The 54,210-nt window shown below is 63.5% G+C and carries 59 protein-coding genes and 1 pseudogene (1 of these 60 only partly in view); 31 read left to right on the forward strand and 29 right to left on the reverse strand.

Annotated elements, in window-relative coordinates; all coding sequences use genetic code 11:
• Both GRI89_RS03285 and GRI89_RS03290 read left to right on the forward strand, forming a co-directional pair.
• Positions 1-1,512, forward strand: a 1,512-nt coding sequence (locus GRI89_RS03285) for an arylsulfatase (RefSeq protein WP_159792174.1), incomplete at its 5' end; no start/stop codon positions are given.
• Between the two features lie 520 nt (positions 1,513-2,032).
• Positions 2,033-2,998, forward strand: coding sequence for a formylglycine-generating enzyme family protein (locus GRI89_RS03290; protein ID WP_235912760.1), 966 nt, complete (start codon positions 2,033-2,035; stop codon positions 2,996-2,998).
• A 51-nt stretch (positions 2,999-3,049) separates the two neighbouring features.
• Here GRI89_RS03290 and GRI89_RS03295 read toward each other — a convergent pair whose 3' ends face one another.
• Entirely contained in the window at positions 3,050-3,865 is an 816-nt protein-coding gene (locus GRI89_RS03295) for a bestrophin-like domain (RefSeq protein ID WP_235912761.1), read from the reverse strand.
• 44 nt (positions 3,866-3,909) lie between these two features.
• Complete coding sequence (locus GRI89_RS03300) at positions 3,910-4,698, reverse strand: hypothetical protein (RefSeq protein ID WP_159792178.1); 789 nt, start codon at positions 4,696-4,698, stop codon at positions 3,910-3,912.
• Positions 4,699-5,127: 429 nt separating this feature from the next.
• On the opposite strand from GRI89_RS03300, the gene GRI89_RS03305 reads away from it, so the two are divergent.
• The 3 genes from GRI89_RS03305 to GRI89_RS03315 are packed head-to-tail and all read left to right on the forward strand — an operon-like array spanning position 5,128 to position 7,035.
• Positions 5,128-5,886: a DUF2092 domain-containing protein gene (locus GRI89_RS03305; RefSeq protein WP_159792180.1), complete on the forward strand. Its 759-nt coding sequence runs from the start codon at positions 5,128-5,130 to the stop codon at positions 5,884-5,886.
• Between the two features lie 10 nt (positions 5,887-5,896).
• Positions 5,897-6,466 carry a hypothetical protein gene (locus GRI89_RS03310; protein ID WP_159792182.1) on the forward strand — a complete coding sequence of 190 codons (570 nt, stop codon included), beginning with the start codon at positions 5,897-5,899 and terminating at the stop codon, positions 6,464-6,466.
• Positions 6,466-7,035 (forward strand): DUF4136 domain-containing protein, encoded by a 570-nt coding sequence (locus GRI89_RS03315; RefSeq protein ID WP_159792184.1) that lies wholly within the window; start codon positions 6,466-6,468, stop codon positions 7,033-7,035. The genes GRI89_RS03310 and GRI89_RS03315 overlap by 1 nt, the downstream gene beginning before the upstream one ends.
• A 75-nt stretch (positions 7,036-7,110) precedes the next feature.
• Here the strand turns inward: GRI89_RS03315 and aqpZ are convergent, their stop codons facing one another.
• Both aqpZ and GRI89_RS03325 read right to left on the reverse strand, forming a co-directional pair.
• Positions 7,111-7,815, reverse strand: a complete 705-nt coding sequence (aqpZ, locus tag GRI89_RS03320; RefSeq protein WP_407924961.1) for an aquaporin Z — start codon at positions 7,813-7,815, stop codon at positions 7,111-7,113.
• A gap of 65 nt (positions 7,816-7,880) precedes the next feature.
• Positions 7,881-9,260 (reverse strand): mechanosensitive ion channel family protein, encoded by a 1,380-nt coding sequence (locus tag GRI89_RS03325; protein ID WP_159792188.1) that lies wholly within the window; start codon positions 9,258-9,260, stop codon positions 7,881-7,883.
• A 198-nt stretch (positions 9,261-9,458) separates the two neighbouring features.
• On the opposite strand from GRI89_RS03325, the gene GRI89_RS03330 reads away from it, so the two are divergent.
• From GRI89_RS03330 to GRI89_RS03355, 6 genes are all read left to right on the forward strand, one after another.
• On the forward strand, positions 9,459-10,082 hold the full coding sequence (locus tag GRI89_RS03330; RefSeq protein ID WP_159792190.1) for a MarC family protein: 624 nt from the start codon (positions 9,459-9,461) through the stop codon (positions 10,080-10,082).
• A 109-nt stretch (positions 10,083-10,191) separates the two neighbouring features.
• Positions 10,192-10,542: a DUF1622 domain-containing protein gene (locus GRI89_RS03335; RefSeq protein ID WP_159792192.1), complete on the forward strand. Its 351-nt coding sequence runs from the start codon at positions 10,192-10,194 to the stop codon at positions 10,540-10,542.
• Complete coding sequence (locus GRI89_RS03340) at positions 10,539-11,003, forward strand: DUF202 domain-containing protein (RefSeq protein WP_159792194.1); 465 nt, start codon at positions 10,539-10,541, stop codon at positions 11,001-11,003. Before GRI89_RS03335 ends, GRI89_RS03340 begins: the two co-directional genes overlap by 4 nt.
• Before the next feature lie 289 nt (positions 11,004-11,292).
• Positions 11,293-12,423 carry an OmpA family protein gene (locus GRI89_RS03345; RefSeq protein ID WP_159792196.1) on the forward strand — a complete coding sequence of 377 codons (1,131 nt, stop codon included), beginning with the start codon at positions 11,293-11,295 and terminating at the stop codon, positions 12,421-12,423.
• 370 nt (positions 12,424-12,793) lie between these two features.
• Complete coding sequence (locus GRI89_RS03350; protein WP_159792302.1) at positions 12,794-13,429, forward strand: response regulator; 636 nt, start codon at positions 12,794-12,796, stop codon at positions 13,427-13,429.
• Positions 13,430-13,545: 116 nt separating this feature from the next.
• Entirely contained in the window at positions 13,546-14,217 is a 672-nt protein-coding gene (locus GRI89_RS03355) for a sensor histidine kinase (RefSeq protein ID WP_159792198.1), read from the forward strand.
• Between the two features lie 80 nt (positions 14,218-14,297).
• On the opposite strand, the gene GRI89_RS03360 is transcribed toward GRI89_RS03355, so the two are convergent.
• On the reverse strand, positions 14,298-14,990 hold the full coding sequence (locus tag GRI89_RS03360; protein ID WP_159792200.1) for a Crp/Fnr family transcriptional regulator: 693 nt from the start codon (positions 14,988-14,990) through the stop codon (positions 14,298-14,300).
• A gap of 136 nt (positions 14,991-15,126) precedes the next feature.
• The gene (locus GRI89_RS03365; RefSeq protein ID WP_159792202.1) at positions 15,127-16,134 is read right to left on the reverse strand and encodes a helix-turn-helix domain-containing protein; all 1,008 of its coding nucleotides are present in this window, start codon (positions 16,132-16,134) and stop codon (positions 15,127-15,129) included.
• Between the two features lie 663 nt (positions 16,135-16,797).
• Here GRI89_RS03365 and GRI89_RS03370 point away from each other — a divergent pair.
• A complete protein-coding gene (locus GRI89_RS03370; RefSeq protein ID WP_159792204.1) occupies positions 16,798-17,451 on the forward strand; it encodes a LuxR C-terminal-related transcriptional regulator in 654 nt (217 codons plus the stop codon).
• Positions 17,452-17,511: 60 nt separating this feature from the next.
• Here GRI89_RS03370 and GRI89_RS18360 read toward each other — a convergent pair whose 3' ends face one another.
• Complete coding sequence (locus GRI89_RS18360; protein ID WP_407924962.1) at positions 17,512-17,781, reverse strand: LuxR C-terminal-related transcriptional regulator; 270 nt, start codon at positions 17,779-17,781, stop codon at positions 17,512-17,514.
• A gap of 107 nt (positions 17,782-17,888) precedes the next feature.
• Here GRI89_RS18360 and GRI89_RS03380 point away from each other — a divergent pair, with 107 nt between their 5' ends.
• From GRI89_RS03380 to GRI89_RS03395, 4 genes are all read left to right on the forward strand, one after another.
• Complete coding sequence (locus tag GRI89_RS03380; RefSeq protein ID WP_159792208.1) at positions 17,889-18,368, forward strand: hypothetical protein; 480 nt, start codon at positions 17,889-17,891, stop codon at positions 18,366-18,368.
• A gap of 47 nt (positions 18,369-18,415) precedes the next feature.
• Positions 18,416-18,583 carry a hypothetical protein gene (locus tag GRI89_RS03385; protein WP_159792210.1) on the forward strand — a complete coding sequence of 56 codons (168 nt, stop codon included), beginning with the start codon at positions 18,416-18,418 and terminating at the stop codon, positions 18,581-18,583.
• A gap of 165 nt (positions 18,584-18,748) precedes the next feature.
• On the forward strand, positions 18,749-19,012 hold the full coding sequence (locus GRI89_RS03390) for a hypothetical protein (RefSeq protein ID WP_159792212.1): 264 nt from the start codon (positions 18,749-18,751) through the stop codon (positions 19,010-19,012).
• A 54-nt stretch (positions 19,013-19,066) separates the two neighbouring features.
• Positions 19,067-19,471, forward strand: coding sequence for a hypothetical protein (locus GRI89_RS03395; RefSeq protein ID WP_159792214.1), 405 nt, complete (start codon positions 19,067-19,069; stop codon positions 19,469-19,471).
• 115 nt (positions 19,472-19,586) lie between these two features.
• On the opposite strand, the gene GRI89_RS03400 is transcribed toward GRI89_RS03395, so the two are convergent.
• From GRI89_RS03400 to cobT, 9 genes and pseudogenes are all read right to left on the reverse strand, one after another.
• Positions 19,587-20,429 (reverse strand): fumarylacetoacetate hydrolase family protein, encoded by an 843-nt coding sequence (locus GRI89_RS03400; protein ID WP_159792216.1) that lies wholly within the window; start codon positions 20,427-20,429, stop codon positions 19,587-19,589.
• A 10-nt stretch (positions 20,430-20,439) separates the two neighbouring features.
• A complete protein-coding gene (locus GRI89_RS03405; protein ID WP_328598063.1) occupies positions 20,440-21,366 on the reverse strand; it encodes an NAD(P)-dependent oxidoreductase in 927 nt (308 codons plus the stop codon).
• Positions 21,354-22,829 (reverse strand): cysteine--tRNA ligase, encoded by a 1,476-nt coding sequence (cysS, locus tag GRI89_RS03410; RefSeq protein ID WP_159792218.1) that lies wholly within the window; start codon positions 22,827-22,829, stop codon positions 21,354-21,356. The genes GRI89_RS03405 and cysS overlap by 13 nt, the downstream gene beginning before the upstream one ends.
• An 85-nt stretch (positions 22,830-22,914) precedes the next feature.
• Entirely contained in the window at positions 22,915-23,406 is a 492-nt protein-coding gene (locus GRI89_RS03415; protein ID WP_159792220.1) for a DUF2846 domain-containing protein, read from the reverse strand.
• Between the two features lies 1 nt (position 23,407).
• Positions 23,408-24,061, reverse strand: a complete 654-nt coding sequence (locus tag GRI89_RS03420) for a hypothetical protein (protein WP_159792222.1) — start codon at positions 24,059-24,061, stop codon at positions 23,408-23,410.
• A gap of 81 nt (positions 24,062-24,142) precedes the next feature.
• Complete coding sequence (locus GRI89_RS03425; protein ID WP_159792224.1) at positions 24,143-24,655, reverse strand: DUF2939 domain-containing protein; 513 nt, start codon at positions 24,653-24,655, stop codon at positions 24,143-24,145.
• A 16-nt stretch (positions 24,656-24,671) separates the two neighbouring features.
• A pseudogene (locus GRI89_RS03430) lies at positions 24,672-24,824 on the reverse strand (cysteine--tRNA ligase); the annotation flags it as partial.
• Positions 24,821-25,246: a hypothetical protein gene (locus GRI89_RS03435; RefSeq protein ID WP_159792226.1), complete on the reverse strand. Its 426-nt coding sequence runs from the start codon at positions 25,244-25,246 to the stop codon at positions 24,821-24,823. The pseudogene GRI89_RS03430 and the gene GRI89_RS03435, both read right to left, overlap by 4 nt.
• Positions 25,246-27,063: a cobaltochelatase subunit CobT gene (gene cobT, locus GRI89_RS03440; RefSeq protein WP_159792228.1), complete on the reverse strand. Its 1,818-nt coding sequence runs from the start codon at positions 27,061-27,063 to the stop codon at positions 25,246-25,248. Before cobT ends, GRI89_RS03435 begins: the two co-directional genes overlap by 1 nt.
• 101 nt (positions 27,064-27,164) lie before the next feature.
• On the opposite strand from cobT, the gene GRI89_RS03445 reads away from it, so the two are divergent.
• The gene (locus GRI89_RS03445) at positions 27,165-27,806 is read left to right on the forward strand and encodes a DUF2490 domain-containing protein (protein WP_159792230.1); all 642 of its coding nucleotides are present in this window, start codon (positions 27,165-27,167) and stop codon (positions 27,804-27,806) included.
• Here GRI89_RS03445 and GRI89_RS03450 read toward each other — a convergent pair.
• Positions 27,803-28,495, reverse strand: a complete 693-nt coding sequence (locus GRI89_RS03450) for a DUF4197 domain-containing protein (RefSeq protein WP_159792232.1) — start codon at positions 28,493-28,495, stop codon at positions 27,803-27,805. The genes GRI89_RS03445 and GRI89_RS03450 overlap by 4 nt on opposite strands.
• Positions 28,496-28,562: 67 nt before the next feature.
• Here GRI89_RS03450 and GRI89_RS03455 point away from each other — a divergent pair, with 67 nt between their 5' ends.
• Together GRI89_RS03455 and GRI89_RS03460 are read left to right on the forward strand one after the other, a co-directional pair.
• The gene (locus GRI89_RS03455; RefSeq protein ID WP_159792234.1) at positions 28,563-30,728 is read left to right on the forward strand and encodes a primosomal protein N'; all 2,166 of its coding nucleotides are present in this window, start codon (positions 28,563-28,565) and stop codon (positions 30,726-30,728) included.
• An 84-nt stretch (positions 30,729-30,812) separates the two neighbouring features.
• Positions 30,813-32,366 carry a tetratricopeptide repeat protein gene (locus GRI89_RS03460; RefSeq protein ID WP_159792236.1) on the forward strand — a complete coding sequence of 518 codons (1,554 nt, stop codon included), beginning with the start codon at positions 30,813-30,815 and terminating at the stop codon, positions 32,364-32,366.
• Here the strand turns inward: GRI89_RS03460 and GRI89_RS03465 are convergent.
• From GRI89_RS03465 to GRI89_RS03480, 4 genes are read right to left on the reverse strand one after another with little or no spacing between them, the layout of a single operon-like run.
• Complete coding sequence (locus GRI89_RS03465) at positions 32,363-33,253, reverse strand: CPBP family intramembrane glutamic endopeptidase (RefSeq protein WP_159792238.1); 891 nt, start codon at positions 33,251-33,253, stop codon at positions 32,363-32,365. The two genes, GRI89_RS03460 and GRI89_RS03465, sit on opposite strands and share 4 nt — an antisense overlap.
• Positions 33,254-33,274: 21 nt before the next feature.
• On the reverse strand, positions 33,275-34,027 hold the full coding sequence (locus GRI89_RS03470; RefSeq protein ID WP_159792240.1) for an isocitrate lyase/PEP mutase family protein: 753 nt from the start codon (positions 34,025-34,027) through the stop codon (positions 33,275-33,277).
• A complete protein-coding gene (locus GRI89_RS03475; RefSeq protein WP_159792242.1) occupies positions 34,024-35,046 on the reverse strand; it encodes a bifunctional transcriptional activator/DNA repair enzyme AdaA in 1,023 nt (340 codons plus the stop codon). Before GRI89_RS03475 ends, GRI89_RS03470 begins: the two co-directional genes overlap by 4 nt.
• Positions 35,043-35,525: a DUF1203 domain-containing protein gene (locus GRI89_RS03480; RefSeq protein ID WP_159792244.1), complete on the reverse strand. Its 483-nt coding sequence runs from the start codon at positions 35,523-35,525 to the stop codon at positions 35,043-35,045. Before GRI89_RS03480 ends, GRI89_RS03475 begins: the two co-directional genes overlap by 4 nt.
• Before the next feature lie 100 nt (positions 35,526-35,625).
• Here GRI89_RS03480 and GRI89_RS03485 point away from each other — a divergent pair, with 100 nt between their 5' ends.
• The gene (locus tag GRI89_RS03485; RefSeq protein WP_235912762.1) at positions 35,626-37,176 is read left to right on the forward strand and encodes a S1C family serine protease; all 1,551 of its coding nucleotides are present in this window, start codon (positions 35,626-35,628) and stop codon (positions 37,174-37,176) included.
• A gap of 3 nt (positions 37,177-37,179) precedes the next feature.
• Here GRI89_RS03485 and GRI89_RS03490 read toward each other — a convergent pair whose 3' ends face one another.
• Positions 37,180-37,866, reverse strand: a complete 687-nt coding sequence (locus tag GRI89_RS03490) for a hypothetical protein (RefSeq protein ID WP_159792246.1) — start codon at positions 37,864-37,866, stop codon at positions 37,180-37,182.
• Between the two features lie 190 nt (positions 37,867-38,056).
• Between GRI89_RS03490 and GRI89_RS03495 the strand changes: the two genes are divergently transcribed.
• The 5 genes from GRI89_RS03495 to GRI89_RS03515 all read left to right on the forward strand — a co-directional run bounded on the left by GRI89_RS03495 (position 38,057) and on the right by GRI89_RS03515 (position 43,093).
• Positions 38,057-38,611 (forward strand): F0F1 ATP synthase subunit delta, encoded by a 555-nt coding sequence (locus tag GRI89_RS03495; protein WP_328598064.1) that lies wholly within the window; start codon positions 38,057-38,059, stop codon positions 38,609-38,611.
• Positions 38,612-38,618: 7 nt separating this feature from the next.
• Positions 38,619-40,148: a F0F1 ATP synthase subunit alpha gene (gene atpA, locus GRI89_RS03500; RefSeq protein WP_159792248.1), complete on the forward strand. Its 1,530-nt coding sequence runs from the start codon at positions 38,619-38,621 to the stop codon at positions 40,146-40,148.
• Between the two features lie 28 nt (positions 40,149-40,176).
• The gene (locus GRI89_RS03505; RefSeq protein WP_159792250.1) at positions 40,177-41,049 is read left to right on the forward strand and encodes a F0F1 ATP synthase subunit gamma; all 873 of its coding nucleotides are present in this window, start codon (positions 40,177-40,179) and stop codon (positions 41,047-41,049) included.
• A 324-nt stretch (positions 41,050-41,373) separates the two neighbouring features.
• Complete coding sequence (gene atpD, locus GRI89_RS03510; RefSeq protein WP_159792252.1) at positions 41,374-42,831, forward strand: F0F1 ATP synthase subunit beta; 1,458 nt, start codon at positions 41,374-41,376, stop codon at positions 42,829-42,831.
• 4 nt (positions 42,832-42,835) lie between these two features.
• The gene (locus tag GRI89_RS03515) at positions 42,836-43,093 is read left to right on the forward strand and encodes an ATP synthase F1 subunit epsilon (RefSeq protein WP_159792254.1); all 258 of its coding nucleotides are present in this window, start codon (positions 42,836-42,838) and stop codon (positions 43,091-43,093) included.
• Positions 43,094-43,150: 57 nt separating this feature from the next.
• Here the strand turns inward: GRI89_RS03515 and GRI89_RS03520 are convergent, their stop codons facing one another.
• Positions 43,151-43,561, reverse strand: a complete 411-nt coding sequence (locus GRI89_RS03520; RefSeq protein ID WP_328598065.1) for a DUF6265 family protein — start codon at positions 43,559-43,561, stop codon at positions 43,151-43,153.
• Positions 43,562-43,743: 182 nt separating this feature from the next.
• Here GRI89_RS03520 and GRI89_RS03525 point away from each other — a divergent pair, with 182 nt between their 5' ends.
• Both GRI89_RS03525 and GRI89_RS03530 read left to right on the forward strand, forming a co-directional pair.
• Positions 43,744-45,174: an ArnT family glycosyltransferase gene (locus GRI89_RS03525; RefSeq protein WP_159792256.1), complete on the forward strand. Its 1,431-nt coding sequence runs from the start codon at positions 43,744-43,746 to the stop codon at positions 45,172-45,174.
• 110 nt (positions 45,175-45,284) lie between these two features.
• Complete coding sequence (locus GRI89_RS03530; protein WP_159792258.1) at positions 45,285-46,781, forward strand: ArnT family glycosyltransferase; 1,497 nt, start codon at positions 45,285-45,287, stop codon at positions 46,779-46,781.
• Here GRI89_RS03530 and GRI89_RS03535 read toward each other — a convergent pair.
• Positions 46,778-47,686, reverse strand: coding sequence for a DMT family transporter (locus tag GRI89_RS03535; RefSeq protein ID WP_159792260.1), 909 nt, complete (start codon positions 47,684-47,686; stop codon positions 46,778-46,780). The two genes, GRI89_RS03530 and GRI89_RS03535, sit on opposite strands and share 4 nt — an antisense overlap.
• Before the next feature lie 205 nt (positions 47,687-47,891).
• Between GRI89_RS03535 and GRI89_RS03540 the strand changes: the two genes are divergently transcribed.
• The gene (locus GRI89_RS03540) at positions 47,892-49,412 is read left to right on the forward strand and encodes a CpaF family protein (RefSeq protein ID WP_201290858.1); all 1,521 of its coding nucleotides are present in this window, start codon (positions 47,892-47,894) and stop codon (positions 49,410-49,412) included.
• A gap of 148 nt (positions 49,413-49,560) precedes the next feature.
• On the opposite strand, the gene GRI89_RS03545 is transcribed toward GRI89_RS03540, so the two are convergent.
• Positions 49,561-49,794 (reverse strand): hypothetical protein, encoded by a 234-nt coding sequence (locus tag GRI89_RS03545; RefSeq protein WP_159792262.1) that lies wholly within the window; start codon positions 49,792-49,794, stop codon positions 49,561-49,563.
• 74 nt (positions 49,795-49,868) lie between these two features.
• Between GRI89_RS03545 and GRI89_RS03550 the strand changes: the two genes are divergently transcribed.
• The 3 genes from GRI89_RS03550 (at position 49,869) to GRI89_RS03560 (ending at position 51,202) form a co-directional block, all read left to right on the forward strand.
• Positions 49,869-50,786 carry a DMT family transporter gene (locus GRI89_RS03550; RefSeq protein ID WP_328598066.1) on the forward strand — a complete coding sequence of 306 codons (918 nt, stop codon included), beginning with the start codon at positions 49,869-49,871 and terminating at the stop codon, positions 50,784-50,786.
• Between the two features lie 71 nt (positions 50,787-50,857).
• A complete protein-coding gene (locus GRI89_RS03555; protein ID WP_159792266.1) occupies positions 50,858-50,989 on the forward strand; it encodes an entericidin A/B family lipoprotein in 132 nt (43 codons plus the stop codon).
• An 84-nt stretch (positions 50,990-51,073) separates the two neighbouring features.
• Positions 51,074-51,202, forward strand: a complete 129-nt coding sequence (locus tag GRI89_RS03560) for an entericidin A/B family lipoprotein (RefSeq protein WP_159792268.1) — start codon at positions 51,074-51,076, stop codon at positions 51,200-51,202.
• 42 nt (positions 51,203-51,244) lie between these two features.
• Here the strand turns inward: GRI89_RS03560 and GRI89_RS03565 are convergent, their stop codons facing one another.
• The 4 genes from GRI89_RS03565 to GRI89_RS03580 form a co-directional block, all read right to left on the reverse strand.
• On the reverse strand, positions 51,245-51,841 hold the full coding sequence (locus GRI89_RS03565) for a DUF938 domain-containing protein (protein ID WP_328598067.1): 597 nt from the start codon (positions 51,839-51,841) through the stop codon (positions 51,245-51,247).
• Positions 51,838-52,527 carry an NAD(P)H-binding protein gene (locus GRI89_RS03570; protein WP_159792270.1) on the reverse strand — a complete coding sequence of 230 codons (690 nt, stop codon included), beginning with the start codon at positions 52,525-52,527 and terminating at the stop codon, positions 51,838-51,840. The genes GRI89_RS03565 and GRI89_RS03570 overlap by 4 nt, the downstream gene beginning before the upstream one ends.
• Positions 52,520-53,680 (reverse strand): deoxyguanosinetriphosphate triphosphohydrolase, encoded by a 1,161-nt coding sequence (locus GRI89_RS03575; protein WP_159792272.1) that lies wholly within the window; start codon positions 53,678-53,680, stop codon positions 52,520-52,522. Before GRI89_RS03575 ends, GRI89_RS03570 begins: the two co-directional genes overlap by 8 nt.
• A 69-nt stretch (positions 53,681-53,749) precedes the next feature.
• Positions 53,750-54,210, reverse strand: partial view of an aspartate/glutamate racemase family protein gene (locus tag GRI89_RS03580; RefSeq protein ID WP_159792274.1) — the 3' portion only. 235 nt of this gene lie beyond the right edge of the window; the window shows 461 of its 696 coding nt (coding positions 236-696); the start codon falls outside the window, past its right edge — the gene reads right to left on this strand; its stop codon occupies positions 53,750-53,752.

The raw sequence follows: 54,210 nt of genomic DNA on the forward strand, positions 1-54,210 counted from the left end.
GCAAAGAAGCCAAATATCCTGGTCATCTGGGGCGATGATATCGGCTGGCAGAACGTCAGCGCATACGGTCTCGGCACGATGGGTTACACCACGCCCAACATCGACAGCATCGGCAACGACGGGATCAAGTTTACCGATCACTACGCCCAGCCGTCCTGCACCGCCGGGCGCGCAGCCTTTATCACCGGTCAGTATCCGATCCGTTCGGGCATGACGACGGTGGGTCAACCGGGCGAGCCTCTGGGCCTCCAGCCCGCTTCGCCGTGCCTTGCAGAAGTTCTGAAGGCCGCCGGCTACCGCACGGGCCACTTCGGCAAGAGCCATCTCGGCGACCGCAACGAACACCTGCCGACCAACCACGGGTTCGATGAGTTCTTCGGCAACCTTTACCACCTCAACGTGTCGGAAGAGGACGAGCAGCGGGACTACGAGAACTTCGCCAAGGCCTATTCGGGCAGCAAGGAGGAGTACGAGAAGAAGTTCGGCGCGCGCGGCGTCCTGCACTGCTGGGCGACCGACAAGGACGACGAAACGGTCGATCCGCGTTTCGGCAAGGTCGGCAAGCAGAAGATCGAGGATACCGGCCCGCTCCACCAGGAGCGGATGAAGAACGTCGACGCCGACGAATTCATCCCGCCGGCGCTCGATTTCATGAAGAATGCCAAGGATGCTGACGAGCCGTTCTTCGTCTGGCTCAACACCAGCCGCATGCACCTCTACACCCGGCTCGACGACAAGTGGCGCTACGCCGCAGAGAAGTACACGACCGAGGCCGACCTCCACGGCAGCGGCATGATGCAGCACGACCACGACGTCGGTATCGTGCTCGACTGGCTGAAGGAGAACGGCCTCGATGAGGATACCATCGTCTGGTATTCCACCGACAACGGGCCGGAGCACTCAAGCTGGCCGCATGGCGCGACCACGCCCTTCCGCGGCGAGAAGATGACCACCTACGAAGGCGGGGTCCGCGTGATCTCGATGCTGAAATGGCCCGGGCAGATCAAGGCGGGTCAGGTCAAGAACGGCATCCAGTGCCACCAGGACATGTTCACCTCGCTCGCCGTCGCGGCAGGCGTGAAGGACGTGAACGAGAAGGTGATGAAGGAGAAGAAGCAGTACATCGATGGCGTCGACAACGTCGATTACTGGACCGGCAAGTCGGAGGAATCCGCCCGCGATCACATCTTCCACTACAACGAATCGAAGCTCGCCGCGATCCGCATGGGCCCGTGGAAATTCCACTTCGCCACGAACGAGGACTACTACGGAACCATTCAGGGCCACAGTAAGCCGTTGATCTTCAACATTCGGCTCGACCCGTTCGAAAGCTACGACAGCAAGGATTCCTACGGTCACCTTATCCAGAAGGTATCCTGGCTGACCGGTCCGATGGGTGAACTGATGAACGAACACCTCATGACCCTCGCGGAATATCCGCCGGTGCAGGGTGGCAAGAGCTTCGACATGTCGAATGTCGTCGAACAGTTCATCAAGAAGGGTCACGAGTAGCCGCTGGCCAGCGCGGGAATTGGGGCGGCGATTGGCTGCCCCGATTCATCGAATCGTTCACACGGCGTGAAGCTACCAACGGCGAATTGCCCGAAACGATGCAATTGACCGTTGGCCTGTGGATAGAGCGAGACTCGAAGCCATTTCACGGCGGCGGCGAGGACGACCCAGGCGAAGGAATCACCAACCCAAAGTGACCTCCAACTGGCTAATTCATCGGGATTCCACCCGATTGCCACTTTTCCACAGTAATCTGAAGATACCCATGGCTCGGGCGGTTACAGTCCCCCGTCCGACCGAGCCAATTGAAACTGTGCAATGAAGTTGGGCACCGACGTAGGCACCCTCCCTCGCTCCCTCCAGCGTCGGTGCCCAATTTTGCACTGCAGGCACGACGCCCCCTCTCACTCATCATCCGAATCCGACCCATGACGCCTCAGGTGTTTTCCCGATGGGCCGTCCTGCACAAAATGCCCATCGTTTCGGCCAGCAATCAGCTTCTCCGGGGAAAGAGTATCGTATGCCGAATTCATCGAATGTCATGGAGTTGGCCTCGCTGCCGACGATCGACGGAATGATCGAATTGCCGGGCGGCCGTTTTTCGATGGGTTCGGACGACCATTACAAGGAAGAGCGGCCCGTTCGCACGGTCGAGGTGGATCCGTTCCGGATCGACCGCCAAATGGTCACCAATCGTCAGTTCGCGGATTTCGTCAAAGCGACCGGCCATGTGACCCTCGCCGAAGTCGCGCCCAAGGCTGAGGATTATCCGGGCGCCCAACCCGAGATGCTCAAGCCAGCCTCGCTCGTGTTCACGCCCACCCCGGGTCCGGTGCCGCTCGATAATGCCTACAACTGGTGGTCCTGGGTCTTCGGGGCCGACTGGCGCCACCCGACCGGGCCCGACAGCTCTATCGAAGGCATGGACGATCATCCGGTGGTACACGTCGCCTTCCAGGACGCCGCCGCCTATGCCGCGTGGGCTGGCAAGGCCCTGCCGACCGAGGCGGAATGGGAGTATGCCGCGCGCGGCGGACTTGAAGGCCTGGAATTCGCCTGGGGCACGGAGCTCGTTCCCGAGAGCGGCCACCAGGCCAACATCTGGCAGGGGCATTTTCCCTACGAGAACACCGAGGAGGACGGCTATACCCGCACTTCACCCGTCGGCACTTACCCGGCCAACGGCTTCGGGCTGCTCGACATGATCGGCAACGCCTGGGAATGGACCGAGGACTGGTATGGCACGCACGAGAGCGAACCGCAGAAGAAGTGCTGCGTCCCCAAGAACCCGCGCGGCGCGAAGATGGAAGACAGCTTCGATCTGCGGACGCCGGAGATCAGGATTCCGCAGAAGGTCCTTAAGGGCGGTTCGCACCTTTGTGCTCCCAGCTATTGCAGGCGCTATCGCCCGGCCGCCCGGCATGCGCAGCCGATCGACAGCTCGACGTCGCACATCGGCTTCCGCTGCGTTGTCCGCGAGTGGTGAGTCGACGTGGGTGGGCAGCCCTGCCGACGTCCCCGTGAACGACCCTCGCCTCTAGTTCGTCACTGCTGGTGAGTGGAACCTGGCCGGCGGGGCCGTCTGCATGAACGCTTGCAGGTCCTCCATCGGCTTCTGCTGCTCTCGCAGATGGCCCACAAGCGGCCGGTCGATATCGACGATTAGGATCAGCGACATGGTGAAGAGGACAAAGAGCACCACGGCGGCAATTCGGACCCACACGTTGATCAGGGTGTAGCCGAGGATACCCGCCGACATGAGCAGGTAGACCAGCAGAACCGAATAGACCGCGGATGGCACTTTGGCCATGCGCGCGTTCTTTCTTGCCGCATCCATGTCGATGACCGAATTGATCGACGAGGCGACCAGGGCCGTTATCGGGTTGGATCCGACGCTGTCGGTCATTCGGACCGTTCTGGCCCAAAGTTCTGTCAGCAAGGCATCGTTGCGCTCCATATGCTCCGGTAGGCCGGCCTCTCCTCCCTCAAGGCGAGAAAGCTCCAGCCGGTTGTTCGTATAGTCGATCAGGGTCTGGCTGAGCTCGGCGCGCGAGGGCTCGGGCACCAGTTGCGCACGGAGGTAGGCGGTGCCGATGGCGTTGGACTCCTCCAGCACCATTTGGCGACGCTCCTCGAACCGGTCCAGCGCCAGCGAAAAGGTAAAACCGAGAAGCAGGGCCAACAAGCCCAGCACTGCCGAGACGACATAGCCTTCCTGCGAGTCTTCCTGCTGGTCGGGGCCATGCCGGATAAGGGCAGGCACGTGCCGGACCGCATAGCCGAGCACGGCCGCCAGGAGCATGCCGACAAAAACCGTAACCGATATCTCGGACATGGAGCCCTGCTCGAACATGTCTACCAGGTGGTTGGAAATCAAGTAGTTGCCGTCTCCCCCGCTCACCATGCCAGCTCCAGGAACGCGGCGGGACCGTGAAATTTGTAGGCAATCCGGCCAGTATAGGCCGGCTTCTCGATATCAACGCGGTATTTGACGTAACGGTACATGCCACCGATCCGGATATGTTCGGTTATCGCATAGGTCGCATCGGCCTGGAGATTGACCAGCAATCCCTTGTAGTCGCCGATCTTGAGCGACAGGTAGTCGGCCTTTCCCCCGATCCCGAACCGGGGGGCTGGCCTGAACAGGAGATAGGCGCCCACGGTGGGAAGCGGTGCCAGCATATCGCGCGTGCGAAGTTCCGTCGTTGCCGCTGCGGTACCAACCTGTCCCATGCCTTCCAGTGAAATCTCGAATTTCGTGGCGTGGACGCCCAGTGCTACCCCGGCCTCGAAGTTCGGCTCCTTGATGAGGCCATATCCAACGGAGAGATGGTAGACGTCACTCTTAAATGCGCTTTCGAGCGAGGCAGCGACCGGATACGTCACGCCATCGAAGACGATCTGCCGATCAAGGGTCTTTGTACCGCTGCGATTGAGTCTGTAGAACTCGAATTGGGCCCGCCAGTGTTGGCTGATCTTCTTGCCGATCGTCAGGGCAGGCAGGACATCGCGATCGGAAAGGTCGAGGTCGGATTCAAGGTCGATGAGAGTGGTGAAGTTTTCCTGGCCCGGTCGGGCGATGCTGACTTCTGTATCAACATTCGGGAAATAGGCCTCGGCCCGGATCCAGACGTCGTCGTCGACTGCCTGTGCACGCACCGGGTTGGCCAGCACCAAGCCGGCCAATGCTCCGACCCAAAGAATGTTTCGACTGGCGAATTGCCTGAAGGTTCCGCTCCTCTTGCGCAATTTCGAGAAGGAAGGCGATACCATCTATGTCGTCCCCACTGTTGTCCGGGATGACGAGTATCCAAGAACCCTCCGGCGGATTGACCGTTATGGGGCAGAGCCCTGCGGGCAGGCGGTCGGGGATCGCTTCAAACCCTGTAGCCATGGTGACGAGCCAGGGCGAATTCCGGCCTTGAAAGCGAAACGTGCAATATTCCTTCGGCTTATACCGAACCCCGGCACATGGCCTCCCCCCACCAGCAGAACTCGATACCATAGTTCCCCCGCATTCCCGCCCTATTTGGTTGATTGCTGTCTTTTGGGCATTGGCCTCATCAGTGCTCGCCTAGCCTCACCTCATCAGGAATCGCTCCCGGAGGAACGGCTATGAAAAGGACCCTTATCGCTGCGCTGCTGATGGCCAGCGCCGCCCCAGCGATGGGACAGTCAAGTCAGCCTCAGGCTCAGGACGATCCCGCCAGGGTCGAGGCCGTAACGGCGCTTGACGAACTGAGTGCCAGGCTCCGGACGCTCGACCAGTTCGAAGTCAACGTGAATGCGACGACCGAAGAAGTATTCACCAACGGTGAGAAGCTGCAGTTTCTGAACCAAGTACGCTACGTGGTCGATCGCCCGGACAAGCTCTACGTCAGCGTTCGCAGCGACCGGAAGTATCGGCGAATCTACTACAACGGATCGAACCTGACCGTAACCGCCCCGACCACCGCTTATTACGCGACTGTCCCGATGACGGGCTCGATCCACGACCTCCTGGTCAAGGCGAACGATCAGTTCGGTATCGATGTTCCGCTAGAAGACTTGTTCCTCTGGGGAATCGACGGCGTTCCCAAGCCGGTGCTTACGGAAGCCTTCCTGGTCGGCTTCGCGCAAATCGGTGACTACGCAACCGACCAGTACTTCTACCGCACTGCTGGAGTGGACTGGCAGATCTGGATCGGACGCGATGATAAGCTGCCGTACCGCATGGTAATTACCAACACCGACGACCCCGCCCAGCCAACTTACTCTGCCTCGCTGACCTGGAACCTGGCGCCGAACGAGAGCGGCGATCCGTTCACCTTCACCCCCAGCTCTGACTACAAACTGGTTCCGCTCCGCCCGGACCAGCTTGCGTCGGCTAACTAGGAGAGGCCAGATGAAGCGCAAATTCCTCACGATCCTGCTGGCCGGCCTGGTCAGCACGTCACTCGCGATGCCGACCGAAACATTCGCGGCAAGTAATCGCGGTCAGGCAAAACAGAGCGTCAATCGCGCTGGCGCCAAGAAGCCGCAGAACCCCCCACGCCGAAATGTGTACCAGACCAACAATCGACCCAACAATGCCGGGAACCGGCCCAACAACAGGCCGAACAACAACAGGCCCAATAATCGACCCGGCAACAACAAGGTCGTCGCGGGCAACACGGTGGTGGTGAACCACGGCGTCGATCGAAACTATCATGGCAGCTATTACAACGACTATCATCATGGTCACTGGGATGATCACGACGACGACTTTTTCGACACCCTGGGCACGGCAGTTGCCGTCACTGCCGGTGTTGGCCTGACCGCTGCGGTCATTGGCGAAATCTTTGAAGATGAGCCGGACGACTGCCAGCAGTCGGTGCACTATGGGCAGACATACCTCTATTGCAACGGTGTCTGGTACCAGCCGACCATGGCTGGCACCAACATGCAGTACGTCGTGGTCGAGGCGCCGCGATGATGAACCTGCGGTTCGCGGCGAACGCAGCGATCGCTCTTGCACTGGCAGCGGCCTTGCCGGGCTGCGCGACGACGCCAAAGCCGTCGTTCAACTCGGAAGCCGCCCCCGATGCTCCGCTGGGATCGTATCGGACCTATGCCTGGGCCTTCAACGGTGCGCCTTCCGGGCTGGCCAGCCCGTTCACCTTTCAACGGGTACGGGAGTCGCTCGATGCCAATCTGCGTCAGGCCGGGTACACTCAGGTCGCCGAGAGCGATGCCGACATGATCGTCGCTTTCACTCTCGGCGCACGCGACCGGGTCGACGTCACCGATTGGGGACCGGTTGCCCCCTACTATCCGGCCTATGGTCGCGCCTATCGCTACGGCTGGGCCTACAACTATCGCGACGTCGACGTGCGCGCAGTCACCGAAGGCTCGCTGGCGTTCGACGTGTTCGATGGACAGACTGACCATCCGGTCTGGCACGGGATCGCCAAGGCCGATATCGGCTCGAACGGAGCGAGCGAAGAGCTGATCGAGGCGGCGACCTCAGGCTTGGTGAGCCGTTTCGTCGAGGCCGCCAGATAAGGAGGCTGCCACCAGCAGGAACTTCAAAGCCGGCAACTGTCATCAAGCGGTTGCCGGTTTAGTCGTGACCGGGCTTCAGTTCGCCTTGCCCATATCTCCGGCGATGAAGCGATAGGCCAGGCCGGCAATCGCGGCGCCGACGATCGGCGCGAGCCAGAACAGCCAGAGCTGCTGCAAGGCAATCCCGCCGACGATCAGGGCAGGACCGGTGCTTCGTGCCGGGTTAACGGACGTGTTGGTCACCGGGATGCTGATTAGGTGGATAAGCGTCAGCGCCAGTCCGATGGCGAGCGGACCAAAACCGGTCGGCGCGCGAGCATCGGTTGCACCAAGAATGACCAAGAGAAAGCCCGCGGTGAGGACCACTTCGATCAAGAGGCCCGACATCAGGTTGTAACCACCGGGAGAGGCCGATCCGTATCCGTTCGCCGCCATTCCGTTCGTGGCCAGCGAGTACTCGGACTGTCCAGAGGCAATGAGATAGAGCAAACCGGCAGCAATTATCGCTCCAAGCACTTGCGCGGCCACATAACCGGGGATGTCCTTGGATGGGAAACGCCCACCCACGCTTAGACCGATGGTCACAGCGGGGTTGAAATGCCCTCCGGAAACATGCCCGAGGGCATAAGCCATGGTCAGCACCGTGAGGCCGAATGCCAAGGCCACGCCCAGCAGGCCAATACCGACATCGGGGAACGATGCAGCCAGAACGGCACTACCGCAACCGCCGAACACCAACCAGAACGTGCCGACGAACTCCGCGAGGAATCGCTTTGTCATGTCCATGCGTGGTTCCTTTCAAGCGTTTAGTAGCCACAAGTCTCTGATCTTCAGGGTGAGCAGGGTCAGACCCCTTCCACCTCTTCGATCGGCGGAACCCAGAGCGCTATGCCCTTTTCCGTAAAGTGCTTGAGCACTGCCAAGTTGATGGAACGGCGCGCCGACCGATATTCGGTACTCACGACCCAGGGACGGACCTGGACCTCCGCTCCTCGCCCATCGAACCCACCCAGATAAACTTCCGGCGCGGGATCCTTGAGCACCTCGTCTTGCGAAAGAAGCAACGGCGGAAGGGTGGATAGCGCCTCGAACACGTCCTGCGGATCCTTGACGATGAAGGCGAGGTCAACGCGCCGCTTGTCGAGATCGACGGCGTTGATGATGACATCGTTCCAGACCTTGGCGTTGGGTATCGTCACGAGCTGGTGATCCGGCGTGACCAGGATCGTCGAGGTCAAATTGAGCGTGTGCACGTCTCCTTCTACCCCCGCAGCGACGATGCGTTCGCCCTGGTCGAAGGGACGATAGACAAGGATCATCATACCGGCGGCAAAATTCCCAAGCGTTTCCTGAAGGGCAAAGGCGAGGATGAACGAGGCCCCACCGAGCAGTGCGAAAACCGGGGTCACGTCGAAGCCCAGTGAAGCAATGATCAGGGCGAGACCGAGGAGTAGGACCACCCAGTAGACCACCAGGGATATGAAGGTCTGCAGCAAGGTGGAAATCTTCTCCGTGTGCGACAGCGAGCGGCTCACCCCCTTGCGAATGAGGCGCGCAACGTAGAGCAGGATCAGGACAGACAGGAGGAAGATGCCGAATGCCTTTAGCACTCGCAGTCCGCCGTCCTTGGACGTTGCCCAGATCTTGATGCCGGCCCAGGCCCCGCCGATCGTCGCGTTGCTTACGGTGTCGGACTGGACGGCGTGCTGGTAATCCCGATATTCCTTGATCAAATCGGGATCGCCGCCCTTCTCTTCCCACTCGTCCAGGATGATGTTGAGGCGGTCAAAAGCTGCACCGCGCAGCCTGACCAGCCTAATCATCTTTTCGTCGTATTCGCTGTTCGCGGCTTCCAGCTGGTCCGCCGGCAAGGGCTCGGTTGCCAGCCGCGGATTGGTCTTGCGCTCGTTCACCGCCTCTACGGTGCGCTGCTTTGCCAGCGTCAGGGCTTGCTCGGCAAGCTTGGCGAGTTCCTCGCGGGTCAGCGGAACGACATCGGCGGACAATTCATCGAGGCTGATTACCGCGAGTTGGTCACTCTCGAGCGCAACCGTTTCCTCGATCGCTTTCTGGGCCTCTTCGGACGGTGGTTCCAGGTTCTCTTCGACATCCAGAATATCAGATGCCGACGGCTCGGGTGACGGAATGGCATCCGGAGCGGTCGCCGCGTGCGCCTGGGTGAGACCGATTACGGCGATGAAAGTCAGCAAATAGCGATGCAGCATCCCGAAACGCGCTCCTCTCTTCGACGATCATGCTAGTGGCTGTCACGGCCTGTTCCATCGGCACAATGCCTGATGCGACGGAACAATCATCCGTCCATCCGGAACCCCTGAACGCGGCCCCAGGTCCGGGGGTAAATCCCGATAGAACCGGACATTTGGTCGATTATCGTGACACGCCCATTGCAGGGGACGTTTTTCATGGATCGGCTCGATTATGCATTCGTGATATTCTTCATCACGCTTGGCCCGATAAAGTGCCTTGCGCCGTTCCTTCACACCACTGCCAATTTCGATGCCCCGACAAAGCGCATGCTTGCCTTCAGGGGAACAATAATCGCCACGATCGTCGGCCTGTTCATTGTCTACATCGGCAATTCCATGCGGGAGAAGTGGGGGGTCGGGCGGCCGGACCTCTTGGTGACATTCGGAATCCTCCTATTGCTGTCGGCGCTGGAGATGTTGCGCTCGGCCCAGCATCCGGAGCCTGCCGAAGCACCGCCCGAAAGTCCCAAAGGGCTAGCGCTTTCGCCGATTGCATTTCCGATAATCATTACTCCCTACGGAATCGTCGCCTTGCTGGTTTTTGCTGCGGTGGCAGAAAACCAGGTGGCCTTCCTGGAGGGCGTGTTCGGACTGTTCATCGGCATCATGATCTTGAACTTTTTCGCCATGATATTCGCCAAGCAGATTCTTGGGTTCATCAGGCCACAGGTCCTCCAGGCGATCGGCTGGGTTCTGTCGGTACTTCAAGCTTCCCTGGCTGTCACGGCGCTTATGAGCGGACTTCGGCTGGGCCTGTTTGCCGCGCCGGTCGGTTACTAGGGGAAGCGGAATGCCCACCACCGCGGCGAAACAGCTTCGATTGCTTTCAGCGCACAAGGCAGGCGACGATTTGTCCTGCATGCGATCCTAGCACGGACCGGAGAATACCATGGAAGAGACATTTGTTGCCATAGCCGGCACTGTAGAACTCCTGCTGGAATTCTCCCTGGTCGTCATCGTGGCCATTGGGGCCCTGGTCGCCATGGGCCGGTTGGCAATGTCATTCGGGAAGGAAGACAGGCTCGCCCGGCGCCGTACCGCGTGGACCAGTTTCGCCTCGTGGCTCCTTCTTGCACTTGAATTTGCCCTTGCAGCCGACCTTGTCGGCACTGCCATTTCGCCGACGTGGGACGAAGTCGGCCAACTCGGGGTAATCGCCGTGATCCGGACCTTCCTGGGCTTCTTCCTTGAACGCGACATCGAAAGCATCGCCGAGATGAAGATCGAGGGAGCCGAATGACGACGGAAGGGGAAAATGGCGACACCACGCTTCTCGGCGGAGACATGTCGAGTGAGTTGTCGGCCAATCGCACGGCCATGTCGTTCGAAAGAACTGCGCTTTCCGCACACCGAACGCTCTTATCCATGATGCAGGCGTCGCTGAGCCTGATCGGTTTCGGCTTCACGATTTTCCAGTTCTTCACGAGCCTGAGCAATGAATACCTGAAAGGCGAATTCCCGCAGCACACGGCCCGCTTGTTCGGCCTCGCCATGGTATCCATGGGGCTGATCTTGCTGAGCCTCGGCATATACGATCACTACAAGGCCATGACCTTGCTTCGAGAGCGCAAACGACATCTCGTGGATCTCGGGCTAGTGCACAATTACCTGCCAATTCGGATCGCCAGTTCGATGGCGATTTCGATCCTCATGCTGCTTCTCGGATTGCTGGCGCTGGCCGACATCTTGTTCTCACTTTGAGAGCGCCAAATGCTCGCGGGGCGTTTCGATGAATCTCCGGCGTAACACCCAAATTGGACCTGCTGTTGTAGGCATGTGACACTGGGTGGGAAGTCTTTCCGCGCAAAAACAATATTTCGGCAATAGGCGCAAATTGGACAATCTCGCCGCGAGGTAGTTGCCACAACCCGCTTGAATCTCCGGAAATTCGGCACTCGCGTTAGCGAGACCGTTTGGTTTCGTATGGTGATTCCGTTTCGCAGTCGCATTTTTCGGCTCCGCAACGAGAGGTTCAAAAAGGAGATGATTCATGCGGGTATTGTTGATGGGGACTGCTTTGGCGACGGGTCTTCTAGCGACACCGGCCATGGCAAGAGACGATAGCGCCTACATCGAATTTGACGCTGGGGCGATATTTCCCGAGAATACGACATTCGACAATCTCGTATACTCGGCTAATCCACTAATTTTCCCAAGCATTCCTGACGCGGAGATCAACAACGATACGGGTTTCGATCTGGGCCTGCTTGCCGGCTACGACTTCGGCGGCTTTCGCCTGGAAGTTGAGACCGGCTACAAGGACTTTGGGGTAGGCGACCTCTTCGTCGGATCTCGCACCAGTGCAGACATCGCCGACGGGAACGCGCACATCTGGAGCGCGATGGCCAACGGCCTGATTGATATTGGCGGCGATGACGGCTTCCAATTCTACTTCGGCGGTGGCGCTGGCCTGGCTGAAGTCAGCCAGAAACTGATTGCGGATTCCTCTGTCTTCAACACAGCCAGCAACGTGACGCTTTTGGATGACTCCGACTCCGTGTTCGCATGGCAAGGTCTGGCCGGCTTCCGATTCCCGATCGGATCGAATACGGATCTTGGCCTGAAGTATCGCTATTTCGACGCGAGCAACGTGAAGTTCAAGAATGGTTCCGGAGTGAACGCCTGGGAGGGCGACTATACGTCCCATTCCGTGCTGCTCACGCTGGCAATCAATCTCGGCGGACACGAGGAGCCTCCGCCACCGCCACCGCCGCCGCCGCCGCCGCCGCCGCCGCCGCCTCCCCCGCCGCCTCCGCCTCCGCCGCCGGTGTGCAACAGAGGCCCGTATGTCGTGTTCTTCGACTGGGATAAGTCGGACATCACGCCCGAGGCTGCGACGGTTCTGGACAGCGCGGTCACTGCCTACGCAAACTGCTCGAGAGTGCCAATCATGCTGGCCGGCTACACCGACCGGTCCGGTTCGGCCCAGTACAACGTCGGCCTCTCCGAGCGTCGTAACGCCTCGGTGCGGTCCTACATGGTTGGCAAGGGCATTCCGGACGGCGCCATTACGTCCCAGGGCTTCGGTGAGGAAAACAACCGCGTTCCGACCGAAGACGGGGTGCGTGAACTGCAGAACCGTCGGGTGGAAATTACCTACGGTCCGGGTTCGGGAAACTAGGCGGTATCATCCGGCGCAAAATAAGGTCCGGGGGGAAACCCCCGGACCTTTTTTGTGCTTCAGGTATCGCCTCGAATTCCGGGCAGCGTCGGAACGACCGAGGGAAGGCAAAGTCCGGACTGACAATTGCCAGCCTCGTGAGACCGCCTACCGACTCCAACCCGGGTCTTACCCCGATAGATCGCGGCCAAGAAATGAAAGAGGGTGAATTCGTATGAGACCGGACTCCGCACTACGGTACGACGAACGGAAATCGACCGCCTTCGGTGAACTAATTTCGACCGTGGAAGGCGATTGAGCGATTTAAGCCAATCGGAACGGTCAACTAGGCCGATGATTGGTCGTACAAGGGGGCACTCAGACAGAAGTCATGTCACGAATAAAGCGCCTAATCATTGCCGATGATCACGCCGTCGTTCGACGCGGGATTCGGCAAATGATCACGCGACAAGACATCGAGATCGTAGCTGAGGCATCCGATGGTCAGACAGCGGTAACGCTCGCTTCGGAACACGTACCGGACCTGATGATCCTCGATCTTTCCCTGCCCGGACTCAACGGCCTGGAGGTGACTAGGGCGGTGAAGGCCAAGCACCCCAGCATCGAGATACTGCTCTACACACTTCACGATCGCGAAGACATGCAGATCGAGGCCTTGCGGAATGGAGTGGGCGGATACGTACTCAAGTCGGACAGTCCCGACCACTTGGTCAAAGCCGTCGATTCCCTGCTCCTGCACCGGCCCTATTTCTCTTCGGTGTCGCAGACCCTGCTCGAACGCTTCCTCAAGAATGAAGAGGCGCCGCAATCGGCATTGACCGCGCGCGAGCGGGAGGTCGTGCAGCTGGTCGCCGAAGGCAAGATCAACAAGCAGGTGGCTCATATCCTCGGCATCAGCATCAAGACGGTCGAAACGCATCGCGCCGCAGCAATGAACAAGTTAGGGATTCGTACTACTGCGGAACTCGTCCGATTCGCTGTCCGAAACGGGATAGTTGAAGCTTAGTCATTAAATTGTAACAGGTTATTTGCGGCCCTTTATACTTTGACTGACAGATTTGGGGCAATCGACTACCAAATTCCCGCTACCTTCAATTCCGGATACCGACTCGGAGTCGAAGGATGACGATTACCCAATCATTCCGAAGCTGGCAGATAGCGCAGCGACGCTCGGCTCTCCCGCTCGTTCAGCAGATGGCGAGCGAAGATCGGGCTCGGCAAAGCGTTGCCCGCGATGTCCATGATGTGGTGTCTCATCACCTGATCTCCGCCCACCTCCTGCTCGGACGAGCCAGGTCGAGAAGGATGGATGGCGACCTTCGCAACACCGTCGACGAGGTGGCCAAGGAGATCCAGCTCGCCCTGAACGACCTGCGATCGCTCTGCTTCCTGCTCAATTCGCCCTTCGATGCCGAGGTGGGGCTGGACACAGAAGTCCAAGAGCTCCTGTCCGGCTTTGCGGAACGCTGCAACCTGAAGGTCTGCAGCCGCCTCACTCGAGTTGGTAGCGTGGGCGACCTGGTCCATCAGACGATCGTGCGTGTCTTACAGGAAGCCCTTTCGAACATCTTTCGCCATGCCAAGGCAACCGAGGTGGGCTGCTCGCTACGGCGGAGAGATCGCAGCCTCAACCTGATCGTGCACGACAATGGCGCAGCGTCGAAAGACAAGTTCCGTCCGGGGGTGGGGGTCTCGTCGATGATGGCGAGGGTCGAGGAACTCGGCGGCCAATTCCGGTTGCGCTTCGGTACCCGCGGCACGACCGTAGCTGTCAGGATTCCCCTGCCCGCTTAGCACGGTCGTCAGTTCGAACGTTGAACGGCAGTGCCAGAGGTCCGGCAAGGCAGAACGCTGCCTCGCCGGACCTTGAAAGCCTAGATTGTCGCTTCCTGGTAGTTGAACCACAGCCGCCGAACCGACGGAACATGGATCCCGCGGTACTGAAGGCTGATGATGCCGTTTTGGCGGAACTTGCGTAGCAAAGTCCCGATTCCGTTGCGGCAAAGGTTGGTCAACTGGCCCAGTTCTTCCTGGCTCACCGGCAGCTGACGCGAGTAGTCCACCGCGGGCGGCTGACCGTTGCATCCGCACAGGCGAACGAGTGTGGCCAGGCATCGCAACCTGGAATCGCCGATCAGCAGGTCGCTGTGCGCGGTCATTTCCGATTGCAGCTCACGAATGACCAGGCTGGCCAGCGTACGCCAATGTCCGGAATCCTCCTCTAGGAACTTCAACACCGTCGGCGCCGGAACATAGATATAACTCAGCGATGTCCGAGACCTGACGGTGGCTCGCCGTTCGACGTGGGTGAAGATGGAGACGTGACCGAACCAGTCACCTGGCCAGCAGAGCCGGCAAAGCGCCTCTTCCCCGCTGCTTGAGGGAAAGGAAACGTCGGCGCAACCGTCGGTCACCAGGAACAGGCCACCGGGAGGATCGCCTGCGTTGATGATTGTCGTCCGGGGCGGCGCAAACTTCCTTTTTCCCAACTCGATCAATGCGCTCAAGAGGTCCCAAGATCCATCTTGAACAATCGAGAACTTGTCGAAGTTCTTCAGGTTATTCATACGATACATAATCGACTCACTGCTGACTTGACGTACAGAGCGAAGCCCATCGCAGGAAAACTATATAATCGTTAGGTCACATTTCTGTGACAGTGCCCTGCGCAATTCTTAATATGTATTAACAAATTTCGATATGCTATGCGCAAAGTGCCATATTTGTTAAAGTCGCGCACAAAGTACCATATCTGTTGAACGTGGCAGATGGCACTTCACCGAACAGCTTGCGGTAGTCGCCGGCCAACCGGCCCAGCTCGAAAACTCCCCAGCGGGAAGCAATGTCCGTCACCGTGGCGCCGTCTGAATGAGCCGACGTAAGATCGTGTCGAATGCGATTGAGTCTGAGGTTGCGAATATAGGTCTGCGGGGTTTCCCCAAGCAGGTCCTCGAAGGCGCGATAAAGTGTCCTGCGCGACGTAAACGATGCTCGCGCCAGTTCCGCGATCGAGATCGGCGCGTCGAGATGCTCCATGATATAGGTTCTGGCGCGATTGACGATGCGGGCGAATCCAACGTCGTGGCGCTTCTCCCCCATGATACGGGGCTTTCTCGCGTAGTGCTCGATCATGACATCGAGTGCGAGTTCGCCGATATAGCTTGGCGCCAGCGCCTCGCTCCATTCCCCGGAGTGGAGCCGCCCATACAGCTTACGCAACAAGGCCAATGCGGCAGGATCCAGCGGTCTTGAAGAAATCCTCGTCTCACCGAGTTGCTTCGCATCGAGCACAAGGTCGAGATCCGCAGCAAGCTCTTCCAGCCGCTCCTCGGTCAGGCTGACGGTGAGATAGGTCGAACCCGAGCGATAAATCGCGTCATACGTTTCCCCCGACAACCAGACAGAAGTGGATCCCGAAGCGACCTCCTTGAGCCAAAGGAGGGTACCCGGCGGACAATGCAGTCCGATTCCGAGCGTGATCCTGGTTTCCGGAAGGGAGCCGAGGAGGCTGACGTTTCCGTCGATCCGGGCGGTACTGAATGTCTTGTCGACGCCATGCGAGAACATCAGGCTGCCGCCAATTTCGTCGCCGGAGAGCTGCGCAACGTCGAGTTGTGCCCCGAGAACCGCGTGCTGCAAGTCCTCGATCGCCATGATCGGCAACCGAATCCATTCCTCAAATCCAGCAAACGGTTGGTGCGAAATCATCATGAGCTGAAAGCTCGTCCCTGTTGCCTTCCGAAATATATCAGAACCTTCTAAAATGCCCTGAATTTGGCTCTAACATTGGCGTTTATTGGTAGATCCATAAATACGTCCATTCGGTCGTACGCGCAGCAACCTTCCTTGCGACAACATTTGCTGAGCAAACCTGTTCCGGCAATTTTTCTTGAAGTGCTGGCACTAAGCCTTCGGCAAGTGACATCTTTATAACGTCAGTTTGAAATCGACTTACAATTAGTCATTGAATTGTGATGGATAAATTCCAAATCCGCCGTCGACCGGGTGATGGAGTCCTGGACGCCACGCTCGATCGGAAATGGGCGTAGATTTCCGAAAGTCAGCTCCTGCAGTGCACCGCAGTCCTCAGGATAATTGCCCATTCTTGTCCTGATTGCTCGGTGGTAGTTCCTTTGGCGATGTCGCCACTCGTCAAACGCAGGGGCACAATGGGCAACTTAACTGCACTCAAGCTCAAGACGATGCAGCGTCGCGCTCGCGATGCCAAGTGTCGGACGGACGGAGATCGCATCGCGCTCCCTTCCACCGCCAAGATTGGGCCCGTCATCGACATCGCTGGAAAAGGCGGGTAATTTTATTGTGGGAGCATCGAGATTTCGTGCTTGGGGCAGGAATTGTCGGGGCGGGGGAGGAATGGATAGCGAAGCAGAGCTGCCGTCTTTGGAAGCAGGGGACCTTCTCCTGGACCCGCTGGTCTTGGTGAACTCTATCCCCATGCCCGCCGTAATCACGAACCCGCGTTTGTCGGACAATCCCATCATCGCATGCAATGAGGCTTTTTCCGGGCTGACCGGCTATGCGACGGCTGAATTGATTGGACGAAATTGCCGCTTCCTCGCCGGGAAAGACACCGATCCAGAGGCGCGAGCGCGTTTGCACGAAGCAATTGCCAACCAGAAACCGGTTGTCGTTCGGCTGCTGAACTATCGCAAAGACGGCTCTACCTTCCTGAACGCACTAATGATTGCCCCGATCCTGGGATGCGACGGCAAGGCGACTTACTTCATGGGCACCCAGCTGGAGGTCGAGGACGGGATTCGCACGCTTGCTGGCGACCAAGGGACAGCCGGTGAACTGATGAGCCAACTGTCTCCACGCCAGAGAGAAATTCTGACCTACCTGGCGGCAGGATACCTGACCAAGCAGATCGCCTTTACGCTCGGGGTTTCAGAAAGTACGGTCAAGATGCATCGACGCATCGTGTTTAGAAAGCTCGGGGCCCATAATGCCCCCGAGGCCGTAAGGATCGCCATCGAAGCAGGGTTGATAAGTGGACATCCCACCTGAACCCACCAACCTCGGACCCATGGCGCTCGATAGATTCCAGTAGGACACTCGCAGTCGGGCTCAGGCCGAGACACGCATGTGCCTCTGATCCAGCCTCGCGCCGATAGCGCTTCGGCTCGGCAATTGGGACTTCTCCAGGATGTTGTGGATGTGGTTCTTCACGGACGCCGGGCCGATGCGTAACCCTTGGGCGATCTCCTTGCTATCCAGGCTCTCACCTAGCATCGAAGCGACTTGCGCCAAGCGCTTGGCGGCAGTTTTTGGGCTGATCTTTGTGCGAACTTTGGGGCTGGCGAACTGCGCGCAAGCCAAATTGCCTCCGTAGACCACTTCCGGCAAAGTTCCGGCCGGACATGTCGTCAAGGGGGGACTCGATGAGTTTGCGGTCTAACCCACTCGCATGGCCGCAATGACTTTGGTGCGCCTTGCTCGCATTGATGCTGGCGCTTGCCGCCGTCTGCGTGGATGGCGGCATCTCCAACATCCTTCGCTCCGGCGCCTACCTGCATGACGCTGCAAAGCGGGATCTGTCGGTAACGGTACCGGACGGAAATTCCGGCTGGAGGCAGTTGGTCTCGGTTGCGCCTGACAGTGCCGCCGCCGCCGCGGGTCTGCAAGCGGGAGACCGGTTGCGACTGAAGGACCCCACCGACGAATGGATTCTCCAGCGCGTGAGTGTCCCCATCGCGATCGCAGTGGAACAGGGCGGCCGGCGTTCCAATATCGAGATCGTCAATCAGCCCAACGACAACTGGGGGCCAGCAGGAATCCTGCCTGTGCTATGGGGCGTTGGCGCGCTTGCGACTTTTCTGCTGGCGATCCTGCTGCTGGTTCGTGCGCGGCGCGAACGTGCTGCAATCTTGCTGGGCGTCTTGCTGCTCTCCTACAGATTGTCGTTCGTGCGCTTCCCTCCCTAAGCGCCCGACATTGTTACGGCCAAGCCGTTATCGGCTATTTCAAACTGATGTTCGCATTCCAAATCTCGACCGGCGAACCGAACCGGGCCCGGTCGCGGCCGGTGCACGACGCAGCAATCGCCTTTACCGTCCTTTCCGCAGCGCAAACCATTCTGCCGGCCTTGCTGCCGTTCGGTGAACTGCTTGGGAATTCCACCTATGTCGAGCTGGTCTAGCTGAACAACGTTTGCGTGTTCGCCGGGATCGCATGAAACTACCGCAAGAACGACGCTGCGCAACGGAATCGGCTCAAGATCGTGGCGCCGGCGCTGTTTCTCTGCCTTTAGACCATCCAGCTGCAGAACGCGCTTCCGCCCGAGTCGGCCAACTCGATCCGGCAAATGCTGGTTGTCACGTCGCTCCAGTTCGCCGGACTGGCGTTCCTCACCTACGCAGTTCTGGCGCAGCGGCTGTTCGACACCAATTTCGCGCTCAACCGCACGCTGGTCGACGGTGCGGTGAGCTTCACCACGCTGGCGGGGTTCGGCCTCGCCGAATGGGGTGACGAGCACCTGATTCCGGAAAGCTGGTACGAGGACGGCCCGGTGTTCAGCGCGCTAACCGCGCTCGCTCTGTTCCTGTCTTTCCGCCTGCTGCGCGATTAGGTCGACCATCATGTCGAGCGGCTCTTCTTCGGCAGCTGGCACCGCAACGAGGCCATGCTCAACCGGTTCGTCGCGGCGGCCGACCATTTCGGAGAGACCGAAGGGATGACCCGTTCCTTCGTCGAAGAACTCTCGCGCTTCGCCGGGGGCAGCGCCGCGGCGCTCTACATCAGCAACGCCAACGGCGAATTCGGTCTCACCGATGCGACCAACGCTGCGGCAGCCGCAAGCTCTCCCGACACCGACCCTGCGCTCGCTATGATGCGCGCAGAGCGCGGGCCGTTGTCGCTGCGCGAGGTGCATTCCGACCTTACAGGCGCACTGCCGCTGCCGATGCTCCACCAGGGCGAACTGACCGGCTTCGTCTTGTTCGACATCAAGCCCGAGGGCCATGCCGACCGGCCCGATGAGCTGGAATTGCTCACATGGGCCACGCAGCAGGTTGCCTTCGCGCTGTAGGCGCGCAACGTGCGGCAGCTCGAAAGCACCGTCGCCGATCTGCAGGCCAAGTTGGACGCACTCGGCAAGACGGAAAAGATCAAGTCGCGCGCCACGCGCTCGGTAGCCTGACGGCTCAAACTGTAACTCGGTTCTCGATCGCGCCGATCCCGTCGATCTCGCAGCGCACGACGTCGCCCGGCTGGAGGAACCGGGGCAGGTTCATCCCGGCGCCGACGCCTTCGGGGGTTCCGGTCGCCAGCAGGTCGCCCGGTTCGAGCGTGAACGCGGTCGAGAGGTATTCGATCTGCTCGGCGACGCCGAACAGCATCCCGTCGGTGTTGCTCTCCTGCCGGACTTCGCCGTTGACGAGGCAGCGCAGGTCGAGCGCCTGCGGGTCGGGAATTTCGTCGGCGGTGACGATCCACGGGCCGATGGGTCCATGGGTGTCGAAGCTCTTGCCCATGGTGAAGGTCGGGCTGTGCTTCTGCCAGTCGCGCGCCGAAACGTCGTTGACGACGAGGTAGCCGAACACGTGGCCTAGTGCGTCAGCCCGCGATACGCCCTTCGCCGCGCGGCCGATGACCACACCTAGCTCGACTTCGTAATCGAGCCTCTCGGTCACGCCGGTAACGATGGGATCGCGGGGCCCGTTGATGCAGGTCGTCTGCTTGTTGAACCAGTACTGGTATTTCGGCCGCGCGGCATGGCCCATCTCGGCCACGTGCTTGGCGTAGTTCATGCCGATAGCCATGTACTTGCCCGGCCGCAGCGGGGCGAGCAGGCGCACGTCAGACAGCGCGTGGTGCGGCGCAACGCCTTTCGTCGCGGCGCTGATTTTCGCCAGCGCATCGGCATCGGCGATCAGCGCGAGCATGTCCGGCCAGTCGCAGCCGACCTTCGCAAGGTCGATCACGCCATCGCCCACGACCACGCCGAGCGCAGTCCGTCCGCCGGTTTCAAAGTGGGCAATCTTCATCGTCTTCCCCTTAGTACCCCCTCACCAGATCGACCTGCGCTTCGAGCGGCTTGCCCTCGCGAAACAGCGCGCAGTTGCGCAGGAACCTCTCGGCCGCGCGGGCGTGCGCTTCCTGCGTGGGAATGCCTGAGAGGTGCATGGTGATGATGGCGCTAGGGAGCGACCACAGCGGGTGCTCCGGCGGCAGCGGTTCGGGCGTCGTGACGTCGAGCACCGCGCCGCCGATCCGCTTCTCCGCCAGCGCCTCGACCAGCGCATCCTGGTCGAGAGTGTCGGCGCGGCCGCAATTGACCACCACAGCATCGGGCCTGAGCGCGGCGATCTCCTCCGCGCCGATCATTCCGCGGGTCTGCTCGGTGCCGGGCAGCGACATGACGATCCAGTCGAAGCTGCCCAGCCGCTCGCGCCAGCCGGAGTCCTTGCTGCGGACCGGTTCGACCTCGACGCCGAAGCCTTCGAGGATCCGTCCGATCGCCTGCCCGATAGCGCCGTATCCGAGCAGCAGCGCGCGGCTGCCGGCAAGGTCGCGTTCGCCCGGCGGCATCGGCAGCCACTCGGCGCGGTCCTGCGCGCGGACGATGTCGGGAAAGCCCTTGGCCGCGGCGAGAAGCCCCATGACGGCGTATTCCGCGACCTGGCTCGCGGTCAGGCCCGATCCGCAGGTCAGCTGCACCTCGCGCCGGTCGAGCTCGGCCAGCGGCATCCAGTCGACCCCGGCATAGGCGGTGTTGAGCCAGCGCATCTGTGTCGCCAGCGCGATCGACTGCAGCACCGGCGGCTTCTGGTGGAGGTCGAACCAGCCGATCTCGGCATTGGGCGCCAGCGCCACCATCTCTTCGGGATCGTGCCACCACTCGGCCTCGAGCCAATCGGGCAGCCGCCCGTCGAGTACCTGCCGGTGGAACGACGGGATGACGGCGCGGGTCAGAGCTTCCACTCCCAGCCGAGCGGGTCGCCGTCCATGACCTCGACGCCCTTGGCGGCGAGGTCGTCGCGGATGGCGTCGGAGGTGGCAAAGTCCTTGTCTGCGCGGGCGGTCTTGCGGCGTTCGAGCGCGGCGTCGACGTCGGCCTCGGCGATTTCGGCTTTGGCGGGACGCACGCGCAGGTCGGAGCGTGTCAGGTCGAGCAAGCCAAGCCCCAGCACCGCATCCATCGCCGCCACCAGCGCATGGCGCTGGCGCGGGTCGGCCTTCTTGGCTGCCAGCACGGCTTCGAGCGCGGTCAGCGCAAGCGGGGTGCCAAGGTCGTCGGATATTGCCTGATCAAACTCCACAAGGCGCGGCAGGAGGATCGCGTCGAGTTCGCCGTGGATCGCCAGCTCGGTCCAGCCGCCTTCGGGCGTTTCCACCGGCTCTTCGTCGCCCAGCTTCGCGAGCATCTGCTCGACGGCCATGACCATGCGCTTGAGACGGGTGAGCGCGGCGTCGAGCCCTTCCCAGCTGAATTCGAGCTCGCTGCGGTAATGCGCCTGCAGGCACATCAGGCGGTAGGCGAGCGGGTGGTAGCCCTTGTCGGTGAGCAGCTTGAGGCGCAGGAACTCGCCCGCCGATTTGCTCATCTTTCCCGAGCGTTCGACGAGGAAGTTGTTGTGCATCCACACCTTCGCGCCGCTCGCGTTGGAGTGGCAGAAGGCCTGGTTCTGCGCGATCTCGTTGGGGTGGTGAATCTCGCGATGGTCGATCCCGCCGGTGTGGATGTCGAACGGGAAGCCAAGCAGCTTGCCGCTCATCACCGAGCATTCGAGGTGCCAGCCGGGCGCGCCGCGGCCCCACGGGCTGTCCCATTCCATCTGCCGCTTTTCGTCGGGCGGAGTCTTGCGCCAGATAGCGAAGTCGGCGGCGTTGCGCTTGCCCTCGACGGCCTCGATCCGTCCCTCGCCCTCGTCAGTCTTCGCCCGCGCCAGCCGCCCGTAGTCGGCGACGGTCGAGACGTCGAAATAGAGCCCGCTGTCGAGTTCGTAGCAGTGCTCCGGCGCGATCGACTTCGCGAACTCGAGCATGTCGCCGATGTAGTCGGTGGCGACCGACCAGTGTGCCGGCTGGCGGATGCCCAGCGCCTTCACGTCGGCCCAGTAGGCCTCGGTGTAGTGCTTCGCGATGTCCCAGATCGACTGCGCGCGCTCGGCAGCCATCTTCTCCATCTTGTCCTCACCCGCATCGGCGTCGTCGGTCAGGTGTCCGACGTCGGTGATGTTGATGACGTGGGTGAGCTTGTAGCCCTTCCAGCTCAACGTCCGCCCGAGCACGTCGGCGAAGACGTAGGCGCGCATGTTGCCGATGTGCGGGTAGTTGTAGACCGTCGGCCCGCAGGTATAGACCCGCGCCTCGCCCGGATGGATCGGCTGGAATGTCTCGACCTCGCGAGTGAGCGAGTTGAAAAGGCGCAAGTGAGCGGTCATTGCGCGCGGGCCTTACGCACGCGGGAAGCGAGGTCAAGCGACAGCAACCGATCAGTCGCCACTGCGGCCGATCGGTTGCCGAATTCTACTTGTTGGCCAAGGCCGAAGCGAGATCGGCTGCCCGAAGTGCGCCCGGCCCCGGTCCCATGTCGTCATCGTCAACAAGCCGGTCGGTGCTAGACTTGATGAACTCGGCTTCGGTCGACGGCCGCAGGTCGGGGCGGCCACTCATGATGCCCATCTTGATCCGGCACATCGCGTACTGCGTCTCGTCCGCCTCTACCTCGAGCGCAAGCACATCCTTCGCTTCGCTCTTGACCGAGTATTCGTGGCGGCCCGGTTCGGTCACCAGGACGAAATACCGGCCCGACCCGAGCGAGCTGATCTTGGCGCCGTTCTCGTTCACCGCGCAGCCCATGGCGGCGCCCATGAGGGTCCCTGTGCGATAGAACACGACCTGGCCCTTGCCGGGCGGCGGTGCGGGAATCTGCACCTGAGCGGCATCTTCCGCTCCAGCCGCGGTCGATCCACCCACCAGGAGCGCTGTGGCCAGAAAAACGCCCGCAAATCTCTTCATCTCAGTCTTCCCCCTTTGTTAAATTTTCCGCCATCGAAACGCTCGAAGGCTTGTCTGCATCTTCTCCGGCTCCGGACAGCGGATCGCTGATCGGAACGGTGAAATCTTCAGCAGTCTTGGCCATCGCAACCGTACCTGCCGGAATCGCAATGTTACGGCCGCTGATCACGAAGCCGACCAGTCCGATCGGCACCGGCACGAAGGTTGAAATACCGGCCCCGACCGCATTGAGTCCGTCCACTGCACCAACCGCATCCTTGCCTGCCGCGGAAAGGGACATCGAGCGCAGCGCCAGTCGCCGCTCGCCGAAGCCGATGTAGCGCGCCGCCAGGACAAGCTCGCCCGCCGTGCCCATTCCGCCGGCCTTCTTGGCATGCACAACTTCGCCTTCGCCCATGGCGCCAGCGGGAAGGACTTCCATTCCATCGATGAAGATGGGATCGGCCAGGCGAATCTGGAAACGGTCGAAGCTCGTGCTCGTCTTGCTGCCCAGCGGCGAGAGGATTTCGAGCATGACCGGGGTCAACTTTGGAATCAGTATTTCGACCGGCGGGAACGCATCAGACGCGGCCTCAGTCGCAATATCCTGCGCCAAAGCCGGTGTGCCCGCAAACGTGATAAGCGCCGCCAGCGCGGCCTGACCAAATCTACGCACGTAGAATCAATCCCCTGCCCTTCCTTGAGCCGGGTGTGGTGCGCATTCAATCGGCTGGCAAGCGGGATTCGCTAGCCGATATCAAATGCTGCCGTCGGCCAGGGTCACGTCGACGAGGTCCCAGCCGAGGCCGTCGCGCGCGAAGCGCAGGGTCGGCCCGGCGCGGCCGCTCTCGAAGCGGCCATGCGCCTCGAACGAATTGAGCCCGCCGCGGTCGATGTCCCAGTCGATATCGCCGCTCTTCACGTCATCCGGGACCAGCGGCCCGGCGAGCTTGCCGGTCAGGACCAGCGCCGCGACGCCCGTCGGCGTCACGCTGGCATCGACGGCCATACCGCCCAGGCCCGTCGCAAGCATTCCGCCGAAGCGTTCAAGCGCGTTGTCGCCGTCGCCCAGCTTGCGGTCGACCGCCTCGCCGATGCGGCCCTTCATGTTCGTCCGGATCGCCGCGAAATCGACGCGGGCGTCAAGTTCCTTGCCGTCCATCTCCTCCGCAGCATCGCGCAGGCCCTTCATCGCGAGCCACGGCGAGGCGACGTACCAGCCGGTGCAGAGCGCAGCGGCGATGAAGATGAGGGTGAGGAGGCGTTTCATCTAGTCACGCCAACCTCAGAGTGTCTGCGGGGACGTGCATGTTGCCGATGTGCGGATAGTTGTAGACCGTCGGCCCGCAAGAATAGACCCGCGCCTCGCCGGGATGGACGGGAGCGAAGGTTTCCAGCTCGCGGGTGAGCGAGTTGAACAGGCGGAGAGGTGCGGTCATCGAGCGGGCTTCAGATAGAGGCGATTTACGATTTTTGCGATCGCGGGGTTGGTATAGTCGACGATAGGATCATTGGACTTGCCGCCATGGTCCCACTCGCCATCGTCGAAGGCCTGATAAACCTCCTGAAACAACTCGGGATGCGCGAACCCATCGTGCGCGATGCGCAGGTCGATAATGAATCCTTCGGCGACGTTCACGATCCAGTCGCAAAACCAAAAGGCGTAATTCCCTGCATGATAACCGCAAGCGAGTTGAGCGCCGAGTTCGTCGAAATTGGAAGTCCACTTCGCGACGGGTTCGTTCAGCATTAGGCTCTCGAAATCTTCTTGCCTCGGCGGGTTCTGCCAACCCGCCTCTTCCGAGAAGTCCTGCTCGTAGCGACACCCTAGTGCGCTGAGTAAGTCAGCGACATTACCCATCACTCCACCTCGAACAATCCGGCCAACTGCTCGATGATCGTCCCACCGAGTTGCTCGACGTCCATGATCGTCACCGCGCGCTTGTAGTAGCGGGTCACGTCGTGGCCGATGCCGATGGCGACGAGCTGGACGGGGGACTGGCGTTCGATCCAGTCGATCACCTTGCGCAGGTGCGTTTCGAGATAGCCGGCGCTGTTCACGCTCAGCGTCGAATCGTCGACCGGCGCGCCGTCGGAGATGACCATCAGGATGCGGCGGTCCTCGGGCCGCGCGAGCAGGCGGTTGTGCGCCCAGATCAGCGCCTCTCCGTCGATGTTTTCCTTGAGCAGCCCCTCGCGCATCATCAGGCCGAGGCTCTTGCGCGCGCGGCGCATCGGCTCGTCGGCCTTCTTGTAGATGATATGGCGCAAGTCGTTGAGGCGCCCGGGCAGCGCGGGCTTGCCGCTGGCGAGCCATTTTTCGCGCCCCTGCCCGCCTTTCCACGCGCGGGTGGTGAAGCCGAGAATCTCGACCTTCACCCCGCAGCGTTCGAGCGTGCGGGCCATGATGTCGGCGCTGATCGCGGCGATGGAGATCGGCCGCCCGCGCATCGAGCCCGAGTTGTCGATCAGCAGGGTGACGACGGTATCCTTGAATTCCTGGTCGCGCTCGATCTTGTAGCTGAGCGAATGGCCCGGACTGACCACCACGCGGGCGAGCCGCGCGGCATCGAGCAGCCCTTCCTCCTGGTCGAAGTCCCACGAGCGGTTCTGCTGCGCCATCAGCCGCCGCTGCAGCCGGTTGGCGAGCCGGGTGACCACCCCCTGCAACCCGGTAAGCTGGCTGTCGAGGTAGGCGCGAAGGCGGTCGAGTTCCTCGTAGTCGCACAGCTCGGTCGCCTCGACGACCTCGTCGAATTCCTCGGTGAAGACCTGGTAGTCGAAGCTCTCGGGCAGTTCGGTCCACGGGCGGTTGGGGCGGACCGGCATCATTGCCTCCTCGCCCTCGTCGCCGGGATCGCCCTCGGCCATTTCCTGGTCCTGCGGGACGGACTCGCTCTCGCCGTCCTCGTCGCCCTCGCCCTGCTCGGCGGTCATTTCCTGCGGGCGCTGCTCGGTGCCCTGATCGTCGTTGTCGTCGCTGTCGGACTCTTCGCCGCCGTCCTCTTCGTCGCCCTCCATGTCCTCGTCGCCGGACTCGTCGAGCGGCTCCGCGGCGACCATCTCAAGGTGGCGCAGCATGTCGAGCCCGATCTGCTGGAAGGCCTTCTGGTCGTCGAGCAGGGTGGCGAGGCGTTCGAAGTCGTCGCCGATGCGCGATTCGATGGATTCGCGGACGAGGTCGACGTTGGAGACGGCGGACGGCGGGATCGGCTGGCCGGTCAGCGCCTCGCGCAGCATCAGCGCCAGCGCGGTCGGCAGCGCGACTTCGCTCTCGTTGGCGGCGCGGGCGATGGGATCGGAGCGGGTGCGCAGGTCGGTCGCGGCGGCGAGGTTTGCGCGCATCCCGGCGTAGTTGTTCTCGCCCAGCGCTTCGTAGCGGACGCGCTCGATCATGTCGTAGGCCTGCCGCGCGCTCGGCTCGGCCGGCATGGCGCGCTGGTGCAGCGCCTCGTTGTGGTGGCGCAGCTTGAGCGCGAAGCTGTCGGCAAATCCGCGCGCCTCGCGTGCCGCCTCGGGCGGCAAGGTGCGGCCCGGCATGGGGACCCGCATCGCCTTGCCCTGCACGCCCGGCTGGTCCGAAGTCCACGACACTTCCGCTTCCGGCTCACGGGCAATCGCCCGCGCCGCGCCGGTCAGGGCGTGCTTGAAGCGATCGAGCGGGGATTCGTCGGACATCGGCTCCAGTTTCCATTCCGCCGCGAGAGCGAAAAGTTGTTCGCGTTCACCTAACCTTTGCCATATCGGCACCGGCGCGGCCCCCGGCTATAGAGGTGACGATGCACACTACAACCGGCTTTTGTTTCGCGTTGCTAGCCGGATGCGCCGCCGCGCTGCAATCCACCCCGGCGCTCGCGAACGACACCCAGGTCTGGCTCAACGGAGGCGTGGCCTTTTCGCTCGACGACGATGTGAAGGCGGCGGTCGACGTCTCGCAACGCTGGATCGACGATGGCAACCAGTTCCTCCTGCGCGGCAATGTCGACGTGAACGTGACGAAGCGCGTCAGCCTCGGCGGCGGGGCTGCCTATGTCGATCTTGCCAACGGACACGAGTTCCGCCCGCACCAGCAATTGACGCTGAAGTTCGGACACGTGGGCCTGCGCACGCGGCTGGAAGAACGCTTCTTTTCGGACGCCGACCGGGCGCAATTGCGGCTTCGGCAGCGAGTGGCGCTGGCCTTGCCCGTCACCGGCAGGCTCGACGCGGCACTCACTGCCGAGGGGTTTTACGTCCTGCAGTCCCAGACACCGGGTGGACGCGACGGGTTCGTGCAGTACCGGCTGGGTGGAGCGTTGGCCCGCAGGATCACGCCCGACTTCGACATCGGCGCCGGTTACCTGCTGATCGGCAATGTCCGGCCCAATGCGCCCGACGCCTACGATCACGTCCTGCAGATAGTAATCGGCGCGCGGCTCTAGAGCGCGCTGCCGACGCCCAGCACGCCGATCAGGACCGGATCGTTGGTGCTGCGGGGATCGCGGCGGATGGCGGTCTCCTCGATCCCGATCTGCTGCCAGATCACGTCGTCCACCTTGTCCGCGAACCCGTTGGCGACAGCGGATACGTTGACCCCGGTGAGCCCCGCCAGCAGTTCGCCGATCAGCGGATCCTGCGCGGCGCGCAGGGCATCGCCGACGTCGGGCGACATGACGTCGATCAGGCGGCTGCCCATGTTGCCGCGCAGGTAACTGGTGGCGGCGGTCGGGCCGCCGCGGACCAGGTCGATGGCGTTCTGGTAGCCGATTGTGCGGATGGTGTCGGCCACCACCGGCGCGGCGCGTTTCGATGCATCCCAGGCTACGTCCCCGAAGGCCCGCTCGAGCCGGCCTTTGAACAGCGACGAGGTCAGGATGCGCGTCAGCACGTCGCCGCGGTTGCCGAGGAACTCGCCGAGGCCGAGCGAAGCGACTTGCTGGTCCCAGAACGCCCCGTCGGCGGTCATGCGGTCGAACGCGCGCTGGCTCGAAAGGAACAGCAGGCGCTGCACCGCATCGACGAAGCTGAATCCCCCGAGCCCGGTCGTGCAGGCCGAGAGGGCAAGAGCTCCTCCGGCAGCGGTTCCGGCCAGGAAGACCCGGCGCGGAATTGTCGTCTTCATAGCAGTCATCTCAACAGCTCCTCGTTCCCGGCGGCTTGCGATGCCGCCCACACGCCGCCCATATGTGGACGGCATCATGAACCGTGTCCGTCTTGTCATATTCAACGCCGCGCTCGGCCCGCTCGACTACCGGGTCCCCGAGGGGATGGCGGTCGTGCCGGGCAGCGTGGTCGTCGCCCCGCTCGGTCCGAGACAGGTCGTCGGCATAGTCTGGGAGGCGGAACGGCTGCCGGCAAGCCCGGTTCCGGATTCGAAGCTGCGCCCGCTGGTGGACGTCCTCCCGGTCCCGCCGCTCAGGGCCGAGCTGCGCCGCCTGATCGAATGGACCGCCGACTACTACTGCGCCTCGCTTGCCTCGGTCGCGCGAATGGTGCTGGCGAGCGGCGGCGCGTTGCGCGGTCCGGCAACGATGACCGAGTATCGCCTCACCGGCGGAATGCCCGAGCGCATGACCCCGCAACGCGAACACGCCATCGCCGCCCTCGAGGGTGAACAGGCGACGATCCGCGAGCTTTCCGGTATCGCCGGGGTCAGCGAAGGCGTGCTGCGCGGGCTGGTCAACCAGGGCGTGCTCGAGCCGGTCGAGGTCGATTGCGACCGTCCCTACCGCCGAGCGCGTTCCGACTACGCTGTTCCGGAACTGTCGAGCGCTCAAAAGGAAGCGGCGAAGCGCTTCATTGACGCCGTTGCGGCACACGAATTCGCTCCTTTCCTGCTCGACGGGGTGACCGGGTCGGGCAAGACCGAGGTCTATTTCGAAGCCATCGCCGCCGCACTGGCGCTGGGCTCGCAAGTTCTTGTTCTACTACCAGAAATCGCCCTTACAGAGGCCTTCCTGCGCCGTTTCGAGGACCGCTTCGGCGCCGTGCCGGTGGTCTGGCACTCCTCCCTGAAATCGACCGAACGCCGCCGCGCCTGGCGCGCCATTGCGGCCGGAGAGGCGCAGGTCGTCGTCGGCGCGCGCTCGGCGCTGTTCCTGCCCTACGCCAAGCTAGGCCTTATCGTCGTCGACGAGGCGCACGAGGTCAGCTTCAAGCAGGACGACGGCGTGCGCTACAACGCGCGCGACGTGGCGGTGATGCGCGCTCGCTTCGAGCAGGTCCCGGTAATCCTCGCCAGCGCCACCCCGGCGCTCGAAAGCCTGCAGATGGCCGCCAGCGGGACCTACACCAGGATCGAACTGGCCGACCGTTTCGGCGGCGCACAACTGCCCGAGATCGCCACCATCGACCTGACCGAAGAGAAGCCAGAACGCGGCCGCTGGCTCGCCCCGCGGCTGGTCGAGGAGCTCGCGGCAAGGCTCGAGCGCGGCGAGCAGTCGCTGCTGTTCCTCAACCGCCGCGGCTTCGCTCCGCTGACGCTTTGCCGCAACTGCGGCTTCCGCTTCAAATGCCCCAACTGCAGCGCCTGGCTGGTCGAGCACAGGCTGAGCAATCGGCTCGCCTGCCACCACTGCGGCCATGAAACCGCCCCGCCCGCCGCCTGCCCCGAATGCGGCGAGCCCGACTGCCTCGTCGCCTGCGGCCCGGGCGTCGAGCGCATCGCCGACGAAGTCGCCGAGCTGCTGCCGGAGGCACGCGTCGCCGTCGTCACCTCCGACACGCTCAATTCCCCGACCAAGGCAGCGGAATTCATCGCCGAGGCGGAAGGCGGGGCCATCGATGTCATCGTCGGCACCCAGCTCGTCACCAAGGGCTTTCACTTCCCCGAATTGACGCTGGTCGGCGTGGTCGATGCCGATCTCGGCCTCGAAGGCGGCGACTTGCGCGCTGCCGAGCGGACCTACCAGCAGATCGCCCAGGTTGCCGGCCGCGCCGGACGCGGGGCCAAGCCGGGCGAAGTCTACATCCAGACGCGCCATCCCAGGGCCTCAGTCATCGCAGCGCTTGCGGCAGGGGACCGCGACGCCTTCTACGATGCCGAGACCGAGGCGCGCCGCCACGCCGGCGCCCCACCGTTCGGCCGCTGGGCCGCGATCATCGTGTCGAGCGAGGACGAAGCCGAGGCGCGCGAGGCCGCCAACCGCATTGGCGCGACCCGCCCAAACCTCGAAGATGTCATGATCCTCGGCCCCGCCCCGGCCCCAATGGCGCTGCTGCGCGGTCGCTACCGCTATCGCCTGCTGCTCAACGCCCGCCGCAGCGCTGAAGTGCAGGACGTGATCCGCCAATGGCTCGGCGCGCTAGACTTCCCGTCAGGCGTTCGCGTTGCCGTCGACATCGACCCCTACAGCTTCGTGTGATCACGTTTCTGAGGTCTCGCCGCAGCGGGATTGACGCTTTCCGGTTGCCCGGTCATCTTGCCCGCGAAGGGATGGGGGCGAAGCATGAAAAGTCGCGTTATCAAGGCACTCGCCATCGTGTCGGTGTTCACCGCGGCTCTCGCTCCCGCGGGTGCACAGGCCGAATGGTTGCGCGCCGATACCAAGCACTTCATTCTCTACAGCGACGGGCGCGAAGCCGAGTTGACGAAGTTCGCGGTCGAGGCGGAGAAATTCGACTCCCTCTTGCGCAGCTGGTTCAAGGTGGGCGAGCACGAGGACGCCATAAGGCTGCCGGTCTTCATCATGAAGGACAGCGAGACCGTTTCGAAATTGCGCGGGGTCGAGAAAGGCGCTCTCGGCGGCTTTTATCAGGCGCTGCCCGAAGGCGCCTATGCGCTCTCCAATCGGGCGAAACCGGTGTCGAAGTTCTCCGGGACGGGCCAGCAGATCCTGTTCCACGAATACACCCACCATTTCTTCACCCGATACGTTTCGGGATCCTATCCTACCTGGCTCTTCGAGGGCTTTGCCGAGTACTTCTCGACCACGACATTCGACAAGGATGACTCGTACACGGTCGGCAACATCGCCAATTCGCGCGCCTACGGCCTGACGGCTGGTCAAAACCTGCCGATCGAACGGATCCTGACCGATGGACTGACCGGGCTCAACCGCCAGCAAACCGATGTCTACTACGGCCGATCATGGCTGCTCACGCATCACCTGATGTCAGATGCTGCAGGTCGCGCGCAATTGTCGGAGTACGTCAAGGCGTTCAACAGCGGCACCCCGCCTCGCGAAGCGGCCGAGAGCACATTCGGCCCATTCGAAAAGCTTGATCAGGACCTGGTCGCGCTGACCCGCAAGGGGATGGTTGCGTTCTCCTCGAAGGAACCCATCGGCTACGACCCCACCGTCCGGATTACGCCGCTCGATACGGTGGATTCGGAATTGCTCGAATTGCATATCAATCGCATCGTCCAGTTCCAGCCGGACGAAACACTGTCCAAGCTTCGTGCCCTTGCTGCAATCGCGCCGGACCGCGTCGGCGTGTTGGCGGAGCTCGCTCGCGCCGAGCTTGAAACCGCAAGGAAGGCCGGCAGTGCGGAAGCGACTGCCATTGCCGTCGCCGCGGCGGAAGGAACGGCCGACAAGGTCCTGGCGCTCGATCCAGACAATGTCTCGGCAGCAATGACCAAGGGCCTGGCGATCCTTGAGCACGATGATGGAAATCCGAGCGACGAGGATGTAGCCGCGGCGCGCAAGATGTTCGTCAAGGCCAACAACGCCGATCCTGAAGAGCCGCGACCGCTTTACGAATATTTCCGCAGTTACGCGCAGTATTCCGGCAGGCCGCCGGACATTGCGATTCAAGGTCTGGAGGCAGCCTTCACAAAGGCGCCTGAAATCGTCGACTATCGCGTCGCGCTGGCATTCGCGTATGCCAACCTCGGCCGGTTCGACGAGGCAATGTCGCTGGTGCGCTACCTAGCCTATCACCCGCACATGGCCGAGCACGGGAAGCGGCTGATCGAACAGCTCGAGAAGATGCGCGAACAGCGCGAGGAATTCGAAAAGCGGCTGGCTGACGCCGAAGAGGAAGAATCCGAGGACTAGACTCTCGCGGCCATCCACTCGGGCCCGCGGATCTCTCCCTTCTTCACCGCCCTCCAGAGAAGGAACAGACCGAATGCGGTCACTATTACGACGGCGATCAACGAGGCCTCGAGCCCGAAATCGCCGCCGGTAAGTAGCTCCGGACCGTCGCGCCGCGTGGAGATGAGTCCGATCGGCGTGCCGGTCCCGGATACAGGAACGCTAAAGACCCAGGCCTGGGTGAAATTCCACGCCGCGTGCAGGCCGACGGCGAACCACAGGCGGCGGGTGATGAGATAGGCCGCGCCGAGCAGGATGCCCGCCTCGACCATGATGGCCACGGCCCCGGTCCACGTCGCATCGGGGTTACCCATGTGAATCGCACCGAACACTGCCGAAGACAGCGCCAGCGCGACCCACGTTCCGCCGAGCCGTTCGAGCTGGCGCATCAGTATGCCGCGGAACAGCACCTCCTCGAAAACGCCGGTGATGATCCCGATTGCCGCCCATTCCCAGAGTTGCGTCTCACCAAGGGTGCGCACGCCCTCGAAGGTCATCGCGCCGAGCAGCCAGGCGGCAATCGCGACGGAGCAGAACAGCAGGAAACCCGTCAGGAGACCCGCACCCAGTTCCTTGCCCGCGCCGGGGAAAGTGAATTCCACGTCGCGTCCGCCTTCGATCCAGCGCCGCCACAGTTTCCAGACAGCGACGATGACCGCAGCAGTTGCAAGCGATGCGGCGAACAGGATGGGGCCCTGCAGTTCCTTGCTGCCGATCTGGCTCGCCTTTTCGACCGGCGAGGCAATAAGGGTAAAAAGCGGAGCCCCCAGGATGATCAGGATCAGTGGGAAGCGCAGGATGCGCAGGGCGATGTTGGGCTTGGGCGCCGCGACCGGGGAGTGCTCCATCGCCAAGGTCTACGCCGCCCCTCAGGACCGGTAAAGCGCCTCCGCCTGTTCTTTCAACGTCGCCATCGCCAGCCGCCACGGACCCGGGCCCCAGCTGAGGCGCGCAACTCCGCATTGTGCCAGCGCGCGCCAGTCCGCGATCTTGGCATAGACCATTATGTTGACCGGCAAGGGCGAAGCCGCGCACAAATCGGCGATCAGTTCCGGATCGGACAGGCCCGGAGCGAAGAAGCTACCCGCACCCGCTTCGCCATAGGCAGCTGCGCGTTCGAGCGCGTCGGACAGGAGCGAGCGGTCGTTCGGGTCCCGACCGGCGACCAGCAGGCTCAGGAACAGGTCGGTCCGCGCGTTGACGAAAAGCCCGGCCGAAGCCACCGCGGCGACGCGCTTTGCCTGTTCTTCGAGTCCGTGCAGCCCTTCCCCGCCGACCTTGCGATCTTCGAAATTGCAGCCGATCGCGCCGGTTTCAGAGAGGTACGTCGCGTGTTCGGCCAGGCGCGCCGGGTCGACTGCGAAGCCGCCCTCGAAATCGACCGAGACCGGCACATCGACGACGGCGACGATGCGGCGCACACTTTCCAGCAATGTGGCGAGGGGGATCGCCTCGCCGTCGGGATAGCCCTGCGCCCCGGCCAGCGAATGGCTGCCCGTTGCAATCGCCGGCGCGCCGGCATCGGCGACAGCGCGCGCACTGCCGGCATCCCAGGCATTGTAGAGCAGCAAGGGATTGCCCGGCTGGTGAAGCCTCGCGAAGATTTCCCGCTTGTCCTTCATCGATCCCGCTCCCGCGCGAGGAGTTCGCGCTTGATGTCGAGCCCGTAGGCATAGCCGCCGAGAGTCCCGTCGTGGGCAATGACCCGGTGACAGGGAATCAGCACGGCGATGTTGTTGGCCCCGTTGGCACTGCCGACCGCGCGGCTCGCCTTGGGATTGCCGACTGCTGCGGCCTGCTCACCATAACTGCGGGTTTCGCCGGGTGGGATCTGGCGCAACGCCTGCCAGCAGCGTTGCTGGAAGGCGGTGCCCTTGACGTCGAGCGGGATGTCGTCGCCGGTCCCGGGCTGCTCTACCGCGGAGAGAACCCGCTCGAACAGTTCGCGAAAAGCATCGCCGCCCTCGACCAGTTCCGCGCGGGGGAACCGCGCCGCCAGTTCCTCGCGCCCCTCGTTGAACGAAAGGCAGCACACGCCAAGGTCGGTTGCCGCGACCAGCATCGGACCGAGCGTGGTGCCGACGATCTCGTAATGAATCGTCCGCCCCTTGCCGCCGTCCTTCCAGTCGCTCGCGTTCATGCCCAGCTTGCCTTTCATCGTATCGTAGAAGCGCGATGCGCTTTCGAACCCCGCATCGTAGATCGCATCGGTCACCCGGTCCGCTCCGGAGAGAGCCTCGCGGGCCCGCTCCTCGCGCAGGGCGCGGGAATAGGCGGCTGGAGAGAGCCCCGTGGTGCGGGTAAAGACGCGCTGAAAATGGGTCGCCGAGTAGCCGGTCAGCTGGGCCAGTTCGTCGAGCGTCAGACTACCCTCACTCGACTTGATTTCGTCGATGGCCGCGAGAACCGCGGCCTCGTCGCGCGCCACATCGTCGGGCAGACAACGCTTGCAGGCACGCAGTCCGGCGGCGCGCGCTTCAGAGCCGTCGGCGAAGAATCGCACGTTGCCGCGCGCAGGGTGCCGCGCAGCGCACGACGGGCGGCAATAGATACCGGTGGTCAGCACGCCGGTGACGAAGCGCCCGTCGAAACGGCGGTCGCGCCGCAGGACGGCGGCCCATGCCTTCTCGCTGTCGATCATGCCTCGCTCCTATACCTGTCGATGCGCGCCGCAAAGCAGCCGTGCGCGGCATTGTGTGCGTCGAGATGGTCGACCCGTGGATCGGCGAGCAGTTCGCGGATTGAATCCTCGTGCGTTGCTTCGCTCGTCGAGAGCCTGGCCGCAACAAGGTCGCCCACGGCATCGTAGGCGCGAATGCCTAGCGGTCGTCCGATGAAGACCGGCGGAAGGGCATCGACGTATCTCGCCGCCTCGCCAGCATCTTCCCGCACGAACACCGCAAAGGCCGAATGGTAGGGCCCGTCGGACCGGTTGCTGGCGTGATTGACGAGCAGAAGGCTCTCCCCGGCGCGAGCGTCTTCCAGCGTCACACGGCAGGGAAAGCCATGGTCGGCATCGGCAACGACGCGCCGCGCGCCGTGCCGGGCGAGCGCTTCGTCATCGAGCACGAACAGCGGAGCGAAGCGCGATCGGTCGAGCCCGGTTACTTTGTAGGTCATGGTGTCTTCCTCGATTCCATGACCTCAACCTAGCGCCGTGCACGGCGGCGTGCGTCCCGCGGCTTGCGTTCAAAACCTTTGGCGGCCTAGAGCAGCGGCGATGCTTCGCCGGCTGGTCGCTTTTGTCGCCATGGTCCTGCTCGCCCTTCCCGCGGCGTTGCAGGCCGATCCCGCTGATATAGATGCCGCCGCGCGGGGCGTGGTGCGCGTGGTCATCGTCGAAAGCGGCGGCGACGGCGACTTGCTGCCGCTCGGCCACGGTACGGGCTTTGCGGTGACGCCCGAGTACATCGTCACCAACGCCCATGTCGTGACCGAAGCGCGAAACGATCCCAACCTTTCGATCGGCATTGTACCCTCGGATGGCGGCGAAGCGGTCTATGGCCGGATCGTCTCGGTCAGCCAGCGCAACGACCTCGCGCTCATCGCCACGACCAAGGCGATGAACCTGCCTCCGTTGACCATATCGGGCAATCCGCCCGCCGATTCGGGCCAGGTCATCTCGGTCGGATACCCGATGAACGTCGACCGTGCTCAGGGTCTCAAGGTCGGCGACCTGTTCCGCTCGCAGCCTCCGGTGAAGGCAACCGGCGCACTTGCCGGCCATCGCCCGACGCGAGAATTCGACACCCTGCTACACACTGCGCCGATCGCCCGCGGCAATTCGGGCGGCCCCCTGCTCGACCCGTGCGGGCGCGTGGTCGGGGTCAACAGCTTCGGGGCCGAAAGCGCCGGGGCCGACGGTGAATTCTACTTCGCCATCTCGACCCGCGAACTGCTGCCGTTCCTGCGCGCCAACAACGTGACCCCGCAGATCAACAGCACGCCGTGCCGCAGCTTGGCCGACCTCGACGCGGACGAGCGCGCAAGAGCCGAGGAAGATGCGCGGCAAGCGCAGGCCAAGGCGCAGGCGGCCGAGGAAGCCCTGGTCCAAAGGCGCGAAGAAGCGCGGCGGACCATAGACTTCGAGATCATCGACGAACGCGACAACCGCATGGCGCTGACGCTGCTTCTCGTTCTCGTTGCCATGGGCGCGGGCGGCTTTGCGTACCTGCGTTACGAGGACGAAGACCGCCAGCAAATGAAGATCGCAGGCGGCGTTGCCGCGCTTGCCGTCTTCGCTGCATTGGCAGCCTGGTTCTCCCGTCCGACCTTCTCCGAAGGCGACGATCGCCTGCAGGACCTCTTGCGCGAGGAAATGTCGGCCGAGGACACCGGCGCAATCGCCGGTTCCGGACTTCAGCCCGGAAAGCTGACCTGCACGCTGCAACCGGCGCGCAGTCGCGTGACCGGGACCGCCGCACAGACAGTGCCGATCGAATGGACAGCGGAAGGCTGCATCAACGGTCGCACCCAGTACGGCGCCGACGCGGGGGCATGGTCGCGCGTGCTGGTCCCCAACGACGAGGCCAGCGTGTCGGTCGCCCGGTTCGATCCTTCGATCGGCGAGTACCGTGTCGAGCGCTACCTGCTCGGCCACGACGAGATGACGAAGGCGCGCACCGCCCGCAGCGAATACGAAGCGCCGGCGTGCGGGGGCGGTGCCGAAGCTGCGCGCGATCTCGGTGCCAAGCAGGCGGCGATCCTCTCGCTGCTCCCGTCGCAGCCGAACGAGCGGCTGGTCTATGCTTGCAGTCTGGCGACCGAGTGATCCTCAGGCGGTCTTACTGCATGCGGTCAGATCGTCCGAGACAAACTGGATCACCACGCACTGATACAGGCGGCGCGACAACGTCCGGCGCAGCCCGGCATAATAGAAAAAACTTACAATTGCGAATACGGCATAGGTCGCCGCGAGCGGAAGGCTGCGACTCGCCAGTTCGAGAACGGCAAGGACGATCCACGCAACCATCAGCGAACGGAAAAGCTTCTGCTGCGCTTCCAGTCGATCGATCTCCGCCACCGCCTGCGGACAGTGGATACGCATGTAGTTCCACCAGAAGGCGCGCCTACCCCACACCTGACCTTGCGGCTGGACCGGGAGCGTCCGTAGCGCAACCTGCTCGAGCTTCCCGGCAAGGTCGCTCAGGTTTTCCGCCTCGATGGCGCCCTCTCGCACGGAATTTGCGAAACCGGGCAGCAGGCTTCGCAGGTCGGCGGCTTTTTCCGCCACCTCGTCGAACAGCGAGCCGACCCCCGACAGAACCGCCCCAAGGGCATAAGCGGCAAATGCGGAGAAGAGCAGGAAGAAGGTGTTATTGCCTGCCCACGGCAAACGATGATGCGCGTCGGCCTCAATCAAATCTGTAAATGCGGCCGGAAGGAGAAACAGCAGAACTGCGCCAGGAACCACGAAAGCGAACAGCTCGCGCAGGCCGATCAGCAGTTCCGATGGTTTCATGTGATTCCCCCCTGTGTCGGACTTTTCATACAGCACTTCGGGCGAAGGTTGAAATGCTGGCCCCGACTCGGGTTGCATCGCAACAAGGCCGGTGTTAGGGGCGCGCCAGCCTTGCCGGGGCCGCTGCTGCGTGCCTGCCAAACGGCATGTGTAAAACCTGTTTCTTCGGACCCAAAGAGGACCTCTTCGCGTGGAGCTTTCCGCCGGTATTCAGGCCAGCCTGTCAGGGCGTTACGCCAGTGCGCTGTTCGATCTCGCCAGCGAGGCGGGCACCGTCACAGCAGTCGAGTCAGACCTCGAGAATCTCGAATCCGCCCTCGGCGAATCGGCTGAACTGCGCGCGCTGATCCGCAATCCGGAAATCAGCCGCGACCAGATCGGCAAGGTCATGTCCGGTCTTGGCTCGGCGATGGGCCTGTCGGACCTGACGACCAATTTCCTCGGCGTGCTGGCGGAGAATCGCCGCGTCGCCGAATTGCCGGCGATGATTCGCGCGTTCCACACCATTGCCGCCGCCCAGCGCGGCGAAGTGACCGCCGAAGTCGCGAGCGCCCACGCGCTGACCGACGAGCAGGTCGTCACGCTCGAAACCAAGCTGCGTGCCCGCGAAGGCCGCACTGTCAAGCTCAAGACCCGTGTCGATCCCAGCCTGCTCGGCGGGCTCGTCGTCACGGTCGGATCAAAGCGGATCGATGGTTCGATCCGCACCCGCCTTAACTCACTTGCACAAGCCATGAAGGGCTGAACACATCATGGAAATCCGCGCCGCTGAAATCTCCAAGGTCATCAAGGACCAGATCGCCAACTTCGGCACCGCCGCCGAAGTCAGCGAAGTCGGTTCCGTGCTGTCGGTCGGCGACGGCATCGCCCGCATCCACGGTCTCGACAAGGTCCAGGCCGGTGAGATGGTCGAATTCGCCAACGGCGTGCAGGGCATGGCACTCAACCTCGAAGCCGACAACGTCGGCGTCGTGATCTTCGGCTCGGACGCCGAGATCAAGGAAGGCGACAGCGTCAAGCGCACCGGCACCATCGTGGACGTCCCCGTCGGCAAGGGCCTGCTCGGCCGCGTCGTCGACGCGCTCGGCAACCCGATCGACGGCAAGGGCCCGATCGTTTCGGACGAGCGCCGCCGGGTCGAGGTGAAGGCCCCGGGCATCATCCCGCGCAAGTCGGTGCACGAACCCGTGCAGACCGGCCTCAAGGCGCTCGACGCGCTCGTCCCCGTCGGCCGCGGCCAGCGCGAACTGATCATCGGCGACCGCCAGACCGGCAAGACCGCCGTCGCGATCGATACCTTCATCAACCAGAAGGGCATCAACGCCGGCGACGACGAGAGCAAGAAGCTCTACTGCATCTACGTCGCGGTCGGCCAGAAGCGCTCGACCGTCGCGCAGATCGTCCGCCAACTCGAAGAGAACGGCGCGATGGAATACTCCATCGTCGTCGCCGCGACCGCCTCGGAACCGGCCCCGCTGCAGTACCTCGCGCCCTACACCGGCTGCGCGATGGGCGAATTCTTCCGCGACAACGGCATGCACGCCGTGATCGTGTACGACGACCTTTCCAAGCAGGCCGTCGCCTACCGCCAGATGTCGCTGCTGCTGCGCCGCCCCCCGGGCCGCGAAGCCTATCCGGGCGACGTGTTCTACCTGCACAGCCGCCTGCTCGAGCGCGCGGCGAAGATGAACGAGGACAACGGCGCCGGCTCGCTGACCGCCCTCCCGGTCATCGAAACGCAGGCCGGTGACGTCTCGGCCTACATTCCGACCAACGTGATCTCGATCACCGACGGCCAGATCTTCCTCGAGACCAACCTGTTCTACCAGGGCATCCGTCCGGCGATTAACGTCGGCCTGTCGGTCAGCCGCGTCGGCGGCGCCGCGCAGACCAAGGCGATGAAGAAGGTCGCCGGCTCGATCAAGCTCGAGCTCGCACAGTACCGTGAAATGGCCGCCTTCGCGCAGTTCGGCTCGGACCTCGACGCCGCAACGCAGAAGCTGCTCAACCGCGGCGCCCGCCTGACCGAGCTGCTCAAGCAGCCGCAGTTCCAGCCGATGCCGTTCGAAGAGCAGACCGTGTCGATCTTCGCCGGCACCAACGGCTATCTCGACACCGTCGCGGTCGACAAGGTCACCGACTACGAGGGCAAGATGCTGGCCTTCATGCGTGCCGAGCACGCCGACGTGCTGGCCGAAATCCGCGACAGCAAGGCGTTCGAAGACGGCACCAAGGCCAAGGTCGTCGCCGCGCTCGACGCTTTCGCCAAGCAGTACGCCTGATCCTGCAGAGCCTGACTAGGGAGCCGAAATGGCCTCGCTGAAAGAACTCAAGGGTCGGATCAACTCGGTCAAGTCGACCCAGAAGATCACCAAGGCCAAGCAGATGGTCGCCGCCGCGAAGCTGCGCAAGGCGCAGGCCGCGGCCGAAGCCGCGCGCCCCTATTCGGTGCGCCTGGCGGCGGTCATGGCGAGCCTCGCCGGCAAGGTGGCGGGACGCGATGGCGCGCCCAAGCTGCTCGCCGGTACCGGCAGCGACAAGAAGCACCTGCTCGTGGTGGTCAACACCGACAAGGGCCTGTGCGGCGGTCTCAACTCGAACATCGTCAAGGAAGCCAAGGCCAAGGCCCGTGACCTGATTGCCCAGGGCAAGGACGTTTCGTTCTACCTCGTCGGCAAGAAGGGCCGCGCGCCGATCCGCCGCGACTATCCGGACGGCATCACCGCCAACTACGACACCTCGACGGTCCGCAACCCGGGCTACGAGGAAGCCGAGGCGATCGCCGCCGAGCTGCTCGCGCTGTTCGAAGCCGGCAAGTTCGACGTCGCTCACCTCGTCTCGCCGATCTTCAAGTCGGCGCTGGCGCAGGACCCGCAGACCGTGCAGCTAATCCCCGTCCCCGCCCCCGAGGCCGGTTCGGCCGGAGGCGCGGCGGTCGAGTACGAGCCTGACGAGGAGGAAATCCTCGCCGAGCTGCTCCCGCGCTACATCAAGACGCTGATCTTCGGCGCACTTCTTGAGCGCGAAGCCTCGGAACAGGGCGCCTCGATGACCGCGATGGACAACGCCACGCGCAACGCCGGCGACCTGATCAACAAGCTGACCATCCAGTACAACCGCAGCCGCCAGGCCGCGATCACCACCGAACTGATCGAAATCATTGCGGGGGCTGAGGCACTTTGAAATTTAGAGCTGCGCCAGTTGTATGTTTGGTGGCGGCAAGCTGCGCCACCGCAGAAGCAGCGGGGCCCAGTTCAATGGAATTTGCTGCGTTACACGCGGCACAATGTGAGGATCACGCAGCGCGCGTCCGTAACGCGCACTGCCAAGCGATTGAAGAAGAACCTACCGAATTCATGTGCCGTTACGAACTTCCGGAAACGGACGGCAATTGGAAAAGGTACGAAGCAATTGTTGCGCGAGATGGCGCTATTTGGGTCTGGCTCGATGGCGAGACCCGATGTGCAATCAGTGCGATTACAAGTTTGAACTGAGTAGGAACGAAAAATGGCCACCGCCGCAGTTTTGAACCAGACCACCAACGGCACCATCAGCCAGGTCATCGGCGCCGTCGTCGACGTGACCTTCGAAGGCGAGCTGCCGGCAATTCTCACCGCGCTCGAGACCGACAACAACGGTCAGAAGCTGGTGCTCGAAGTTGCCCAGCACCTCGGCGAGAACACCGTCCGCACCATCGCGATGGACGGCACCGACGGCCTCACCCGCGGCCAGCAGGTTACCAACACCGGCGCGCAGATCTCGGTCCCGGTCGGCCCGAAGACGCTCGGCCGCATCGTCAACGTCATCGGCGAACCGATCGACGAACAGGGCCCGGTCGGCAGCGACATGACCGCCCCGATCCACGCCGAGGCCCCGCCCTTCGTCGACCAGTCGACCGAAGCGGCCATCCTCGTCACCGGCATCAAGGTCATCGACCTCCTCGCCCCCTACGCCAAGGGCGGCAAGATCGGCCTGTTCGGCGGCGCCGGCGTGGGCAAGACCGTGCTGATCCAGGAACTGATCAACAACATCGCCAAGGGCCACGGCGGCGTGTCGGTCTTCGCGGGCGTCGGTGAACGCACCCGTGAAGGCAACGACCTCTACCACGAGTTCCTCGACGCCGGCGTTATCGCCAAGGACGCCGACGGCAAGCCGACCTCGGACGGTTCGAAGGTGGCCCTGGTGTTCGGCCAGATGAACGAGCCCCCGGGCGCCCGCGCCCGCGTCGCGCTCTCGGGCCTGACCATGGCCGAGTACTTCCGCGACCAGGAAGGCCAGGACGTGCTGTTCTTCGTCGACAACATCTTCCGCTTCACCCAGGCGGGTTCGGAAGTGTCGGCGCTGCTCGGCCGTATTCCTTCGGCGGTGGGCTACCAGCCGACCCTGTCGACCGACATGGGCAACCTGCAGGAACGCATCACCTCGACCACCAAGGGCTCGATCACCTCGGTGCAGGCGATCTACGTCCCCGCGGACGACCTTACCGACCCGGCGCCGGCGACTTCGTTCGCCCACCTCGACGCGACCACCACGCTGAGCCGCGCGATTTCCGAACTCGGCATCTACCCGGCGGTGGACCCGCTGGACTCGACCAGCCGCGTTCTCGAGCCGCGCGTCGTCGGAGAAGAGCACTACCAGACCGCCCGTAAGGTCCAGGAAACGCTGCAGAAGTACAAGTCGCTGCAGGACATCATCGCCATCCTGGGCATGGACGAGCTCTCGGAAGAGGACAAGCTGACCGTCGCCCGCGCGCGCAAGATCCAGAAGTTCCTCTCGCAGCCGTTCCACGTCGCCGAAGTGTTCACCAACATCCCGGGCAAGTTCGTGCAGCTCGAAGACACCGTGAAGTCGTTCAAGGCCGTCGTCGACGGCGAGTACGACCACCTGCCGGAAGCCGCGTTCTACATGGTCGGCGGCATCGAGGAAGCGGTCGAGAAGGCCAAGAAGCTGGCCGAGGACGCCTGAGCCAATGGCCCTGCACTTCGAACTGGTCACGCCGGAAAAGCTGGTCCGCTCGGACGACGTCCACATGGTCGTCGTTCCCGGGACCGAGGGCGATTTCGGCGTGCTCGAAGGCCACGCCCCGGTGATGTCGACCATCCGCGATGGCGCGATCCAGGTCTATAAGACCGAAGGCGCCCAGCCGGAGAACATCGAGGTTCGCGGCGGCTTCGCCGAAGTCGGCGACAACGGGCTGACCGTCCTCGCGGAGCGCGTCGAGGACTAATCCTCGCCAGCCCGGCGAAACACGAGAAGGGCGCCCGCTGCGGCGCCCTTTTTCGTATCAGCCGCCCATCCGGCCGTAAGTCCAGGTCTGTGACTGTGATCCGTCGGCGAGCGAGACCTCGGCTTTGAGCAGGTCGCCCTCGCGCCAGTAGCGGATGCGCTGCGGGTAATCGTGCTCGGCGTTCAGGAAGGTCACCCCGCCCTCGGAATCCGGCGCCTGCGGGAACGGTGTCCAGCCCTGCCCACCGGGTCCGCCATGGAACACAAGGCCGTTCGGACCGCGCTCGATGCGCATGAATTCGAAGCTGCGCACCTTCGCGGTATCGCCGGTGCGGCCGCTACCGAGCATCGAACCGTGGCGGTCGATGGTCCAGCACTCCTCGCTCCAGCGCTCGCCCTCTACCTGCTGCCAGCATCCGGACATCCAGCCGGGCAGGCGGGCGCTGCGTCCTGCGCCGCAACGGGGCACGCCAGCAAGGCAAGAGCGAGGATCATGCCGCATGTCATGCGCATAGACTGCCACGCATCGTCAGACGTTGCCAGCACCCGCGAGTTACCCATTGTTAACCATGATCTCGCAAAAGGCTGGCTCACTATCGGGAGACCGGCCGGGTGCACGCGGCGATGGTTCTGGAGAATGCGAAAGCAGGAATGACGGGGCGCATAGCCGCGCTCTGGCCGTTTGCGCTCATTGCCCTCGTCGCCTTCGCCAGCCGCATGGTGTGGTTTGGCGATCCGGTGGCCGACACCGACGAGCAGCTCTATTCGCTGATCGGCGCGCACATTTTGCAGGGGCAACTGCCCTTCGTCGACCTGTGGGACCGCAAGCCGTTCGGACTGTTTGCGCTGTTCGCCCTCGCCCATGCCATCGGTGGGCCGGGGCCAGCGGCTTACCAGGTGCTTGCCGCTGCGTTCGTCGCCCTTGGCGGCTGGCTGGTCTACGCCCTCGCCCGCCCGCTGTCCAACAAGGTGACGGCGACCGGCGCAGGCCTACTCTATCCGCTGCTGGTCTACGCCTACGCCGCCTTCTCCGCGCAGAGCGAGGTATTCTTCATTCCGCAGATGCTGGGAATGCTCGTCCTGCTCCGCGACCGGCCCGGCGATACCAGGCACGCCGCGCTCGCGATGTTGCTCGGCGGGCTCGCGCTGCAGGTGAAGTACACCGTTGCCCCGCAATGCCTGTTCCTCGGTTGCGTGGCGCTTTGGCCGCATCGGCGGGACGCACTGCCGCGGCTGCTGGCGCGCGCCGCGGGCTACGCCCTGCTCGGACTGCTGCCGACGCTGGCGGTGGCCGCGCTCTATGCCGCGCTGGGGCATTTCGACGAGTTCTTCTATGCCAACTTCGTGTCGATCTTCGAGCGCCTGCCACTCGACACCGGCCGCTTCGACCCGCGCTTCCTCAGGGCCTGCGCCCCGCTGGCATTGCTGGCCGCTGGCGGAGTCTATGCCGCGTGGCGGCTCAACCCGCCCGCGCGGCACGACCACTACAAGCTGATCGCCGGCTGGAGCATGTCGGTCCTTGTCGGGATCTTCATGACCAGCAGCGTCTACATCCACTACTTCGCCGCCTTTGCGCCGGCCGCGATCCTGCTCGCCCTGCCACTGCTCGACGTACGATCGCGCGCGCGCTGGATACCGCTGGCCCTGGTGCTGGCGGCAGGAACCGCCCTGCTCAACATCCCGCTGCATAGCCGCGATACGCGCGAGGAGCGCGAAGGGGTCGAGCAACTTGCCGCCATGGTCGCGCCGCATGTCGGGAGGAGCCGCGATTGCCTGCTGATGTTCGACGGGCCGACGGCGCTCTACCGGATGACCGGGAGCTGCCTGCCCGGCCGTTTCGTCTATCCCGACCACCTCAACAACGCGCTCGAGGAGCCGGCGCTGGGCACCAGCCAGGCGAGCGAAGTCGCGCGCATCCTCGCCGCCCGTCCGGGTGCGATCGTCACTGCCGACAGCAGCGTAACGGCGCAGAGCAAGGCATCGACCGCGCTGGTCGAACAGGCCATCGCGCAGGATTACCACCCGCTCGGCAGCGTAACTTTCCGCCACCGCACCTTCCGCGCTTGGGGCCGCAACGACTAAGACCGGGGACGTCCGCATCGGCCGGGATTCCACCGCTGCCGCGGCTCGGCTACTAAGCGAATAATTAACCATCCTGCCACAAACCGGCCGGCACTCACGCGGAGATCATTTTGGACGCCACGACAACGATCGCGCCGTCGGTCAGGCGGCAGGCAGCCTCGCGCATCCCGCGCGACTGGTTCGCCGCGGGCGCGTTGCTGCTGGTCCTGGTCGCGACGCGCGGCTTCTGGTTCGGCGATCCGGTCGCCGACTTCGACGAGCAGATCTACAGCCTGATAGGCTGGCGCATGACGCATGGCGACCTGCCCTACGTCGAGATCTGGGACCGCAAGCCGTTCCTGCTCTACGCGATCTACTTCGTAGCGCACGGACTGTTCGGCCCGAGTGCGGCCGCCTACCAATTTCTGGCGTCGCTCTCCGCCTTCGCCGGGGCCTGGCTGGTCTACAAACTGTCGTGCGAACTGGTCGACCGGGCCTCGGCAACAGTCGCGGGATCGCTCTACCTCATGCTGATGGCCGCCTACGGCAGCTATTCGGGCCAGAGCGAGATCTTCCACACGCCACTGATGCTGTCGATGCTGTGGCTCCTGCGCGACTGGCGCCGCCCCGATGCCGCAAAGCGCGCGATGGCCGCGATGCTGATCGGCGGGATTGCATTGCAGGTGAAATACACGGTCCTGCCGCAATGCGCGTTCTTCGGCGCATGGGCGCTGCTCGGACAGTGGCGGGCGGGTACGAAGCTTCCTGGCCTTGTTCGCCTTGCCGCGATTTTTGCGGCGCTCGGCGTGCTGCCGACCGTGCTGGTCGCCGCGTTTTACGCGGCCGTCGGGCATTTCGACGAATTCTGGTTCGCCAATTTCGTCAGCTTCTTTGAGCGTGAGCCGGCCTTCTACGGGCGCCTCCAGCCGGGCCAGCTCTTCGCCACGCTGCCGTTGATGATCCTGGTCTTTCCGGGGCTCTATGCCGCGCTCCGCCTCAACCCGCCGCGGGTGCGCGAGACCTACCTGCTCTACTGCGCGTTCCTCGTCGCGTCGCTGGCGACGGTGCTGCTGCCCTCGACGGTCTATCTCTACTACTACGGCGCACTCGTCCCCGCCGCGGTATTGGTGGCGCTGCCGATCATCGACCGCACCTCGCCGGGCAGGTTCGTGCTGCCGCTGATGCTGCTGGCAGGCGCAGTCTACATCCTCAACTTCCCCAATCGCATCGAGCATTCGCGGAGCGAACGCCGGGTCGAGGCGCGCCTGTCCGACGCGATCCGCCCCTACGTGAATGCGACCGACAAGTGCCTCTACGTGTTCGACGGGCCCGGGGCGCTCTACCGGTCGACCGGCACCTGCATCCCCACGCGCTTCGCCTATCCCGACCACCTCAACAACAATCTCGAGCGCCGCTCGCTCGGGGTCGACCAGCGGGCCGAGCTGGCGCGCATCCTCGCCACCCGGCCCACGGTGATCGTCACGGCGAACAAGTTCATGACCCCGCAGCGCAAGGAAAACCTCGCGACGATCCGCCGGGTGACAAGCGAGGACTACCGCCCGCTGACGACCGTGGCGCTGCACCACCGCCAGATCACCGCCTGGGTGCTGAAGGACGAGACGCCCTAGTCCGGGCGCGGTATCGCCGGTTCGGCGCGGACCCGGCCCTCGTACCAGAGGTAGAGGCCGGCCCCGATGATGATCACCGCGCCGAGCAATGCGGTCACATCGGGCCTGTCACCGAAGAAGGTCCAGCCGAGCCCCGTCGCCATCAGCAACTGACCGTAGGTCATCGGCGCGACCGTCCCGGCCCCGGCCTTCACCGTACCCATGAAAATCAGCCACTGCGCCAGCGTCGCCGACAGACCGATGAAGGCGCAGCGCGCGATAATGGTCCAGTCGGGCGCGGTCACCCGGAAGTTGTTCGGCCCGGCGACATGCATGACGACCGTCGCCACGAACAGGAACAGCATGGCCGTGACCGACATGTAGTACTGCATGGCGAGGATACTCGCCCGGCCGGTGACCTTGCGATTGGCGATGATCGTCACCGCCATCCCGATCGCCCCCATCAGCGGGAACAGCACGGCGAATCCCTGTGTGTCGAAGCTCGGACGCAGTACTATGATGACCCCGCCGAAAGCGACGGCCGTTGCGATCCACGTCGAGGTTCTTGCCCGCTCGCGCAGGAAGATCGTCGCCAGCACGGCTGTGATGATCGGCTGGGTGAAGGCGATCGTCGTCGCTTCCGCCAGCGGCATGATCCACACTGCCAGGAACATGCCGATCGCCGAACAACTGATCGCCACGCCGCGCAGCCATTGCAGCCGGTCTCGCGGCAGGCGCAGCGCGCCGATCCCCTCGCTCCGCGCGAGCAGGAAGGCGAGCAGCGCAGTGCCCACGACGTAACGGGTCGCCGCCATCGCGGGAGCCGGCCATGCCCCGGCCATTCCCTTGATGATCGCATCGCCGATGGACAGCGTGCAGAAGCCGGCGAGTGCGTAAAGAAGCCCAGCCCTGTCAGAACTTTGCATTACTTCGGGCGCCCTCTCGACATTCCTGAACGCGGCTTAGGGGTTGCCCGGACTCCCGGCAACGGGCGCGCTCCCGAATCGGGACAAATTTAGGAGAAAATCAAGCTTTGCGATTTATTCACCAAGCTCATTGGGGGAATGGCCGTCCGGCAACGGGCACCGATCCCCTGATTAACGCTGCTGGATCATCGCAAGAGGCACAATAATGAGCGCATTCGGACGCAAGAACGGTGGCATGTCGCCGGGTGCACGCCCGAGCTTCGGTGTCGCCCGCCCGATGAAGGGCGGCGGCGGAGCGCCCAAGGAAAAGGGCGGCGACCAGTTCCCTCCCCTGCCCGGTGGCGACGCTCCGATGCCCGACATGGGTGGCGGTGGCGGCGGCATGCAGGCGAACAAGGCCGATGCGCTGACCCGCCTCGCGGACCGTTCCAACGCGGTCCACGAGCAGACCGAGATCGGCGGCTTCGAAGCCAGCGTCCACAAGATCAAGGAACAGGTGCTCCCGCGCCTGCTCGAACGCGTCGACCCGGAAGCGGCCTCCACGCTGACCAAGGAAGAGCTCTCCGAAGAGTTCCGCCCGATCATCATGGAAGTGCTGGCCGAGCTCAAGGTCACGCTCAACCGGCGCGAACAGTTCGCGCTCGAAAAGGTCCTGATCGACGAGCTGCTCGGCTTCGGCCCGCTCGAAGAGCTGCTCAACGACCCCGACGTGTCCGACATCATGGTCAACGGCCCGGACCAGACCTACATTGAAAAGAAGGGCAAGCTGACGATCGCGCCGATCCGGTTCCGCGACGAACAGCACCTTTTCCAGATCGCCCAGCGCATCGTGAACCAGGTCGGCCGCCGCGTCGACCAGACCACGCCGCTGGCCGACGCCCGTCTCAAGGACGGTTCGCGTGTGAACGTCATCGTGCCGCCGCTCTCGCTGCGCGGCACCGCGATCTCGATTCGTAAGTTCTCCGAGAAGCCGATCACCATCGACATGCTCAAGGACTTCGGCTCGATGAGCGACAAGATGGCGACCTGCCTCAAGATCGCCGGCGCCTGCCGCATGAACGTGGTCATCTCGGGTGGTACCGGTTCGGGCAAGACGACCATGCTCAACGCCCTGTCGAAGATGATCGACCCGGGCGAGCGCGTGCTGACCATCGAGGACGCGGCCGAACTTCGCCTGCAGCAGCCGCACTGGCTGCCGCTCGAAACGCGTCCGCCGAACCTCGAAGGCCAGGGCGCCATCACCATCGGCGACCTCGTGAAGAACGCCCTGCGTATGCGTCCTGACCGCATCATCCTGGGCGAAATCCGCGGCGCGGAGTGTTTCGACCTCCTCGCCGCGATGAACACCGGCCACGACGGTTCGATGTGTACGCTTCACGCCAACAGCCCGCGCGAGTGCCTCGGCCGTATGGAAAACATGATCCTGATGGGCGACATCAAGATCCCGAAGGAAGCCATCAGCCGCCAGATCGCCGAATCGGTCGACCTGATCGTGCAGGTGAAGCGCCTTCGCGACGGTTCGCGCCGCACGACCAACATCACCGAGGTGATCGGGATGGAAGGCGACGTGATCGTGACCCAGGAGCTCTTCGCGTTCGAGTATCTCGACGAGACCGACGACGGTAAGATCCTCGGCGAATTCCGCGCCTCGGGCCTGCGTCCCTACACGCTGGAAAAGGCGCGCCAGTTCGGCTTCGACCAGGCGTATCTGGAGGCGTGTCTCTGACACGCCTTACGCACGCCCATCCGGGCGCGCGATATCCTCGGGTGGCCTCTGGCCTTCTACGAATCCCGGGCAGGCAAGCTGCCCTCGCTGCGGGCGCGCGTTCGCGCTTGCGGCGCCTTTGGCGCCGTTCGTGCCGCTGGAGAGGTTCCTACTTTCCGCCCATCCACCCGCTGACAGCCACGGCCATCAGCACCATCCCGGCGAACAGGGTCAGCGCGGAAAGGTCGCGCCAGGGCACCCAGCCGACCGCGTCGATCGACGTGCGCTTCATGCGCCTGCGATCGCCGAGAAACGCGACCAGCGAGAGCAAGAGCAGCCCCCCGCCCCACATGGCGAAGATCGTCGCGTCGCTGGCGAAGCGGATGAAATCGGGAAGCTTCATCGGCGCGCATATGGGCGTGGTTTTCGCCTTCGACAACGCTTGAACCCACGCGACATCGGCCTATGCCCGATGGCGTGAACGGGGCCCCGAATCACGACCGGCCGTTACTGGCGCTGATCATCCGGCTTGGCGCGATTGCCGGGCTGGCGACGATGTCCGCGCTGATCAAGATGGCCGGCGAACACGGGGTCCATGTCGCCGAGATCATGTTCTGGCGGCAGGCGACTTCGATCCCGTTGCTGCTCGGCTGGGCAGCGCTGACCGGCGGGATCGCACAGCTCAGGACCGACCGTCCGGGCCGCCACTTCCTGCGCGCCTTCTACGGCACCATCGGCATGACGCTCAATTTCGGCGCGGTGATCCTCCTGCCGCTGGCCGAGGCGACGACGATGAACTTCACCGCGCCGATCTGGGCGGTTATTCTCGCCACCCTGCTGCTCAAGGAGCGGCCCGGCGTGTGGCGCTGGTCGGCGGTGACGGCCGGCTTCGTCGGCATCCTGCTGATCGCCCAGCCGGGCAGCGGGCACATCCCGCTGGAAGGCGCCGCGGTGGCGCTTGGCGGGGCCTTCATGATCGCGCTGATCTCGATCCAGATCGCCGACCTCAACAAGACCGACAAGCCGCTCTCGATCGTGTTCTACTTCGCGCTGTTCAGCGTCCCGATGGTCGCGGTGGCCATGCCCTTCGTCTACCATTCGCACGACCTCGCCACCTGGGGGCTGCTGCTGGCCATCGGCGTCACAGGCCTCATCGGCCAGCTCCTGCTGACCGCGGCGCTACGCTTCGGCCGCGTCTCGAGCGTGATCGTGATGGACTATTCGGCACTGTTCTGGGCGACGCTCTACGGATGGTGGCTGTTCGATCGACTGCCACCGGCGAGCACCTGGCTCGGCGCTCCGATCATCATCGGCGCCGGGCTCGTCATCGCCTGGCGCGAGCATCGCCTGTCGCGTCCCAACCTCAGGGACGTGGCGCGAGTCGAAGGAACCTAAGCAAGGCCGCCGTGTTTTTCCGGACAACAGGGTCTTGAAAGAAGCCGACCAAACCGTTGAAGGAAAACAAAATGGCAAGGAAGTTGCTCATCGCCCTCGCGGCCGGTGCCATCGCCCTCACCGCCACCGCCTGCAACACCGTGAAGGGTGTGGGCCAGGATATCGAATCCGTGGGCCAGGCAGGCGACGACGCGATCCATTAATCGACCGGCAGGGTCGACGCGTCTAGCAGGAGCCAGAAATCGGGCGATCCATGCCTGAGTCGTCTTTTTCTGGAAGGTATTTCGATGGTCAAGAAGCTGGTTGTTGTGCTGCTCGCCGGTGCTGTCTGCATGACCGCCACCGCCTGCAACACGGTCAAGGGCCTCGGCCGCGACATTGAGTCCGTCGGCGAAGCGGGCGACCGCGCGATCTGACGGACAAGCCGCGAACCCAGCACCCGCCCCATCGGGCGGGTGCTACGCGTTCTTGCGGTAGACCAGCGTAAGGTTGTTGGCCGGCATGGCCACCCGGCGGGTGCGTTCGAACCCGCGCGCCGCCGCTTCCGCATCGAGCCACCCGAGCTGGCGCAGGCCCCACGCCGAATTGCGCGACTTCAGGCTGGCATCGAAATCGAGATTGCTCGGCACAGTCTCGACATCGTCTTCCAAATAGGGGCCGTAGAAGACTAGGGGTGCGCCGTCGGGAAGCAGGTCGCCGGCTCGGTCCAGCAGGCCAAGCGTGGCCGCGACCGGGCTAATGTGGACCATGTTGATGCACACGATGGCATCGGCGTTTTCAATCGGCCAATCGCTCTTGCCGGCATCGAGTTGCCGCGGCGGGAGAACGTTGCCCAGCCCCTCGTGCTCGCGCCATGCGGCGATCGATTCCAGCGCATCGCTGTCAGGGTCGCTTGGCTGCCAGTAAAGCTGCGGGAAGCGGCGCGCGAAATGGACCGCGTGCTCGCCGGTCCCGCTGGCGATTTCCAGCACCAGCCCCGAGGCCGGCAATTCCTCCGCCAGCACTTTGGCAATCGGCTCGCGGTTGCGCGCGGCGGCTGGAGCCTGTCGCCTCACGATGCGCCGTCGAGGCGGCGGGCGAGGCGCACGATGCCGTCGCTGTCGTGGAGGAACGTGCCGCGCGCCTTTTCGCGCGTTGCCTGGAGCGCCGCCAGCGCCACCTGTCGCGCATCGATGGCGCGGTATTGCCGCTTCGAGCCGGTCAGGACGAGGTTGGTCAGCGGGCTGGCGATGATGCCGAGCCGCTCGGCGATGCGCCTGTCGGACGTGCGCGGACCGCGCAGCAGACCGGGGCGCAGGATGTCGAGGCGGTGGAAACCTAGCTTGCGCAGCCGCGCTTCGACCTCGCCCTTCACGCGCAGGTACAACGCCTTGCTGCCGGGGTTGGCCCCGACCGAGGAGACGAACACGAAGTTGCGCACGCCCGCCGTCACCGCGGCACGGGCGACGCGCAGGACCAGCTCTTCGTCAACCTGCCGGAACGCCGCCTCGTCGCGCCCGGACTTGCGCCATGTGGTGCCGAGCGCGCAGATCGCCGCTTCGGGAGCGATCAGGGCAATCGCCTCGTCCCAGCGCGGCGGCTCGGAAACCATCATCTCCATCCGCGCCCCGGGCGGCATTGGCGCCTCCCGCCGGGTCAGCGCGACGAGACGCAGGTCGCTGCGCCCGACGGCCGCCTCCATCACGCGGGTGCCGACGAGGCCGGTCGCTCCGACCAGGAGAATGCGCGGCACGTCAGACATTCGAGAGGCCTTGCGGGGTCTGGCCGTAGACCTTGCGATAGCTGTCGATGGCGTAGCGGTCGGTCATCCCGGCGATGAAATCGGCGACGTGGCGACCGCGGCCCGGCTCGCCCGGCGGCATGGTCATGCGCCAGCTTTCGGGCAGCAGCTTCTCATCCTGGTGGTAGCCGGCGAAGAGCCGCGCGATCACGTCGCGAGCCCGCGTCGCCGTCTCCTTCTGCTGCTCGTGGTGGTACATGTTGGCGTACATGAAGCGCTTCAAAGTGCGTTCTTCCAGCGCCATTCCGACCGAAAACGCCGCCAAAGGTTCCGGAGCAGCGCGGACCTCGTCGGCCGACCCGACGCCCTTGATCCGCTCGCGCGTGGTCTCGATCACGTCGTTGACCATCAGCCCGATCTGCCCGCGCACCAGTTCGCGCAGCAAGGCCGCCGGACTGGCGCCATGAAAGCGCGCCTCGATCCGCTTCCACTGGTCGCGGACGAAATCGAGTTCGAGCAGCTGGTCGAGTTCGAGGATCCCCGCGCGCAGCCCATCATCGATGTCGTGGTTGTCGTAGGCGATGTCGTCGGCCAGCGCGGCGACCTGCGCCTCGAGCGAGCCCTGCGTACCCAGGTCGAGCGAATAGGCGCTGTCGAGTTCCTCCAGCGCCCAGTGGGGCCTGTCGACCGGTCCGTTGTGCTTGGCGAGCCCTTCGAGCAGTTCCCAGCTCAGGTTGAGTCCGGGATGGCTGCAGTAGGGGCTGTCGAGCCGCATCACGGTGCGCAGGCAATGCTCGTTGTGATCGAATCCGCCGCGCGCCTCCAGCGCTGCTTCGAGAGCCTCTTCACCGGCGTGACCGAAGGGTGGGTGGCCGATGTCGTGGGCGAGGCACAGCGCCTCGGTCAGGTCCTCGTCGAGACCCAGTTCGCGGGCGATGACCCGGCCGATCTGCGCGACTTCGAGGCTGTGCGTAAGGCGCACCCGGTAGTGGTCGCCATCGGGGGCGATGAAGACCTGCGTCTTGCCCGCCAATCGGCGGAAGGCAATTGAATGGAGGATGCGGTCGCGGTCGCGCTGGAATTCGCTGCGCGGCCCCCGCGCGCCGACGCGATCCTCGACGAATTCGCGCCCGCGCGATGCGTTCGGATCGCTGGCGTAGGAGGCGCGGTTCATGCGGCGCGGGGTAGGCGGCACAGCGGTCAAAGACAACGGGAACGGGTCGGGAACGCGGGCGGAAAGCCCTCAATCTTCGCCCAAAATCCACTCCGCCGCCAGCTTCGCGTGGATTCGCGTGCTGTCGTAGATCGGCAGGACGTTGGCATCGACATCGACCACACGGTCGAGCTCGGTCGAGGCGAGGACGATGGCCTTGGCCCCGTCCTGCTCCATTTGCGTGATCATGGTCTTGAGCGCGCGCTCCGCACCGCGTGTCACCTTTCCGATCATCAGCTCGTCGTAGATGATCCGGTCGAGCGTCTCGGCGTCTTCCATGTTCGGCGGCAGCAGGTCGATGCCGTGCGCGACAAGGCGGCGGCGGAAGAAGCTCTCGGTCATCACGTTGCGTGTGCCGAACAAAGCGGCCGACTTGACCCCGTCGGCGGCCATCTTTTCGCCCACCGCCTCGGCGATGTGGAAGACCGGTACGTCCACGCCGGCGGCCACCTTGTCGTAAACCTTGTGCATCGCGTTGGCGGCGATCACCA

The sequence above is a fragment of the Croceibacterium salegens genome (assembly GCF_009827435.1).
GTDB classification, from domain to species: Bacteria; Pseudomonadota; Alphaproteobacteria; order Sphingomonadales; family Sphingomonadaceae; genus Croceibacterium_B; species Croceibacterium_B salegens.

What these genes read in the sequence shown, in the direction of transcription:
- GRI89_RS03460 (WP_159792236.1), top strand. Translation starts at nt 30,813, where the DNA reads ATGAAAAGTCGCGTTATCAAGGCACTCGCCATCGTGTCGGTGTTCACC.
- GRI89_RS03435 (WP_159792226.1), bottom strand. Translation starts at nt 25,246, where the DNA reads ATGGGTAATGTCGCTGACTTACTCAGCGCACTAGGGTGTCGCTACGAG.
- GRI89_RS03490 (WP_159792246.1), bottom strand. Translation starts at nt 37,866, where the DNA reads ATGAAACCATCGGAACTGCTGATCGGCCTGCGCGAGCTGTTCGCTTTC.
- GRI89_RS03525 (WP_159792256.1), top strand. Translation starts at nt 43,744, where the DNA reads ATGACGGGGCGCATAGCCGCGCTCTGGCCGTTTGCGCTCATTGCCCTC.
- GRI89_RS03560 (WP_159792268.1), top strand. Translation starts at nt 51,074, where the DNA reads ATGGTCAAGAAGCTGGTTGTTGTGCTGCTCGCCGGTGCTGTCTGCATG.
- GRI89_RS03290 (WP_235912760.1), top strand. Translation starts at nt 2,033, where the DNA reads ATGCCGAATTCATCGAATGTCATGGAGTTGGCCTCGCTGCCGACGATC.
- GRI89_RS03485 (WP_235912762.1), top strand. Translation starts at nt 35,626, where the DNA reads ATGCTTCGCCGGCTGGTCGCTTTTGTCGCCATGGTCCTGCTCGCCCTT.
- GRI89_RS03295 (WP_235912761.1), bottom strand. Translation starts at nt 3,865, where the DNA reads ATGTTCGAGCAGGGCTCCATGTCCGAGATATCGGTTACGGTTTTTGTC.
- GRI89_RS03360 (WP_159792200.1), bottom strand. Translation starts at nt 14,990, where the DNA reads ATGAATAACCTGAAGAACTTCGACAAGTTCTCGATTGTTCAAGATGGA.
- GRI89_RS03470 (WP_159792240.1), bottom strand. Translation starts at nt 34,027, where the DNA reads ATGAAGGACAAGCGGGAAATCTTCGCGAGGCTTCACCAGCCGGGCAAT.
- GRI89_RS03395 (WP_159792214.1), top strand. Translation starts at nt 19,067, where the DNA reads ATGCTCAACCGGTTCGTCGCGGCGGCCGACCATTTCGGAGAGACCGAA.
- GRI89_RS03475 (WP_159792242.1), bottom strand. Translation starts at nt 35,046, where the DNA reads ATGATCGACAGCGAGAAGGCATGGGCCGCCGTCCTGCGGCGCGACCGC.
- GRI89_RS03570 (WP_159792270.1), bottom strand. Translation starts at nt 52,527, where the DNA reads ATGTCTGACGTGCCGCGCATTCTCCTGGTCGGAGCGACCGGCCTCGTC.
- GRI89_RS03390 (WP_159792212.1), top strand. Translation starts at nt 18,749, where the DNA reads ATGCTGGTTGTCACGTCGCTCCAGTTCGCCGGACTGGCGTTCCTCACC.
- GRI89_RS03575 (WP_159792272.1), bottom strand. Translation starts at nt 53,680, where the DNA reads ATGAACCGCGCCTCCTACGCCAGCGATCCGAACGCATCGCGCGGGCGC.
- GRI89_RS03455 (WP_159792234.1), top strand. Translation starts at nt 28,563, where the DNA reads ATGAACCGTGTCCGTCTTGTCATATTCAACGCCGCGCTCGGCCCGCTC.
- GRI89_RS03505 (WP_159792250.1), top strand. Translation starts at nt 40,177, where the DNA reads ATGGCCTCGCTGAAAGAACTCAAGGGTCGGATCAACTCGGTCAAGTCG.
- GRI89_RS03555 (WP_159792266.1), top strand. Translation starts at nt 50,858, where the DNA reads ATGGCAAGGAAGTTGCTCATCGCCCTCGCGGCCGGTGCCATCGCCCTC.
- GRI89_RS03540 (WP_201290858.1), top strand. Translation starts at nt 47,892, where the DNA reads ATGAGCGCATTCGGACGCAAGAACGGTGGCATGTCGCCGGGTGCACGC.
- GRI89_RS03380 (WP_159792208.1), top strand. Translation starts at nt 17,889, where the DNA reads ATGCTGGCGCTTGCCGCCGTCTGCGTGGATGGCGGCATCTCCAACATC.
- GRI89_RS03450 (WP_159792232.1), bottom strand. Translation starts at nt 28,495, where the DNA reads ATGACTGCTATGAAGACGACAATTCCGCGCCGGGTCTTCCTGGCCGGA.
- GRI89_RS03400 (WP_159792216.1), bottom strand. Translation starts at nt 20,429, where the DNA reads ATGAAGATTGCCCACTTTGAAACCGGCGGACGGACTGCGCTCGGCGTG.
- atpA (WP_159792248.1), top strand. Translation starts at nt 38,619, where the DNA reads ATGGAAATCCGCGCCGCTGAAATCTCCAAGGTCATCAAGGACCAGATC.
- GRI89_RS03465 (WP_159792238.1), bottom strand. Translation starts at nt 33,253, where the DNA reads ATGGAGCACTCCCCGGTCGCGGCGCCCAAGCCCAACATCGCCCTGCGC.
- GRI89_RS03350 (WP_159792302.1), top strand. Translation starts at nt 12,794, where the DNA reads ATGTCACGAATAAAGCGCCTAATCATTGCCGATGATCACGCCGTCGTT.
- GRI89_RS03545 (WP_159792262.1), bottom strand. Translation starts at nt 49,794, where the DNA reads ATGAAGCTTCCCGATTTCATCCGCTTCGCCAGCGACGCGACGATCTTC.
- GRI89_RS03310 (WP_159792182.1), top strand. Translation starts at nt 5,897, where the DNA reads ATGAAGCGCAAATTCCTCACGATCCTGCTGGCCGGCCTGGTCAGCACG.
- GRI89_RS03365 (WP_159792202.1), bottom strand. Translation starts at nt 16,134, where the DNA reads ATGATGATTTCGCACCAACCGTTTGCTGGATTTGAGGAATGGATTCGG.
- GRI89_RS03345 (WP_159792196.1), top strand. Translation starts at nt 11,293, where the DNA reads ATGCGGGTATTGTTGATGGGGACTGCTTTGGCGACGGGTCTTCTAGCG.
- GRI89_RS03325 (WP_159792188.1), bottom strand. Translation starts at nt 9,260, where the DNA reads ATGCTGCATCGCTATTTGCTGACTTTCATCGCCGTAATCGGTCTCACC.
- GRI89_RS03480 (WP_159792244.1), bottom strand. Translation starts at nt 35,525, where the DNA reads ATGACCTACAAAGTAACCGGGCTCGACCGATCGCGCTTCGCTCCGCTG.
- GRI89_RS03370 (WP_159792204.1), top strand. Translation starts at nt 16,798, where the DNA reads ATGGATAGCGAAGCAGAGCTGCCGTCTTTGGAAGCAGGGGACCTTCTC.
- GRI89_RS03515 (WP_159792254.1), top strand. Translation starts at nt 42,836, where the DNA reads ATGGCCCTGCACTTCGAACTGGTCACGCCGGAAAAGCTGGTCCGCTCG.
- aqpZ (WP_407924961.1), bottom strand. Translation starts at nt 7,815, where the DNA reads ATGACAAAGCGATTCCTCGCGGAGTTCGTCGGCACGTTCTGGTTGGTG.
- GRI89_RS03305 (WP_159792180.1), top strand. Translation starts at nt 5,128, where the DNA reads ATGAAAAGGACCCTTATCGCTGCGCTGCTGATGGCCAGCGCCGCCCCA.
- GRI89_RS03385 (WP_159792210.1), top strand. Translation starts at nt 18,416, where the DNA reads ATGTTCGCATTCCAAATCTCGACCGGCGAACCGAACCGGGCCCGGTCG.
- GRI89_RS03335 (WP_159792192.1), top strand. Translation starts at nt 10,192, where the DNA reads ATGGAAGAGACATTTGTTGCCATAGCCGGCACTGTAGAACTCCTGCTG.
- GRI89_RS03415 (WP_159792220.1), bottom strand. Translation starts at nt 23,406, where the DNA reads ATGAAGAGATTTGCGGGCGTTTTTCTGGCCACAGCGCTCCTGGTGGGT.
- GRI89_RS03535 (WP_159792260.1), bottom strand. Translation starts at nt 47,686, where the DNA reads ATGCAAAGTTCTGACAGGGCTGGGCTTCTTTACGCACTCGCCGGCTTC.
- GRI89_RS03315 (WP_159792184.1), top strand. Translation starts at nt 6,466, where the DNA reads ATGAACCTGCGGTTCGCGGCGAACGCAGCGATCGCTCTTGCACTGGCA.
- GRI89_RS03425 (WP_159792224.1), bottom strand. Translation starts at nt 24,655, where the DNA reads ATGAAACGCCTCCTCACCCTCATCTTCATCGCCGCTGCGCTCTGCACC.
- GRI89_RS03355 (WP_159792198.1), top strand. Translation starts at nt 13,546, where the DNA reads ATGACGATTACCCAATCATTCCGAAGCTGGCAGATAGCGCAGCGACGC.
- GRI89_RS03445 (WP_159792230.1), top strand. Translation starts at nt 27,165, where the DNA reads ATGCACACTACAACCGGCTTTTGTTTCGCGTTGCTAGCCGGATGCGCC.
- GRI89_RS03340 (WP_159792194.1), top strand. Translation starts at nt 10,539, where the DNA reads ATGACGACGGAAGGGGAAAATGGCGACACCACGCTTCTCGGCGGAGAC.
- atpD (WP_159792252.1), top strand. Translation starts at nt 41,374, where the DNA reads ATGGCCACCGCCGCAGTTTTGAACCAGACCACCAACGGCACCATCAGC.
- cysS (WP_159792218.1), bottom strand. Translation starts at nt 22,829, where the DNA reads ATGACCGCTCACTTGCGCCTTTTCAACTCGCTCACTCGCGAGGTCGAG.
- cobT (WP_159792228.1), bottom strand. Translation starts at nt 27,063, where the DNA reads ATGTCCGACGAATCCCCGCTCGATCGCTTCAAGCACGCCCTGACCGGC.
- GRI89_RS03330 (WP_159792190.1), top strand. Translation starts at nt 9,459, where the DNA reads ATGGATCGGCTCGATTATGCATTCGTGATATTCTTCATCACGCTTGGC.